This is a genomic window from Sporosarcina sp. NCCP-2716 (genome assembly GCF_023707985.1).
GTDB lineage: Bacteria > Bacillota > Bacilli > Bacillales_A > Planococcaceae > Sporosarcina.
Genome location: NZ_BRCF01000004.1, coordinates 56,092 through 113,762, shown reverse-complemented (window position 1 = coordinate 113,762; position 57,671 = coordinate 56,092). Strand labels below are relative to the sequence as shown.

The window sequence follows — 57,671 nt, the reverse complement described above, 5'->3', positions numbered from 1 at the left end:
ACCCTGTTCCGCAATCAGTTCCTGCTGGCTGCCGGATTCGATCAGCCGGCCCTGGTCGAGCACGTAGATCGTATCCGCCTTTTTCACGGTATTCAGCCGGTGGGCGATGACGAAGCTTGTGCGGCCTTCCATGAGTGTTTCGAGTGCCGCCTGGATCTCGAGCTCGGTGACGGTGTCGATGCTGCTCGTCGCTTCGTCGAGAAGCAGAATGACCGGGTCGGCGACGAATGCCCGGGCGATCGACAGCAGCTGTTTCTGCCCCTGGGAAATTTCGCTGCCGTCTGCCGTCAGCAGCGTGTCGTAGCCTTCTTCCAGCCGCTCGATGAATTCGTGTGCGTTCGCCTTATGCGCGGCCGCTTCGATCTCTTCATCGGTCGCATCGAGGCGGCCGTACCGGATGTTCTCCCGGACGGTCGCTTCGAACAGGAACGGATCTTGCAGCACGAACGCCGTCTGGCTGCGGAGTACGCGACGCGGCAGTTCGCTGATCGGGATGCCGTCGATCCGGATCGTCCCTTTGTCCGCTTCGTAGAACCGGGCGAGGAGCTGGACGATCGTCGTCTTGCCTGCGCCCGTCGCACCTAGCAGCGCGGCGGTCTCTCCCTCTTTCACGTGCAGGGAAAGGTCCTCGATCGTATAGCCATCCGTCTCCGGCGCATAGCCGAACGACACATGGTCGAACTCGACGTCGCCTTTCAGCCGGATGTCACCATTGCCTTCCGCCGTATCTTCTTCAGGCGTTTCGTTCATGATCGAGAAGACACGTTCCGCTCCCGCGATCGCGGACAGCACCGTGTTGAACTGGTTGGCCAGGTCATTCAGCGGCCGTGTGAACTGGCGGGCGTATTCCGCAAAGATGACGATCGTCCCGACAGTGACGATGCCGTCGCCACGCAGGGCGAGCAGGCCGCCGATGCCTGCGACGATGGCGAAGCCGAGATTGTTCAGCATGTTCATCACTTTCGGGATGAACCCGGAATACGTCAGCGCCCAGAACGCCGTGTTCCGCAGTTTGCCGCTCTTCTCCGCGAATTCCTCTTTCATGCGCTCTTCCTGGGAGAACGCCTTGACGATCCGCTGGCCGGAAATCGTCTCTTCGATCATGCCGTTCAACTCCCCGATCGCGCGCTGCTGCTGCTTGAACAGGATGCCTGTGCGGCGGGTGATCCAGCGCATGGCGATGAACATGATCGGTACGATGATCATCGTCATCAACGTCAGGAACGGGCTGAGGGACAGCATGACTGCGAGCGTCCCGCCGAGCGTCAGAATGCTTGAGAACACTTGGATGAACGACGAGTTCAGCGTCTGGCTGATGTTTTCGATATCGTTCGTCATTCGGCTCATCAGCTCGCCGTGCTGGCGTTTATCGAAAAAGGAGACCGGCAGTTTCTGCATATGGCTGAACAGCCCGGAACGCAGTTTATAGACCGTGTTCTGTGCGATGCCGACCATCCAGAAGTTCTGGAGATACATTGTCAGTGACGCACCTGCGTAGATGGCGAGCAGGAGGCCGATCTGCTTGCCGAGCCCTGCGGTTTTCATCGGGATGATGAAGTTGTCGATCGTCTTCCCGATCAGGAACGGACCGAGCAGGGTGAGAGCCGAACTGACGAGGACGAGGGCGAGCACCGTGATCAGCAGGCCGCGCTGTTCGTCGACGAGCCGCCAGATGTTCAGCAGCGCTTTCTTCCAGTCGCCGACCTCCTCGCGCGGCCGCTTCGCCCCTTTCTTCAAGTCTTCCTTCTTAAGAATCGGTTCGTAACCGAAGGGTTTCTTCAAGCTGTTGACCACTGTCCTCCACCTCCTCTTCCAATTGGGACTCGGCAATTTTGCGGTAGAGTGCCGACTGCTCCATCAGTTCGGCGTGGGTGCCATACGCCGAGACCTCCCCTTCATCCATCAGGAGGATCTTATCCGCCCCTTGCGCCGTATGGATCTTCTGCGTGATGACGATCATCGTGGACCGTTCGTCTTCGAGCGCTTCCCAGAGGGCGTTCTCGGTCTTCACGTCGAGCGCGCTCGTACTGTCGTCGAGCAACAGGACGGCCGGTTTGCGGACGAGGGCCCGGGCGATAGAGAGACGCTGTTTCTGGCCGCCTGACAAGTTGACGCCCTTCTGCCCGACCCGTGTGTCGTAGTTTGCCGGGAACCGCAGGATCGACGAGTGGATCTGCGCTTTTTCAGCGGCAGCTTCCAGTTCGTCCGCCCGTGCTTCCGGGTCCCCCCATGCGAGGTTCTCCCGGATCGTGCCGGTGAACAGGACGGACTGCTGCGGCACGAGGCCGATCGCGTTCCGCAGTTCCTCGAGCGGCCAGTCGCGGATATCCTTCCCGTCAAGCAGGATGCGGCCGGACGTCGCGGTGAATATCCGCGGGATCAGGTTGAGCATCGTCGATTTCCCGGACCCCGTCGCTCCCATCACGGCGATCTTCTGACCCGGCCGGATGTCGAACGACACGTCTTTCAGTACATCCTCTTCATGTCCCGGATAATGGAACGACACGCGGTCGAAGGTGAGGGCGCCCTGTTTCAATTCCGAGCCGCCCCCCTGCTGGACAGCGGACTCTTCTTCATCGTCCTCCGCAAGCAGCACTTCCTCCATACGGGTCGACGAGGCCTGCGCACGGGAGAAGGCGATGATCATGAAGGAGAACATCGAGAAGCCGCCGGTGATGCGGAATGCGTAGTTGACGATCGCGACGATCTCGCCGACCTTCGCGTCCCCGGCGCGGACCGTCCCGACGCCGAACCAGAGGACGAGCATGAGGCTGCCGTTCATGATCAGCAGCAGTACGGGCATGATCAGTTCCATCATCCGGAACGCTTTGACGGTGTCTTTCCGCAACAGGTCCGCCGTCTTCGCGAACCGGCTGCTTTCGTATGCTCCTCGAAGGTAAGCCTTGATGAGCCGGACGGCCTGGAGGTTCTCCTGATTGACCCGGTTCACCCGGTCGAGCCGGCGCTGGACGTCCGCGAAATAGCCGACCCCTTTCCTTGCCATGACGAACAGGAAGATGAGGAGGAACGGCACGCCGATCACGAGGAATGCGGCGAGTTTTGCGTTCACGAACAGCGCCATAATGAGACTTCCGACGACGAGCAGCGGAGCGCGCAAGAGGAAGCGTACGCCCATGAACAGGATGTTCTGCGCCATCGTCACGTCACTTGTCAGTCGGGTGATGAGCGACGAAGACGGAAACCGCAGGAACGTCGCCATCGAGAACGACTGGATGCGCCGGAACAGCGCCTGGCGGATATCGTAGCCGAAGCCTTGTGCGGCATGGGCGGCGAAATACGAGTTGGTGATCCCGGCGGCGAATGCGAGGAGTGCGAGGCCGAGCATGGCAATCCCGAATACGAGGATCGTCCCGCGATCGCCCGCCGTGATGCCGTCATCAATGATTTTCGCAATTAAAAGCGGCTGCACGAGCTCAACCGCCAGTTCCACGAGCATCATGGCAATCGCGATGATGATCGCCCACTTGTAAGGCTTTGCATAGGAGAATACTGTTTTCACGTCCATCGTCCTTCCTGAAATGTTTCGCTAAACGAATTAGTTAGGTGTAATTAGTATGCCACATCGTGAAGTCAGTGTATAGCGAATGAACTGAATTGTCTGATCCGGCTATGACGTCTGCTGACAGAGTCAGAGAATGCAAAAACGCTCCCATGGCAGGGAGCGTCCATACGTTCATCCATTCATTCAGGCAGGGTCTTCCTTCGATTTGCCGCCGGCAACGGAAATCCCCGTCACGCCGAGCAGCATGACGATCGCCCCAGTGAGCTGCCAGGCCCCGAGCATCGCGCCGAACCAGACGACCGACACGATCATCGCGGTCAGCGGTTCAAAACTCGACAGGATGCTCGTCTCGATCGGCGTGATGTACTTCATGCTGCCGAGGAACAGCAGGAACGCGAGCGTGCCGACAAAGATGATGCCGGTGAGCATGCCCGCGATCTGCCAGTCCATGAGAAACTGCATCTCGCGAAAAAGACGGAGCGGATTGGTGATGAACAGCGCAGCCCCGCCGACGACCATCGCCCAGCCGATCGACAGCAGCACGCCCCACTCCTGCATCAGCCGGACGGGGTACAGCGTGTAGAATGTGAATGCAAACCCGACAGCCACCCCCCAGAACAAAGCGGCCGGCGTCATGCTGAAGCCGGACAGCGAGCCGTTCGTCAGCAGCAGGAACAGCCCGCCGAGCGTGACAATCATCCCTGCGATTTGGGCGAACGGCGGCACGAACCGCTGGCGTATGGAAACGAACAGGATGACGTAGATCGGCGACAGGAACTGGAACAAGGTCGCAAGCACGGCGTTACTTTCGGAAATCGCCGACGTGAACGCGAATTGGACGCCAAGCATCCCTGCCACACCGAAGATGACCATCTGCCGCGACCACACTTTTTGCCGCCATGGCCGCATCACCTGCTTGCCTTTCAATCGCAAATAGGCAATTAGCAGCAATCCCGCGACCAACAGCCGGACTGTCAGCAGAAACGACACGGACATGCCGCTGTTTTCGAGTGTCCACTCCATCATCGGGCCGGAAAGCCCCCAAAGAGCAGCCCCGCTGATTATCATGACAAGCCCTTTTACCCGTCCCATCCGATCACCTTCACTCCCGTGCAAATTTGGTTACAACTAAAATACTTGTTGAATTTATTGATTATAGGTGAAAAGTTCGGGATTCTCCTATATACTAGTCTTATGAACTAGTCGAGAGGAGAACTTCCATGACCACTTTACACGAACAGACCGCATCTGACATGCCGGACATTCGTCGCAGTCTCGATCATTATTATATGGTAACTCAAACGGATGCGGAAGGTCTCGTCATTTCAGTAAATAAAAACTTTCTGAATGTTAGCAATTGGACGCCGAAACGGGTGCTCGGGAAAACGATCTGGCAGCTGTTCGATGATTCCGAACAGGCGCAAAGCACGATCCACACGATCTGGGAGCAGCTCCAGGCCGGCAAAACGTGGTTCGGCACCGCACAGAAACAGAAACGGACCGGGGAAACGTACTTCTCCAACCTGCTGGCTGTGCCTGAAATGGACGCAAATGGCGTGTTCGAGCAGGCCCTTTTCCTCGAGCTCGACATTACGGAGGATATCCAGACGAAGGAGCGGCTTGAGCAGATCGCGTTCATCGACATCGAAACGGGTCTGATGAGCCGCCACAAACTCGAAGCGCTCGTGAACGAGATGATCGGAGAAGACAAAAGTTTCTCGTTCGTCTATTTGTCCATCGATCATTACTATACGTTGAAGGAACTGCAGAACGGGACCGACGAAACCGAGCTGACCCAGGCGTTCGCGAACCGTATGAAGCGCTATTTCCAGGACAATCCGATCGCCCGCATCGGCAGCAGCCAGTTCGTCATCCTGACACCGTTCGGCGACTGGTATGTCCAGGGCTTCCTCGATTTCCTCGAACAGCAGCCGCTCTACATCGGCAATGAGGCGCTTCCGCTGTCGATCAGCGGCGGCATCGCGCGCTATCCGGAAGACCAGAAGAGCTACGTGAACTTGCTGGAAGCCGCCGCGATGACGCTCGACGAAGTACGTCAGCAGGGCGGCGGCAAGATCATCTCGCTGTCGGCCGCCTCGCATAAGGTGCTGAACCGACGGTCGCTCATCAACCGGAAACTGCTGACGGCGCTCGACCGCAACGCTCTGGAAGTCGTCTATCAGCCGCAGTATGACGTGGCCGCGAAACAAGTGACGGTCTACGAAGCACTCGTCCGCTGGGAAGACGACGAACTCGGCACGGTATCCCCGGACGAGCTGATCCCGATCGCGGAGTCGAACGGACTGATCGCCAACATCGGCGGATATGTACTGACGGAAGCCGCCCAGCTCGCTGTGCAGCTGGAAGCGGAGAACGGCAGTCCGCACGTGTCCGTGAACACATCCGTACGCGAGTTTTCCAATCAGCCGATGAAAGACAAGATCCTCGCGATCCTGCAGACGGCGTCCTGCCGCCCGGGCCAGCTGGAGCTGGAGATCACCGAGAAATTCGCCTTCCAGGCGGAGGAAGAGCAGTCGATCATCCAGCAGATGAAGGAACTGCAGGACGCCGGCGTGAACTTCACGCTGGATGATTTCGGGACCGGGTATGCGTCGTTCCGCTACATGCAGTACTTGCCGATCTCCAAAGTGAAGATCGACAAAGTGTATATGACCAGCCTGCTGACCCATCCGAAGACGCAGCAGCTCGTCGAAGGGATGATCCAGTTCAGCAAGACGATGGGCCTGTACACGATCGCAGAAGGCGTCGAGACCGAAGCGCAGTTCGACCTGCTCGTCTCGATGGGCATCGATGCTGTGCAGGGTTATTATATCGGCGCGCCTGTCCGTGCCGAAGAACTCCATAGCCAGAAATGAGAAAAGAGCGCGGCCTGATGAAGGCTCGCGCTCTTTTTGGCATTCACTTCTGCTTGAAACGCTCGGTTTTATCCCACCCGATGATCTGCCGGTTCTTCTTCGCCTTGACGTACAGAATGAGGCTCCGCACGAATAAATACGAAAACAGCTGCGCATAGGTGAAATACATGATGACGCTGATGAACACATTGAGCGGCGTGAACGTCCGCTGCGTCGCCTGCGCGGCGAACAGCTGGGTCGTATAGACGATGTACGCCAAATACCAGATGAACAGCAGCGGATACGTATACTCGATATAGAAGATGTCGAGGATACCGAGAGCGAACCAGACGTACGAAATGATGAGGAACAGCCAGAAGATGACATACACGAGCAGCTGATGGATGGAATGGACGAGCAGTTTGCCCTTGAAATAGCCCGGTTCCGTCAGCGTCTTCTCGACGATGTACAGGTTCCCCTGCAGCCAGCGCGTCCGCTGTTTCAAATAGACGCCGAGCGTTTCAGGCTCCTGTTCCCATGTGATGGAGTCCGGGACGATCGGCAAATAGTAGCCCGCCTTCGTGATCCGCAGCGTCAGTTCCGCGTCTTCCGCGATCGCGTACGGATCGTACCCGCCGAGTTCCTCGATGACGGACCGTTTGACGAGCATGTTAGTCCCTGTCAGCGATCCGGTCTTGAACAGCTGCCAGCGGCCCGACTGCATGAGCAGCTGGAACACTTGGAACTCGATCGAGATCATCCGCGTCAGCCAGTTCGCCTGTTCGTTGACCGTCCGGACATAGCCGACCGCACCGGCGGACCGCTCATGGGTTTCCGCGACTGCAACGAGCTGGATAAGTGCATTCGGATCCGGCTGATTATCCGCATCATACACACAATAATACGCGCCGGATGAAATGCCCAAGCCGTGATTCAGCACGCGGGATTTCCCTTTCGGCTCCCCTGGCGGCACTTCGATGTGGTGGACATTGCGGAACGTCGCAGCGAAATCCGCGGCGATCTCCCCGGTTTCATCCGACGAATTATCGTTCAGCACGTAGATCTGCAAATCCCCCGGATAGACGAGCGCCGTCATCGCTTCGAGCGTATCCCTGATAACTACGCCCTCGTTATGTGCGGGGATCAGGATGTCGACACTCGGGTAATGGTCCAGCTCGGGAACCGGTTTCCGGCGCAGCCGGTTGTAGAGCCCCGCCACCGTCAGCAACGAATAGTAGGTGAGCAGTGTCAGGAACAGGGCCGTCGTCAGGAACAGCAGCAGCTTGACGCTGAACACCGCGGCGAATACGAGCAGCGCGATGAACAGGACCGCCGTGACCAGCAGCACGATAAGCCGTCTGCTCATGCGATCACCAGCAATTCACCGATCGACCGCTGCCCGTCGATGCGGCGGGTTTCCCAGCGTATCCGCTCCAGTGCATCCGGCTCAAGCTGACGCGCCATCGCCTCCTGCAGCCGGCCTTCGACGACGGCGAACCCTTCTTCGCCGACGTGCTGAAGGACGACGACAAGCGTCGTGCCGTCCCATTGCCCGACGAGGTCATACTGTTTGCGCAGCGTGCCGTAAATGGCCGCCGAGCTCGCGAGCACCGCCTGCTTCCTTGCACTTCTCCGCAATTCCGACAGGTCGGCTTTCAGGAAATAGCCTGACTCTTCGTGGCGCGCCATCGCAGACAGGACAAGGGTCGCCTGCTTTTCGAACTCCCGTTTCGTCAGGACCCCCTGTTCGGAGATGAATTCACGGAGTTCTTCCACCCGTTCTTTCAGCGCCGCATTCTCCTTCCGATAGGAGAATACGTATTTCGCGAGGCTGTACAAGGCGAACAGATGGAGCAGGAACAGGAAATGGAGACCGATGCCGGCCGCCTGCTCGCCAGGCGACCACCCTTCGGCGAAAGCCAAATACAGGAAATAAAAGACCGTCACCAAGGTGAACAGGATATACAGGAAAAACGCGGTCCTGTCGGCAACGGAGAAAAACAGCACAGCGCAGCCCGCCAGCAATATTGTCATCGTGATGAGCCGCGTCTCCGTCTGGAAACCGAGCAGGACGGATGCCGTCACCAGCCAGACGACAGCAGCAGCCGGCAGCTGCAGACGCTGCCATGGTGCAGTACGGGTATTCATTCGACAGACCTCCAATCGGAAGCATTCATTATAGTAGATGGGTCTCTTGCCTTTAGTAGATGGTTTCCCTATCAGTATAGTTGGAAACACCTTAGGTTTGCACGGCGGACAGTCGGGAATACTCGGATTAGATAACCGGTAAGGAGGGTTTTACCCATGTCGGAAAACAAATACGAGAAGATCGACGAACAAGTGAAACCGCAGACGCAGGACCAGCAGCCAGGCGTCGAGGCGGAAATGTCCCCCCAGCCGATCTATGATGATGAAAACTACAAAGGCTCCGGGAAGCTGAAAGGCAAAAAGGCGCTCATCACCGGTGGCGACAGCGGAATCGGCCGTGCCGTAGCGGTCGCCTTCGCGAAAGAGGGCGCAGATGTCGCCATCGCCTATTTGAGTGAAGACGAAGATGTGGATGCGGATAAAACCGTCCAGCTCATCGAACAGTATGGCGGCAAAGCATTCAAGAAACGGATCGACATCAGCGAAGAGGAGAACTGCGAAACACTCGTCGAAGAGGTCGTGAAGGAATTCGGCGGTCTCGACGTGCTCGTCAACAATGCGGGCAAACAGTTTCCTCAGCAGTCGCTGCTCGACATTTCGGGTGATCAGCTGCGGGAGACGTTCGACACAAACTTCTTCGGCCTATTCTACATGACCCGTGCGGCGCTCCCTCATCTGCAGGAAGGCGCATCAATCGTGAACACGTCATCCGTGACGGCATACAACGGTTCTCCGGGACTGCTCGATTACTCGGCGACGAAAGGGGCGATCACGTCGTTCACCCGTTCGCTCGCGCTCAACTTGGCGGAGAAGAAGATCCGCGTGAACGCGGTTGCCCCCGGACCGATCTGGACACCGCTCATCCCTGCGACGTTCGACGCCAAAACCGTCGAAGCGCATGGCAGCGACACGCCGATGAAACGGCGCGGCGAACCCGCCGAAAACGCACCGGCCTACGTGTTCCTGGCGTCGTCCGACTCCAGCTACATGACCGGCCAGACGATCCACGTCGACGGCGGCGATTTTGTCGGCTCCTGAGTATGGAACCGTCCCATGAGAGATTCTCATGGGGCGGTTTTTTTGCGCGGGTGTCCCGGGGGCGGAGGTGCGTAATTGACCGGGGAACGCGCGTATTCTCTCGGGAGCGCGCGTATTCCGGGGCCGAGCGCGCGCATTCTCTCGGGAACGCGCGTATTTCTCTGAAGACGCGTATTCTCTCGGGAACGCGCATATTCCATGGGCGAGCGCGCGCATTCTCTCGGGAACGCGCGTATTCCGGGGCCGAGCACGCGCAAACCCGGCGGGAACGCGCGTATTTCTCTGAAGGCGCGTATTCCACTGCCGAGCGCGCGTATTTCTCTGAAGACGCGTATTCCACTGCCGAGCGCGCGTATTCTCCCGGGAACGCGCCTATTCCAGGCGCGAGCGCGCGCATTCGCCTCTTCCCTGTTGATAACACGCCCCCCATCTCACTGCACTCTCCAGATACCTGTGGATAACCCGTCTTTCATCCCCCAATTGGGTATAACTATCGCTTTAATTGTCGATAACTTCTGAAATTAATTTTTTATCCACAAAAAAGGCCGCCAGATATCGTGTCTGACGGCCCTTTCTTATCCACATTATGCTTCTGCGATTTCTTGATTCTTCGAGTAGCGTTTGCTGAACAGCAAGGCGAAATACCCGGCTGTCAGCGCAAGGCAGACGACCATGAATCCTAGAAGGACACCATTCGATGCCCAAAGGTGCTGCATGTCTCCGGTGGAAATCGACGCTTTGAATGCCTGGACGGAGTACGTCATCGGCAGGAATTTATTGAAAATCTGCAGCGGTTCCGGAATGAGTTCGAGCGGGAACGTTCCGGCGCTTGTGACGAGCTGCATGATGAGCACGAGAATCGCCACGAAGCGGCCTGCATCGCTGAGGACTGAGACGAACAGCTGCACGAGCGCGATGAATGTGTAGCTCGTGATGACCGCCGTCAGGATGAACATCGGCGTATCGATCGTCTCCATGCCGAGTCCGTACTTGATGATCGCTACGGCGAGCAGGGCCTGGATGAGCCCAACGACCGCGAGAACCGATACTTTACTTGCGAACCAGCGGAATGGTCCGGTCGGTGAGATGGCTGGTTCGATGAGCGGGAAGACGATCGAGAGCAGGAGCGCTCCGACGAACAGTCCGAGTGACAGGAAGTACGGCGCGAAGCCGGTTCCGTAGTTCGGCACTTCGTTGACCGCGTCTTTTTCCACGTCGACCGGTGCTGCCGCCATATCATATGTTTTGTCGGTCGGTTTCACTTCGGAAGCCGTTTCGTTCGCTTCCGCAAGCTTTTCTTGGAGTGTTCCGGTTCCTTCATTCAATTCTTTGGCACCGTCTGCGAGCGCAGCCGAGCCGTTCGCCAATTCACGTGACTTCGACGCGAGTGTTCCTGTGCCGTCCGTCAATGTTTTCGACCCTTCATTCAGAGCCGTCAATCCGTTGACGAGCTGGCTTGATCCTTCTTTTGCAGCAGACGCGCCTGCCGCCAGTTTACCGACACCTGCGTTCAGAGCCGCGTTGCCGTCAGCAAGGGAAGAAGCCCCTGCCAGCAACTGGCCGGATTTGCTGTTCAATTCGTTCACACCGGCAAGTGCCTGCGAGTGGGCGCCGGCGAGCTGACCAGCCGCGCCGTTCAGCTGTTTTGCGCCGGTTTGGAGAGCACCTGTGCCAGCTGATAATTCACCGAGACCGCCTGCCACTTGTGCGCTTCCTTGTTTCAATTGGCCGAGTGCGCCTTTGAGTGCAGCCTGCTGCTCTTCAGGAAGCTGCGCCAAAATCGGTGCGAGCTGATCCGACAGCTGGGCAATGCCTGCGTTCACTTGCTGTGCGCCGCCTGTCAGCTGACCGGCCGCCGCATTCAGCGAGCCTGATTTCTCGGCGAGATTCGCAACACCGGCACCGAATTCCTTCTCTTTGGCACCGATCTGCTGGTAACTGCTGGCGAGTTTCCCGACACCTTGCGTATACTGGGCGATCCCGCTTTTCAGATCGGTCGCGCCGGCAGCCGCTTTCTGCGAGCCGCCCTGCAGTTCGTTCACACCTGATGCGAGCGTACCAAGTCCTGAATTCAGGGAAGATGCGCCATTCGCTGCTTCCGCCACGCCTTTCTTCAGACGGTCGGAACCGTCGGCGAGAGTCACGGTGCTGGACGCAAGCTGTTCCAAATAGCCTTTCAGATCATCTGTCCCCGAGACGAGTTTGCCGGAACCGTCATGCAGTTTGCCGGCCCCTTCCGCCGCATCGCCGAAGCCGTCGCCCATCTCCTTGATGGAGTCGAACAGCTGCTCAGCATACGTGGCAGATACTTTCTCGTTCACTTCCGCTTTGATGCGGTCCATGGCGGTTTCCCCGATTTGCGCCGACAGGAAGTTGAATCCTTCGTTCGGCTTGTAGATCAACGCCAATTTCTCCGGTGTTTCATCCAGCAGCGTCGTCGCATGCTGGGAGAAGTTATCCGGAATTTCAATCGTCATGTAGTAGTCCTGATCCTGCAGTCCTTTACGTGCTTCTTCCTTCGAAATCCCCTGGAAGTCGAACTGTTTACTGTCGACAAGCTTGTCGACGAGCTCATTCCCGAGGTCAAGGTGTTCCCCTTCGTAGTCCGCGCCTTCGTCCATATTCACGACGGCGACAGGCAGTGCGTCCATATTGGCGTACGGATCCCAGAACGCCCACAAAAACATTCCCGCATATAAGACGGGGATGAACAAAATAGCAATCATCGGTACGATCATTTTGCGGGTGCGGAGCAATTGCTTCCATTCCGCCCCTGTCATCGTCTTCTTCATTCCCAGATTCCTCCTTGACTAGTTGACCACTTCGGCATTCCGGTCATTTTATGATGAAAAAAGAAGTCTCAGCAGAGGAGACTTTTGAAAATGGTGCTGCTCAGCAAATCGATGATTTCCGTCTCGGCCAGTTCGCGGTCGTGGGTCTTTCCCCAGTCGACGACGAGCGCCATGTACGATTTGAAAAGTAAATACGCAACCAAGTCGGTGTTGCACGGTTTGACTTCTCCGCGCATGATGCCCTTTTCGATCTTTTCCGCGATGAATTGCACGATCTGCGCTTCGATATCGGCAAGGACTTCCTGCACGGCAGGGGTCCGGATCTCTTTTCCTTCGTCGATCAGTTTGGCGTACAGCTGGTGTGTCGTGCGGAATTTCAAAATTGACATGAGACGGGCATGTGCATTCTCTTCAAAAGGAGCACCCGGTACAGCGGCGGCTTCCGCTTCTGTCCGCATCTCCTCGATCATCCCGACGACGATGGCGTTGAACAGTTCTTCCTTATTCGCAAAGAACGTGTAAATCGTGCCTTTCCCAACGTTTGCAATCTTCGCGACCTGGTCCATCGTGGTCGCTTTGTAGCCAAACAGCGAGAAGGACTTAGCGGCGGCTTGTAAAATCTCCGTTCTGCGATCCATTTGCCCACCTCTTTCATCAATAAATGACCGTTTTTCATTTCCGGTCATTCGGTCAACCCTTATCATACGCGCACTTCTCCGTAAATGCAAGGGCTTTGAGGAATTCTTTTCCGGTTCTCTGCATAGAAAAACGGAGGCAGGAAAAGCCCCCGTCATTCTGGTTCGTCAGGCGTGAGCCTTCTTTTCGTGGGAGATGAACGACAGCAGGTCCTCCGCCGACTCGAAGCCGAGTGCTTCGACACTTCGCGCTTCCTTGAAATAATCGTCACCGACCATCGTGCCCGCAAGCGTGATGATCGAATCCCCTACAGGCGTCGGCATGCCGAGATGCTCACCGAGTGAGTGGAGCAGCCCGAGACCCATCGGCACGTCTTCGGTGATGTAGCGGTTGTTTACCGATTTCGTCCGCAAGTCTTTCACACTATCCGCATAGATGCCGAACGCATCATCGTCCGAATAGGATTCCGGGTCAGTGAACGTCCGCACTTTGAATTCCTCGATATAGGAGCGGGGCGTGCAGCCGATCCGCTCGAGCATGTCCATCTTTTCCTGGTCGAGTTCGTTGGCCACTTTCCAGGTGGACGGCGTGAATCCTTCCGTATACATGGAGAACTGTCCGTCCGAGTTTTCGATATAGGCCGCGTTCAGCGCAATGCCGACCGTATGCATGATCAGGTTCGGGTTGTGCAGCGCTACTTCCGCAATATTTTCCCGCGGGATGCAGTTTCCGAGAATCGGCTTCAGCGTTTCGCACGCTTCATCGATGCGGTCGGATGGCAGCGAGGCGATCGGATGCCCGTAGTTTTCCGAGTACAGCGTCACTTCGCCGGGCGCCGTAATGCGGCAGCTGTACGGGAGTGTCTCCCCTTCAACGAACAGCGGGGCGTGATCCGACCGGCCGAGCCGCTCCAGTTCGTTCAGGAAAAAGACACTGCCGAGATAACCCGGGCAGATATAGACGGTCTGATGCTTCTGCAGATGCGGAGCAAGGGCGCTCGCGAGGGATTTGTGGTAGTTCGATACATAATAGATGAGGAGGATATCTGCTTGCGGGATGACGTCCGCAGGGTCGCGGGTCACGGTGTGGAGTGGAACCGTCTGTGTTGTGTCTTCATCGTGCAGTGTGATCTCTTTCGTTTCTTCGAGTTTCTGGAAGTGCTCATCCGGCTGGCCGCTCAGTTTGAGCATGCTCACCTCGTGACCATCGCGCGCGAGACAGGCCGCAGCCGTCGAGCCTCCATGTCCTGAACCTACAATCGTAATCTTCAATTCAAGTTCCCCCTTTTTTGTGAAAGCGTTCACATGATGGATGAAAAAAATACCAGGCATAGGCCTGCAACTCTTAAATACCCTATCTATCTAGATGTAAACCTAAATTAGGAGAAAAGTTTATAAGATATAGGTAAATGAAGTACTCCCCCTCTTCCGATTCATTCATTTCTCTCCTCCATTCGTACTCAGCAGGTTCCGGTATGTCAAGTCACCCGGGCAGCAAAAGCCGCCCGGGTGCTTGTCTTATTCAGTCCCCTCAAACGGCCACCCCGGCAGCATGCGGTTCAAGGGCTTGTCCTCACGCTTGCCGAGGACATATTCCGCCTGCATGATCGTATGGATTTCGCGGGTGCCTTCGTAGATGACGGGTGCTTTCGAGTTGCGCAGGTAGCGGGCGACGGGGTAGTCGTCCGAGTAGCCGTAGGCGCCGTGGATCTGGAATGCGTCGTCTGCCGCTCGGTTCGCGAAGTCGCACGCCTGCCATTTGGCGAGGGACGTCTCCCGCGTGTTGCGGCGGCCGGCGTTTTTCAATTCACCGGCACGGTAGACGAGCAGCCGACTCATCTGGTAGCCCGCCTCCATGTTGGCGATCATGCGCTGGACGAGCTGGTGGTCGCCGATCGGCCGGCCGAATGTGTTCCGTTCCGCGCAGTAGGCGGTGCTTGCTTCCAGGCACGCACGGATGAGCCCGACCGCGCCGGCCGCGACGGTGAAGCGGCCGTTGTCGAGTGCCGACATGGCGATCTTGAATCCTTCGCCTTCTTCGCCGAGCCGGTTGGATGCCGGAATGCGGACGTCCTCGAAGAAGAGCTCGCCCGTGTTGCCGGCCTTGATGCCGTATTTATTGGCGATCGCCTTGGATGAAAACCCGGGACGTGTGTGCTCGACGATGAATGCGGAGATGCCATGGTGCTTTTTCGATTTGTCGGTATAGGCGAAGACGAGGAAGTTGTCTGCCTGATCGCATAGAGAAATCCACGTCTTCTGGCCGTTCAGTACGTAGTCGTCCCCGTCGCGGACCGCCGTCGTCGCCAGTGCAGCAACGTCCGATCCGGCACCGGGTTCCGTCAGGCCGAACGCGCCGATCTGTTCGCCTTTCGCCTGCGGGACGAGGAATTGCTGTTTCTGTTCTTCGGTTCCCCACTGCAGCAGGGTCAGCGAGTTCAGGCCGGTATGGACCGATACAGCGGTGCGGAACGCAGTATCGCCGCGTTCCAGTTCCTCGCAAAGGACGGACAGTGAATTGTAATCGAGGCCGCTCCCGCCGTACTGTTCCGGGATGCACGATCCCATGAAGCCGAGTTCGGCCAAGTCGTTCCAGACGGCTGGATCGAATCCGCCCGCGCGTTCCCACTCCGCAATGTTCGGAATGATCCGGTCGTCGACATAGCGGCGCGCCGTCTGCCGCAGGAGCTGCTGATCGTCTGTGAATGTAAAGTCCATAATGCGCACCTTCTCTCTGTTGAGATTACAGGGTCGGGATTACAGGGATGCTTCACCGGTCAGGACGTTCTCTTCGATCACAACGCCGCGTTTTTTCATTTCTTCAATATACAGATGGCCTGGGACGATCGCTTCCGGCGGATGAACGCCTCGTTTCGTGATCGTGCCGCTGCCAATCATCTGCGCGACGACGGAAATCGTGTTGGCCGTCGCAAGCGCCATCGCCGTTTCGTTCATCTTGGTATCTTTCGTCACTGTCAGATTGTATTCGTATGTCGCCGGCATGCCCGATGCCTCGCCGCTGACGAGGACGCGCAGGAGCACGGCGTCTTCTTTTTCACCGAGCAGCAGCTGCGGCGTCAGATGGGCACGCATAACGTCACGGACGCGCAGCGGTTTCCCGTCGACCTGGATGGCGGATTCGCGGGATAGCAGGCCGAGATCGACGAGCAGCTGGAACTTCTCCGCGTGGCCCGGGTATCGGATCGTCTTGTACTCGAGCGTCTGCACGTCCGGGAACGATTCCGGCAGCGTCGACGTTCCGCCCGACGTATGGAACGCTTCCATCATGCCGAAGCCGTCAAACTCGATCGATTCAATTTCGGAGAGCGACGGCAGTTCGAGGACTTTGCCGCTGCGGATGACACGCGACGGATCGGTGTAATGGTCGAAAACGCCTTCGAGCGAGAAGACGATATTGTAGTTCAGCGGCGGTTCGGGATGGACGGGCACCCCGCCGACGTACAGCTTGATGGAGTCGACCGTATCGAGCTTCTCCGCTCCGTAGCCTGCGAGGATGTTGATCATTCCCGGGGCGACGCCGAGATCTGGGATGACAGTGACGCCTTTTGCCTCTGCCGCTTCATTCATCGCGAGCACGGCTTCGGTCGCACCGCCGATATGGCCGCCGAGATCGACACAGTGGACGCCCGCTTCGATGGCGAGCCGTGCGACGGTTTCATTGAACGTATAGAACAGGGCGTTGATGACAACGTCGCCGAGCGCAATCACTTCGCTCAGCTGCAGTTCATTGCGTGCATCGAGGACGAGGATATTCAGTTTGTCGGACAGCAGTTCATCCGCAAAGTTCTCTGCTTTCCGGACGTCCTGATCGGCCAGATAGACGGTGGTCACCGCCTCCTGCTTCACAAGATCCCGCACCGCTTCTTTTCCCATGAGTCCTGCTCCTAGTACGACGACTTTCATACAATCTGCCCCCTTTTAGTTGTTGTCGATCTGCGCCCGCTGCAGTTTGCCGCTGTAGTCCACGTAAATGCTCTTCCATTCAGTGAAGACGTCGAGTGCCGCAACGCCGGAATCACGGTGTCCGTTCCCCGTCCCTTTCGTCCCTCCGAACGGCAGGTGGATCTCTGCGCCTGTCGTACCGGCGTTGACGTAGACGATGCCCGTGTCGAGATCGCGCTGCGCTTGGAAGATCGTGTTGACGTCTTTCGAGAAGATTGAGCTCGACAATCCGTATTTGACGCTGTTGTTGACCTCGATCGCTTCTTCCAGGCTGTTAACTTCGATCAATGAAATGACAGGCCCGAAAATCTCTTCCTGCGCGAGACGGCTGTCCGCCTTGACGTTCGTGAACAGCGTCGGCTCGAAATAATGGCCGCCGGTATATTTGCCTTCCGTCAGCTGGCTTCCTCCCGCAAGAAGTGTCGCGCCTTCTTCCTTGCCGACGCTTACGTAGTACTCGATCTTCTCAATCGACTTGGCGTTGATGACCGGTCCGATTTTGACGGACTCGTCCGCCCCGTTGCCGATTGTCAGGCCTTCCATCGCTTCGGTGAGTTTTTGTTCCAGTTCCTTTTTGACGGATGAATGCGCGATGACCCGGCTGCAGGCGGTGCAGCGCTGGCCGGCAGTTCCGTAGGCGCTCCAGAGAATGCCTTCGACGGCGAGGTCGAGGTCGGCGTCGTCCATGACAATGATCGCGTTCTTGCCGCCCATCTCAAGCGACACTTTCTTCAAGTGGCGTCCGCCGAGTTCCGCGACATTGCGGCCTGTTTCGGTCGAGCCCGTGAACGAAATGACCCGCACGTCCGGGTGCTCGATCATCGCTGTGCCGACCGTGCCGCCGCTGCCGAAAACGATGTTTGCGACCCCTGCCGGCAGTCCAGCCTCTTCGAAGATGAGCGCCATTTCGTACGCCATCATCGGTGTTTCGGTCGCCGGTTTCCAGAGGAATGTGTTGCCTGCGACAATGGCCGGGAACGACTTCCATGTTGCGATCGCTACAGGGAAATTCCATGGTGTGATGAGGCCGACGACGCCGATCGGGGCGCGGACGCTCATCGCGAATTTATTGTCGAGCTCGGACGGGACCGTTTCCCCGAACAGGCGGCGTCCTTCCCCGGCCATGTAATACGCCATGTCGATGCCTTCCTGCACTTCCCCGCGTGCTTCTTCGATGACTTTGCCCATCTCTTTCGTCAGTGTCTGGGCGAGATGCTCTTTCTTCTCGACCATGAGGCGGCCGATTTCATACAGGTAGTCTGCCCGTTTCGGTGCCGGCACGCGCGCCCATTTTTTCTGCGCGGCTTTCGCTGCGGCGACTGCCTTGTCCACATCCTCCGCGGTGGAAAGCCGGACTTGTGCAAGCTTGCCCCCATTCGCCGGGTTGAGCACGTCGGTGTATTCCGCGCCTTCCTCCGTCTGCCATTGCCCGTTTACATAGTTGTTCAGTTTCATCTGTCCCAGTCCCCTTCCAAGTTCTGTTTGTAAGCTCTTACATTCTGTATTCGACATATGATCACGTTCTCCTTTCAAACTTGTCTGATGAATGAAGTTTCGGTAGTGCGAATGATTTTTGCTGCAATGAACGGGCGTGTGATGTGCGTTCGCGGGCGATAGAGAGGGGGCCATGTGACCGGCGATGCTTGTTTTGGGCTCTGGTCGGCACTAGAGACGTGCTTAAGCGACCGGCGATTCCCGTTTCGCACACTCCCGGGCACTAGAGACGCGCCTTAATGACCGATGACTCCTGATCTGCACAGTCCGGGGCAGTAGAGACGCGCTCTAGTGACCGATGATACTTTTTTGCATGCTGCCGGGCACTTGGGACATGCCTTACTGACCGACGAAGACTTTTTTGCACAATTGCGGGCAATAAAGACACGCCCTATCGACCGACGTTACCAGTTCTGCACACTTCCGGGCACTAGAGACACACCCGATCGACCACACGCTCCCGGCAACACTTTTTTCTTCCGTGGACAGTATATGTCCGGAGCCACGCTGTTATGAACGACGCGAACGATACTGTTTAATCGCAAAAAAGCCTCTCTCAGGGTTGGTTCCCTAAGAAAGGCTTACAATCATTCGTTATCCGGTTTCGCCGTGACGTTATTGTGTTCCGGCGTCGGTGTTTTTGGCAGTTTCTGTTCTTCGAATTTCGGCGGTCTGACCCGCTTGATGAAGAAAGTGAGCAGCAGCGCCACCGCCGCGATGATTGCGGAGATGAAGAAGGAATGGTTGATCCCGTCGAGCTGCGCCTGCTGGCCAATTTGTTCTTGGAATTGAGCGATCCCCGCTTTGTCGGTCGGCATGCTGCCGGATGCAGCAGCGTCCTGTACGAGCTGGGCGCCCGTCGATTCGGCGCGTTTGGTCATGACTGTCAGCAGGATAGCGGACCCGATCGCACCGGATACTTGCTGAACGGTGCTGTTCATGGCGGTGCCATGCGGATTTGACGCCATCGGCAGCTGGTTCATGCCGTTGGTCATGATCGGCATCGTCACCATGGAGAGGCCGAACATCCGGACGGTGTAGATCGCCATTAGCTCATAATAACCGGTATCCATCGTCAGCTGGCTGAGCAGGTACGTAGTGACTACAGTGATCGTGAGACCGGTGATCGCCAGGCCTTTTGGTCCGTATTTGTCGAACAGTTTACCGGTGACCGGAGACATGATCCCCATCGCGATCGCACCCGGCAGCATGAGCAGGCCGGAGTCGAGCGGCGAAATGTGGCGCACGCTCTGGACGTAGAGCGGTGTCAGGATCATCCCGGAGAACATCGCCACTGAGACGACGACCGAAATGAGCGACGACAGCGCAAACATCGGGTGCTTGTAAATCTTGAAATCGAGCATCGGTTCCTTTTTGCGCAGCTGCCCTGTCACGAAGAGGACAAGTGCAATGGCACCGATGATGATCGTACCCAGAACTTCAAGGGACATCCAGCCTGCGTGACCGGCAGAACTGAATCCGTACAGCAGGCCGCCGAATCCGATACTGGAAAGGATGATCGACATGATATCGACTTTGACCGGTTTGTTCGGCGTGATGTTACGCAGTTTGAAGAATGCGTACACCATCGTGAAGAGGGCGATCGGCAGCACGATGATGAACAGTGCGCGCCACGAGTAGTTCTCGACGATGAACCCGGACAAGGTCGGTCCGATCGCAGGTGCGGTGAACATGACAAGACCGAAGTACCCGAGCGCCTGGCCCCGTTTTTCTATCGGGAACGCAACGAGCATGACGTTCATCAGCAATGGCATGAGCAGCGCGGCTCCTGCTGCCTGGATCATCCGGGCAGTAACGAGCAGGCTGAAGTTCGGAGTGATGATCGCGAGAAGTGTTCCGAGAGAGAACAGCGTCATCGCCGTCAGGAACAGCCGTCTGTTCTTGAATTTCAAAATGAAAAAAGCACTGGCCGGCATCATAATACCGCCAACCAGCATGTAGCCGGTCGTAAGCCATTGTACTTGGGATGGGGTGATATCGAATTCAACCATGATCGTCGGCAGCGCAATGTTGAGCAATGTATTGTTCAGTATCGCGACGAATGCCCCGATAAATAGGATGATGATCATGCCATACGGCGGCTTGTCGTGCATTTTCTTAATGTGTTCGTTTGTTTCCATCCAGCGGTCCCTCCATTTGTCTTCTGTTTCGATGATCGCAAAAACATCATGAAGAACATTTTATACTCGCAGTCCAAATAAATCAACAAAAAAATCTCAGGAAGTGAATTCCATTGATAAATGTGGGTTTCGGGAGTAGACTGGCAGTATAATATAAGAGCAAAGGTGATGGAATGAACGAACGCAAATTGAAAGTGATCGCAGCCGCCCAGCAGGTGTTTGAGGAAAAAGGCGTCGTCTTGACATCCGTTCAGGACATTCTGGACGCCGCCGGTATTTCGAAAGGGACGTTCTACAATTACTTCTCGTCGAAAAACGAATGCCTGCTGGCGATTCTTGCGATGGCCAATGAGGAATCGATCGAACGTCGGCGGAAACTGCTGATCGGACAGGACCGGACCGACAAGTCTTTGTTCGCCCAGCAGATCATCACGCGGGCGCATGTCGACCGGGAGCGGAACCTGCTGCCGATCTACGAAGCCGTGTTCTTCTCGAAAGACGATGAGATGCGGAGTTTCGTGCGGGATCAGTATCTGTATGAGATCTCCTGGCTGTCCGGCCGGATGATCGAAGTGTATGGGCCGGAAGCGGAGCCGTATGCGACAGACGGCGCTGTCATGCTCGTCGGGGTCATGCAGCATATCCTGCACATGATCAAGATCGGCTTCGGACGGAAGGACAGCTTCCATTATGAACAGATGGTGCCGTTCGCCGTTCGCCGGCTCGATGACATGATGGCCGGCATGATCGCTTCGGACGACAAACTTCTCGGCAATGAACTGCTCAGGAAGCTGTCGTTCGCCGATGCGGAAGAGGCGAAGGAAGAGATCTTTCCGCTTCTGCGGGAGCTGCTCGCGCGGTTTGAAAAGGACAAGGTGGAAAAAGGGGCCGATTATGCGCGGTTCCTGCTGGAGGAACTGGTCACAGGCAAGAGCGGATCGGTCATCCTCGCTTCGGTGATCGAGTCGTTCCGTGCGCTGTTCGCGGCGACGGAGTATACGGAAGCGGTGGAAGCGATCGCCTCCCGGATTGAAGCGCTTGAGACGAAGCTCGCCCGCCCGGTTTCAACATAATGGAAAAACGCTGTTCGCAGACGATGCGGACAGCGTTTTTTAATGGTTGAAAAGCCGTTGCTGCGCGGCTTGGTGCCGTGTGGGCATGGTGGTCCCCCGCGCGCATGGCTGTGTGGCTTGTTTTTCGTCGGCGCTGCGTGGGTTTATGAGCGTTTATTGGGATTTATGAGCGCTTTTCTGGGTTTATGAGCGCTTTTTCATTTTTATGAGCGTTTTTCAAGATTTATGAGCGTTTTTCCTGTTTTATGAGCGTTTTCCGGAGTTTATGAGCGTTTTCACGATTTTATGAGCGCTATCCGGAATTTATGAGTGTTTCCACGTTTTTATGAGCGCTCTCCTCAACGTATGAGCGCTTCCCCGATTTTACGAGCATACCCTCACTGGCAGAAGCACGCTCCACATTTCACGAACGCGCAGCACTTTCCACTGCCACGCCACTCGGGCCGTTCAGCAGGAGCCAGATGTAGCGGGCTTCCTCTTTGCTGCCGGGCTGGAGGCGGATGCCGCGCGGGTAGGCGATCGTCTGGGCGCGGAACGCCATGAGGTGCATGACGTTGCCGTTCGCCTCGGATGCCCGCTTCAGCATGGCGCCCTCCTCCTCGGACTCGCCTTTCGTCGCTTCATTCTCAAGTTTCCAGTCCAGGTACAGGTACGTCGCGTCGTTTTCCGAACCGCGCTCGTAACGGACGAGCAGTTCACCGGCTTCGTTGAAACGGCCGGCATGGATGAGCGACGCGATCGCTTCGTAGCGGGCGCCCTGGTTGTCCGTCGTATTCATGCGCACCAAGTCGAGGAAGATGTCCGCCGCCTCACTGTAGTCCCCGCGCATGAACAGATGGACGCCGTAGGAAAATGCGGCGCGCAGGAACGGCCGGTTCGGCAGGTTGTTCCACGGGTTCTCGCCCGGCTCGAAACGCCGGCTCGCTTCGCGGATCGCCCGCTCGTACAGCTCGTCTGCGCGGCCTGCATCCGTTTCGGTCTCCGCCTGAAGCAGCAGCGCATCCGGCAGCTGCGGCGCGATGCCGAGTGCCGATTGTGCCAGCTTCCGCCGCTCGTCTTCCGATGATGCTTTGTACGCTTCGTAGGCAAGGCGCTGCGCCCGGCCTTCATCCACACCCGGGCGGCGCTCCGGTTCCACGACGCCCGCTGTCGTCATGGCAGTTTCCCATAGTTCCGACTCGGTCGGCCGCGGGTCCGTGCCGATTTCGTACACGGCAGCCGCAGCCGCGTCGCCGTTCTCCATCATTTCCGAGTAAAGGCTTTCCAGCTCGGCGGCCAGGCGGTCCGTCTCGTTTTCGTCTGCAGCCGGGTCCGCTGCCAAGTCCGTCTTCAGGAGTGCCAGCGACTTGCCAACGCGCAAAACCGCCTGGACGAACGCAGCCGAATCGAACGTGCTGCTGTCAGCCTGTTCGGTGTTCAGCAGATAGGCGACCGCCAGTTTCTGCAGCAGTTCCCGGACATCCGCCGGTTCTTCCTGTGCTGCAAGCCGGCTGTCGAGCTGTTTCAGCGCGCTGAGCTGATCATCCGACAGCACGTCCTCGATCAGATCGTTCATCGACGCCATGCTCCTTTTTACGAGCAGTTCGTAGATGTCCAGTGCATGCGTGCGGATGAATTCCCGGGCCGGTGTTTCCGGTGCCGCGTCACGCAGGGCAATCAGCGACTTTTTCGTCTGCCGGCTCCATTTCGCGAGGAACAGCATGGAGGACACGGGGGCCACTGCCCGTTCGCCGCGGCGGGCATCCGGCAGTACGACGCCGAACAGCAGTGTCCCGATATCGGCAGGCATGCCTTCCGTGCGCGCCAGTTCGACCGTTTCACCGGTCAGCAGCTCTGTCACTTCCAGGTTATTGTCCGCGGCATCGGTGATTTCCCCGAGCAGCATGGACGGCTCCTCCCATTTCGCGAGGACATCCTGCACCGTCCCGCGGGCCGCTTTCGCCCGCTCTGCCGCTACATACTGCTGCCATTGACTGCTGTCTTCGACGAACAAGTAGAATTCGGAAGCCGCTTCTTCGATATGCGATGGCTCCCAGCTGCCGCGCAGATGTTCTGCCCACTGGCGCATGAGCCGCAGCATCGATTCACGCGTCTCCCCTGTTGGATATGTATCGAAGAACTGGATGAGCACACGATCCAGCTCTTCGCTGACGACAGTGTTCAGCAGGTCATTACCGCTGCTGCCGCAGCATTTCTTGTACTTCTTTCCGCTGCCGCATGGGCACGGATCGTTTCTTCCTGTCATGGTTGCACGTCCTTCCGGCTGTTCGGCAGGCTGTCGAGTCAGCCGCCGATGTAACTCATGTTGATCTTCTTGTTTTTCCGGTTTTTCACGGTCTGTTCCGTACGCTCGTCCGAATAGCGGTCCGCGCGGTTCTCCCAAACACCGGTCACCGCGGCGGCGAGTTCCTCGTCCGTCGCTCCGTCGCGCAGCAGTTTCCTGACGTCAAAACCATCTGATGCGAACAGGCACGTATACAATTTCCCTTCGGACGACAGGCGTGCGCGTGTGCACGTCGAGCAGAATGATTCCGAAACGGAGGTGATGAAACCGACTTCCGCCCCGTTGTCCTTGTAACGCCAGCGTTTCGCGACTTCGCCGTAATACTCTTCGCCGACAGGCTCCAGGTCGTACGCTTCCTGCAGCCGCCCGAGGATCTCCTTCTTCGTGACGACCTTATCGAAACTCCAGCCGTTATCGTTGCCGACGTCCATGAATTCGATGAACCGCAGCGTGATGCCGCGTTCTTTGAAGTAGGCCGCCATCGGCAGGATCTCCTGCTCGTTCGTCCCTTTTTTCACGACCATGTTCATCTTGATCGCGAAGCCGAGCGCGTGGGCCCTGTCGATGTTCTTCAGGATGAGATCCGGTTTGACGCCGCGGCCGTTCATCTCCCCGAACAGCTCATGGTCCAGTGCATCCAGGCTGATATTGAGCCGGCGGAGGCCCGCTTCGTACAGCGGCTCCGCGTATTGGCCGAGCATAACGGCGTTCGTCGTCAGCCCGATGTCTTCGATGCCTTCGATCTGCATGAGCGGTGCGATCAGCTCCGGCAGATTCCGCCGCATGAGCGGTTCGCCGCCTGTCAGCCGCAGTTTCTTCACGCCGAGTTTTGCGAACAGCTTCGCGAGCCGCTCGATCTCTTCGAATGACAGCAGCTGATCCTTCGGCAGGAAGACGTAATCATCCCCGAAGATCTCCTTCGGCATGCAATAGGAGCATCTGAAGTTGCAGCGGTCCGTCACCGAGATCCGCAAATCGCGGATCGGCCGGCCGAATTTGTCTGTTATGGGCTCCATGCTGTCATCTCCCTTCCAGTTGTCCGGGTCTGTTCACATTATCAAAAATGGCAGGATTCTCTTCCAGCAGTCTGCTGCCGTCCGCCCATGTATCGATCAGCGGCCGCACGCTCCGGCGGCCCGATTCCAATGCTTCCCGGATCCGCGGCGCCGAACGGCGGTGCCAGATCGAAAGCAGCGGATGGAGCCGGTCCTCCGCTTCAAGCGCGATGACCTCCCCGCCGTCTTCCCGATGAGCAAGCAGCACATCGAAAATCCGGCTGTCCGCGAACGGCACGTCACACGGCAGAACCGCATACCAGTCGCTGTCGATCGTCTCCATCGCCGCCAGGATCCCGGCGAGCGGTCCGTGTCCGGCATATTCCGGCACGTCCAGGATCACGGTATACGCATCAGGAAAGCGGTCTGCGTATTCCGGACGGGCTGCGATCACCGTTTCCATACAGTGCAGGGCGAGGGCCTCCGCGGCGTATTCATAGAAAAACCGCCCACCGTATTCACCGAACGCTTTCGGCGAACCGAACCGTCTCGATTCCCCCCCGGCCAGCACGATGCCGATCATCGGCTCAGCCCCCGCTGACAGGCGGGATGAACGCACATTCGTCGCCCGATCGGATCAGGTCGCCCGGCAGTGCATACTCCTCGTTCACGGCGACCTGGACGTCGTCTTTCCCGAAACCGGGATACGTATCTTCCGCCCAATCGAGCAGCTCCTGCACGGTCATCTCTTCGCGGTCGACCGTTTCCTGCCCTTTGCCTGCCAGTTCCCGCAGTCTGGCGAAATAGTTGACTCGAATCATTGCGCATCGGCTCCTTTGTCAGGATATTTCTTCTGGGCGCCCTGCCATTCCTGGCCGTCTTCCCAGATCTCTTTCTTCCAGATCGGCACGAGTTCCTTGATCCGCTCGATCGCATATTCGTTCGCTTCATAGGCCGCCTTCCGGTGAGGGGATGAAACCGCGATGACGACCGCGATGTCGGACAGATGCAGTTCCCCGATCCGGTGTGCGATGGCGGTCCGGATGCCCGGCCACTTCGCTTCCATCTCCTCGCCGATCTGCGCGAGTTTCTTCTCAGCCATCGGCACATAAGCTTCGTATGCCAGGTAGACGGTGCGCACGCCATGCGTCCATTCGCGCACGTGCCCTGTGAACAGTGTCACGGCACCGGCCCCTGTGTGCAGCACGTAATCCGCATACTTTTGGGGATCGATCGGCGACTCTGTGACTTCAAACGGTTTCATCCAATTCCTCCTTCTCAAGCCAATCGGCAAACCAGCTGTCGAGCCGGCCGGTTTCACTGCGGCTGCCGATCACTTCGGCAGAAGCTCCCGGCACGTCGCCCACGATGAGACGGATGTCTTCGAGCTGCCGCAGTGTCTCCCAGTCATCGGGTCCACGGACGAGGACGACCTTTTCGCCCGGTTCGTTCTTATAGCCTTCGATCAGCAGGACGTCCGGTCTGCCAAAACTGGCAAGCTGCTTTAGGATCTCGAAATCCGGTTCGCTGTTCAGCAGCACCTGACTCGTCCCGCCCCCTGCCGCTAGGGACACATCAGCCCCCTGCCGGAAAAAACGTTCCGAGTCCGTACCGTCTCCTGGCATGTCAAGCGGACCGCCGTGTCCATGGTGCTTCAGTACGGCGACCGATCGGCCGGAAGCTTTTGCAAGTGCGATCCAGCGTTCGAGCAAGGTCGTTTTGCCGCTGTTCTTGAAGCCGACGATATGGAGTGTCTTCACAGCACCCAGTCCTTCGCCCCGGTTTCCGACCCGACGAGCAGCACGTCGACTTCATCACCTTGTACATACCCTCTTGTTCCGCTCGGTAAGACGATCAGGCAGTTCCCCCGCGCGATCGACGAGACGGCGTTCGATTTGTTGAAGCCGGCCGGTGCCGCGGTGATCCGGTCCCCGTCCATCTGCCACACTGCCCGGATGAAACGCGTGAACGGATTCGGCTTCTTGAAATCTTCCGACAATTTCGCTTTAAAGCGGGGCATGTAGGGAGCTGTATCCCCCATCATTGAAAGCAGCGCAGGGCGGACGAACAGTTCGAAGCCGGTGAAGCAGGCGGATGGATTGCCGGACAAGCCGAACAGCAATTTGCCATCCAGTTCTGCGACGGTCGTCACACTGCCAGGCCGCATGGCGACTTTGTTGAACAGGACGGTGGCGCCGAGTGTTTCATAGATTGCAGGCAGATGATCGTAATCGCCGACGGACACACCGCCCGTCGTGATGAGTGCATCGCATTCTGCGAGCGCCTGTTTGACGAGGTCGGTGCATGCTTCGAGGTCATCGGCGGATGTCCCGTAGTGGCGGGCTTTTATGCCGATCCGTTCCAGCTGGGCAGCCGCCATCGGCCCGTTCGAGTTGCGGATCTTGCCCGGCTGCAGCTCTTCGTCAATTCCGAGCAGCTCTGTGCCCGTTGCGAGCACGCCGACGACCGGCAACCGGGAAACTTTCACCTCGGCATAGCCGAACGTTGCGAGCAATGCGATCGTCCCGGGATGAATCCGCGTGCCTGCCGCGATGAGTGTGTCACCTTCCGCCGCGTCCTCGCCTTTGCGTGAAATGTTCTCCCCGCTGCTGAACGGTTTGCGGATTGTGAAGCCGTCTCCGGTTTCCACCGTCTGTTCGAACATGACAACAGCATCCGCACCGTCCGGGATTTGGGCGCCTGTCATGATCCGGTACGCCTCGTGTTGGCCGACCGTTTTCGTTCCGACGTGGCCAGCACCGATCTCCCCGATGACGGTGAACGGGATTCGGCTGTCACCCGACGCCCCTTCGCTGTCCATCGAACGTATCGCGAACCCGTCATATGGAGAGCGGTCGAACGGCGGGACACTGTGGCGGGCGATGATCGGTTCCGCGAGCACACGGCCCATCGCACTGTCCAGCGGCACTTCTTCGGTTTCCACCGGGCGGACGTGCTGCATGACACGTTCCACTGCTTCCGCCACGGGGATCGGTGTTCTCATTTCCACAATAAGCACCTGCTTTCTTCTGGTATACTGAGTGTATCAGAGTTGAAAGGAATGAATCGAATGTCTGAACTCACCCACTTCAACGACCAGGGCCGCGCACGGATGGTCGATGTGTCGGATAAGCCGGTCACTGCACGGACTGCGGTTGCCAGCACGTCCGTCATCGTGAACGAAGCGATCTATCAGCAGATCAAAGAAGGAACGAACAAAAAAGGGGATGTCTTTGCTGTTGCACAGGTTGCCGGCATCATGGCCGCGAAAAATACGGCTTCCCTCATCCCGATGTGCCATCCGCTCCCCCTGACCGGTGTCGATATCCGGTTCGACTGGAATGTCGATGAATCCCGGGAGCATTACGAAGTGCTTATCCGGGCGGAAGTGAAGACGACCGGTCTCACCGGTGTGGAGATGGAGGCACTGACGGCAGCCTCTGCAACAGCACTGACGGTCTACGATATGTGCAAAGCGGCGGGCAAGGAAATGGTGATCGGCCCGACGATGCTGCAGTCGAAGACAGGCGGCAAGAACGGTGATTTCTCGAGGACGGAGGCGTAACAAGCGCCCCCGTCTTTTTCTGTCCGCTTACAGATGTTTCATCAGTTCTCATAAATGTTTCGTCAGTTCGTCATGGATGTGCATGAGCTCCGGCATGACGAGCCGGTCGAGTGCCAGCCTGACCGCCTTCACCGAACCGGGCAGCGCGAACAGCACTTTCTCGCCTACTGCACCTGCGGCCGCCCGGCTCAAAAGCGCTTTCGACCCGACGTCTTCTGCATAGCTGATGTAGCGGAACAGCTCGCCGAATCCGTTCAGTTCCTTCGTGAAGAATGGGCGGATCGTCTCGATCGTAACGTCACGATAGCTGATCCCCGTCCCCCCGGTGATGACGATGACGTCGACGGTTTTCTTGCCGACCCACGACTCGACCGCTTTCAGGATCGCGTTTTTATCGTCCGGGCAGATCTGCCGGGAATAGATCGTATGCCCCGCTTCCTCCATCGTTTCGCGGATGAGCCGGCCGCTGTTGTCGTCTTCTTCCGTCCGTGTATCGCTGACGGTCAGCACGCAGACACTCAGCCTGCGTGGATCGTCCGTTCGTTCCTTATGCATGGCAATCCTCTCCTTATCCGAACAGCTGATGATAGATCTTGCGGCCTTTCTGCATGTCCTTCAGTCCGTGGACGAGCAGCCGGCCATTCGAGAACCCGACGCAGCGGTAGCCGTCTGCGGTGAATTCGGTGAAATAGGCGTTGTGCTTGCCCATCGTCCCGAGCCGTTCCGCAACCCGCCTGACGTCTTCGCCTGTCAGGCGCCGCTCCGCGTCCGGGATGATCTGCACCGTATCGCGGCCGCACAGCACTGCATACTGCGTGCCGGTTTCCGCATGCAGCGACGGGTAGGACGGCTCGCCGCCGCACGTCGCGCAAGTTTCCTTCTTCAGGCGCGATATCCCCGCTTCCACCTGAGTGTTGTACCAGATGTCCGCGTGCAGCAGCTTCGTCCGCATCGCCTGCTCATTGCCCGTCAGCCATTTCAGCGCTTCTGCACTCTGGTTCGCTGCCGTGATCTGCACAGCCGGCGCAATCACCCCCGCCGTATCGCACGTCTCGTTCACGGAAGGCAGCGCAGGCAGCAGGCAGCGGAAGCAGGGCGTCCTGCCGGGGATGAACGGAAAGACCGTGCTCGTGCTGCCGACACACGCACCGTACACCCATGGGATGCCGTGCTTCCAGGCAAAATCGTTCAGCAGGAGCCGGGCCTCGAAATTATCGGTCGCGTCCAGCAGAATATCCGCATCACGTGCGGCCCGCTCGAGTACGTCTCCGTCCACGTGATCGAGGATCGTTTCAATGGAGGCATCGCTGCGGATCGCAAGCAGCCGGGCTTTCGCCGCCACCACTTTCGGCACGCCACGCACGGCATCCTCTTCAGTGAACAGCTGCTGACGCTGCAGGTTGGACGGCTCGACATAATCCCGGTCGGCGATCGTCAGCCTGCCGATCCCTGCGCGGACGAGCGTCTCGGCGATCGCCGAACCGAGCGCCCCGCATCCGAGCACGAACGCATGGGCGTGCTGCAGCTTCTCCTGTCCTGACTCCCCGATCGGCGAAAACAGCACTTGTCTCGAATACCGCTCTTCCACATTGGACCCCCCTTTTCTTTAGATGAACGCAAGCAGAGGACTGCCGGTCGAGCCGGCCGTCCCCCGTATCATGCTGGTGTAATATCCGTGAAGGTGCCGACGTAACGGGTCACGTCGCCATCCGCATTTTTCACGGCGTTGATGGTGAGCAGCTCCAGATACTCACTGCCGTCTTTCCGTTTGTTCCACATTTGTCCCTGCCAGGATCCTTCGTCGCCGATCACGCCCCACATTGTCGTGTAGAACTCTTTCGGCTGGCGGCCGGAACTGAGGACTTTCGGATTCTTCCCGAGGATCTCCTCTTCCGAATACCCTGTCAGTTCCGAGAACGCCGGGTTGACGGACAGGATCTTGCCTGTCGGATCCGTCACGAGGATGCCCTGGCCGGTCGAATCGAACACATCTTTCGCAAGCGAAAGGCGGTCCATATAGTACAGCCAGAGGACGAGCACGAGACTGACGAGTGAGAACTGTGCAAATGCCATGAAACCGATCGAATAGGAACCGGTCATGCCGTGCACTGCCGACAGCAGCAGCGGCGGGAAGAACCCGCCGAGTCCGCCCATCATCGATACGATGCCGTTCGCAGTCCCCGCCTGTTTACTGAAGTAGAACGGCACGAGTTTGAAGATGACCCCGTTGCCGATCCCGGCGGACAGGGCGATCAGCATGCTGCCGGCCGTATACAGCCCGATGGATGGTGAAAACGCGAGGATCACACCGGCCACGGTCAGTCCGGCGAACACGCCCATCAGCAGGAACAGCGGCTGGAACCGGTCCGCGAGCCAGCCGCCGACCGGACGGAACAGCGTCGCTACGACGATGAACCCTGCGGTCCGCATCCCTGCATCGACTTTTTCCAAGTCGAAGTAGTCGACGAGGAAGTTCGGCAGGAAGATCGTGAAGGCGACGAACGCCCCGAAGGTGATGAAGTAGAACAGCGAGAAGAACCATAGTTTCTCTTTCTTGTAGACGCCTTTGATCTGCGCGACCATCGACGCTTTCACTTTCGGCTCCTTGCGGTCACCGAGTACGAAGTTCAGCGCAGCGAATGCGAGCAGGAGGATCAGATACAGCTTGACCGTCACACTCCAGCCGAACTGGGTGGCGAGCACGGGCGCTGCAAATGTCGTGACCGCCGTCCCGACGTTGCCCATCCCGTAGATCCCGTTGACGAGACCGTGCTTTTCTTTCGGATAGTACTTCGGCAGGGACGTGACGCCGACCGAGAAGACGGCTCCGCCGATACCGAGGAACGTCCCGCCGATGATCAGATCGGTGAACGTCGAAGCGGCGCTTATGTAAAACACTGGGAAAAGCAGCAAAATGAAACTTATCGCAAAAACGATTCGGGCTCCGAATATATTAGCATAGTATCCTAGCGGGATCCGCAGCACCGAACCGAGAACGACCGGTACAGCCGTGATGATCGCCACGCGGGATGCCGGAATGGCGACGTCCTCCCGGATGAACGGCAGGAGTGACGAAATGAGCACCCAGACCATGAACCCAACTACTAAGTTAGCCGTCTGCAGCGGCAGTTGCACTTTCTTGATCATCCATATCAGTCCATTTCTATAGAGAATGAAAGGCGAATTGCATCAGTTGCCACCGGATCGGATCAGGCGATCGGTGTGTACAGTTTGTCGAACAGCGCATCCTGCTGCTCTATCCGCAGCATCGACTCCACCATCGGAAAGACGATGGCTTCTTCTTTGATGAAGTGGACGGTGATCGCTTCATAGGCTTCTCCGGCGTCTTTTGCGACCGCCTCGAGATCGGCGAGGGACATCTCTTCCAGACCGCCGCGCGTATGGTGCAGGAAGTGGCCGATGTACGCATCGAGCTCATCGTGCTCCTCTTCCACCGCCTTCACCGGCCCCTGCTCACTGCCGACGTATTGCGCGAGTTCCGGAAACAGGATCTCCTCTTCCTTGTCGGTATGGTTCTTGAACGGCTCGATGAACTCGATGAGCGCCCGGCGCAGCGACTGGATCGCTTCTCGGCCTTCTTCGGGTGAATAGATGCGGTTTTCGAAGCCGAGGACGATCGGATGCCAATTGTCCATGAGATACGTCAAATACTGGTGTTCGTTTTCTAATACCTGCAGCGCAGGCAAATCGAATTTGAATCGTTTCGTGTCCATCCTGCTGCCTCCGTTTCCGTCATGACACTGACACGGGTCAGAAATTCAAGAACTTCTTTTTGAGCGCGTACTCGACGAGCTCCGGTTTGCTTTTCAAGTTCAGCTTTTCCATCAGTTTCGCTTTGTGGGCTTCGACCGTCTTCACGGAGATATAGAGCATTTCCGCAATCTCTTTGTTTCCATACCCTTTTGCTACGAGAGGCAGCACTTCGATTTCCCGCTTCGACAAAATCTTGAATGGATCGGTCTCGACCTGATCGCCGTCCTTCTTGACGAACTCCCGCACGAGCGACGTCGCCATCGACGGCTGGATGTACGTCCCGCCGTCATAGACCGTCCGGATCGCCGTGAACAGTTCGTCGTCGGGCGAGTTTTTCAGGACATAGCCCGACGCGCCGCTCTTCAGCACGTGGAACAGGTATTCCTCGTCATCGTACATTGTCAGGATGACGACTTTCGTATCCGGGAAGTCTTCTTTGATCTTCCCGGTGGCGATCAGGCCGCTTTCGCCAGGAGGCATGCTCAAGTCCATGAGCAGGACGTCCGGTTTGTGCCTGGCCACCAGATCGTATGCTTCCAGGCCGTCCGCCGCGGTTGCGACAACTTCCATGTCCTGCTGGTAGTTCAGTATGTGCGCAAACCCGCTTCTGACGACTGCGTGGTCGTCTGCGATGATAATTCTCATTTCCCGTCTCCCCTTCCCTTCAGAGGAACGGTCAATTCGATCGTCGTTCCTGTGCCGATGCCTGACTGCAGCGTCAAATCGGCATCCACCAGCTCTGCACGTTCCTTCATGCCGTACAGGCCGAGCCCGGTCCCTTTGAATTCAGGTGCATTCAGGTCGAACCCGGTACCTCTGTCGCGGACGGTGAGCTTCAGTTCCTTATCCGTCACTTGCAGCGATACATCCACTTCCTCGATGCCCGCGTATTTCAATGCGTTGAACACCGCTTCCTGACAGACACGGTAGACGACCGTCTCGACTTCTTCATCGAACCGCTGCGATTGGATCGAACTGTCGAAATTGACGAGCAGCCCGTAGTTCTTCTCGATCCATTTGAAATGCGTGCGGAATGCCGCCTGCAGTCCGAGATCATCCAATGTCGCCGGACGAAGCTGCACGGAAAGGTGCCGGATGTCGTCCAGCAGCCGCATGAGCGAGCCTTCCGTCTGTTTCACTTTCTTCAGCACATCTTCTTCGGCACTCATATATTTCAGGACGCGCAGATCGACGAGCGAACTGAGCATTTCCTGTGCCACACTGTCATGCAGCTCCCGGGAAATGCGTTTGCGTTCGTCTTCCTGGGCTTTGATGACCCGTTTGACGAGTGTTGTCTGATGGAGCGTCTCCTGTGTCTTAAACTGTTCCGTCAGATCGCGGAGCATGAAAGCGCGGATACCCTGTTCCCGGTCGATCATCTGGATGCTGCCGGTGTAGGGGACGATTCCTCTTCCCGCTGTCTCCAGAAACACCTGGAACGACGGGATGTCACGGTCCGGATCGGACATGTAGCAGGCGACGCAGGTCCGTTCTTCCTCTGCACTCGTGAACCCTTTGCACGCCATGCAGATCGCTCCCTTGCTTCCGGCTTTCATGAGCTCGCTCACTTGCGGGTCGAGAATCTGCTCTGCCGCTTTGTTCATGGTGATCACCCGGTTGTCCCGGTCAAAGAAGAAGATGGCTTCCGCGGAGCGGTCATACAGCTTCATCAGCAGCTGTTCCATGCCGCTCTGGCTGATTTCGCTCAATTTACACTCATCTCCTCACTGTAATAGGGGCCGAATGTCGGGGCGACCAGCGACTGGAGCCGCTCGAATCTGCTTTCATCCATGCAATTCTTCTTGCGGCAGCCTGCCAGCAGGATGCCCTTCACCCGGTTGTACTTGAACAGCGGGATCGCCGCGAAGCTCTCCAGCTGTTCCGCAACGATGATCGGATAATTATACAGGTCGCTTGCGCTGCAATAGGCGGCAGCGTCCGGTGCGAAGATCGGCTTGCCCGTCTTGAAGACGAGGCCTGCCACCCCTTTTCCCGACTGCAGGACGATCCGGCGGTAGCGCTGGCTCATGTTCCCGGCGGCATATTCCCACCGGATCTGGAAATTCCGTTCTTCCGGCTGGACGAGCGCCAATGCGACAAAATCGCAGCCCGTGACGCGGCGGATCTCCTCAACTTGCTGCAAATAATCGAATCTTTCGGATCGGCTTTCCATGAGTGTCCTCCCTCTCAGTGGAGCAAGGACCCATGCAGCCCTTCTCCGGTTCGTTAACGCTTATCTTTTCTATACAGGATATAACTTCTGCCAACGTAGTTCAACGGAACGCTCCAGACGTGGACGAGCCGCGTGAACGGCCACATGGCGAAGATGAGGAATCCTGTCAGGACGTGCAGCTTGAACATGATCGGCACGGATGCCATGAACGCTGCATCCGGACGCAGGATGAGCAGCGACCGGAACCAGATGGAGATCGTCGACCGGTAATCGAAACCGGGTGTCATCGTGTTAGTGATCAGCGAGCTGTAAACGCCGAGGAATACGATGATCAGCAGGAACGTATTGACGATCAGGTCCGACGCTGACGACAGATGCCGGACATTGCTGTTCGTGAACCGGCGGCTCGTCAGGATGATCATGCCGACCAGCGTCACGACGCCGAAGAATCCGCCGCCCCACACAGCGCCGATATGGTACAGGTGGTCACTGACCCCCATCGCACGCGTCCATTCTTTCGGAACGCCGAGACCTCCGATATGGCCGAGGATGACGGGGAAGATCCCGATGTGGAACAGCAGGCTTCCGATCATCAGCTGTTTCTTCTCGATGAACTCACTCGATTTCGCTGTCCAGCCGAACTGATCATGCCGGTACCTGAAAATATGCCCGACGATGAAAACTGCAATGCAGAGATAAGGGAATATCACCCATAAAAATTGACTAGTCATTGGCCGGAACCTCCCGTGGGATGATGCATGCTTTGAACTCTTCTCTCATCCCTTTCACCAGCGGATAATAGGGACTGTTGTATTTTTCCAGTGCTTTCATCAGATTATAGGAACCGTCTTCGAGGACGGCGAGGAGCATGGAAAAACTTTGCTGCGCCCGCGGATCCCCTTTCCATTCCGACGCGTAGATGAACTCGCACATGAGCGGCAGGGAATCCGAGAGCTCGCTGTCCGGCATGATCAGTCCGAACATCTCATACATCACTTTCAGCCGGGCGAGCGTCTGGCCCCGTTCCTTCGAATCCCCGAACTTCACATAGGTCATGAAAAGCGTCGCATCACTTTGGAAGTCGAGTGTGTACGTGTACAGCTCCTGGATATCGTCGAGGCTGTAAGTCTGCATCAGGTCCCAGTATTCCTTCACGTACGGATACGAAGGGTCGGAGGGGCGTACGGACCCCTCCAGCACATTCGGGTGGAACGTTCCTTTGTCAGGATAGGAGAACTGCTTTGCGAAGAACCCGAAGATCTGTTTCTTGTCGTAGAGGAGATCCAAGTCAATCACGCCAGATCCCCCCATAGAAGTTCTCTTCGTAGATCTCTTTTCCGGTTTTCACCGGAGCGCCCGGCGTTACAGGTCCGCAGCCGTCACAGCCGCCGTCCGAGCCCATGACGGAGAAGCCGCTGTACGGATTCTCGGCCTGCGCTGCCTCGCCGTATGTGCCCATTCCGGTATAGCCGGCTGAGCCTTGTGAACGGTAGACGTTCATCTGGCCTTCTTTGTGGGACGTCGGGATGACGAAACGGTCTTCGTACTTCGCGATGGCGAGCAGCCGGTACATCTTCTTCGTCGACGAAGCGGTCAGGCCGACACGTTCCAGCTTGCTTTCATCGAAGTCCTTGCCGGACGTCTGCGCGCGCATGTAGGAACGCATCATCGCCATCCGCTGCAGCGATCCTTTCACCGTTTCCGTATCTCCTGCCGTCAGCATGTTGGCGAGGTACTGGATCGGGATCCGCATCTCTTCGATCGCCGGGAAGATCATATCCGGGTTCTTGATGGAATCCTTCCCTTCGAAGTAGTTCATGATCGGGCTGAGCGGCGGCACGTACCAGACCATCGGCAGCGTGCGGTATTCCGGGTGAAGCGGGAATGCCAGCTTGTATTCGATTGCAAGCTTATACACCGGTGAATTCTGTGCAGCGGTGATCCAGTCTTCCGAAATGCCGTCTCTTCTTGCCTGTTCGATCACTTCCGGATCGTTCGGGTCGAGGAACAGGTCGCACTGGGCATTGTACAGGTCTTTCGGATCCGGTGTGGCCGCTGCTTCGAGTACGCGGTCCGCGTCATACAGCAGGACGCCAAGATAGCGGATCCGGCCGGTGCACGTCTCCGAGCAGACGGTCGGCAGGCCCGACTCGATGCGCGGGAAACAGAATGTACACTTTTCGGCTTTGTTCGTCTTCCAGTTGAAGTACACTTTTTTGTACGGGCAGCCTGTCATGCAGTAGCGCCAGCCTCGGCATGCTTCCTGGTCGACGAGAACGATGCCGTCTTCATCGCGTTTGTACATCGCACCGGACGGACAGGAAGCGACACAGCTCGGGTTCAGGCAGTGTTCGCACAGTCGCGGCAAGTACATCATGAATGCGTTCTCGAAATTGAATTTGATCTCTTCTTCGATTTTCTGGATATTCGGATCGGTCGGCCCCGTGATGTGGGCGCCGGCGAGCTGGTCTTCCCAGTTCGGGCCCCATTCGAGGTCCATATAGTCGCCTGTTACGACAGATTTCGCGCGCGCGACGGGCGTATGCTTGCTGTCCGGCGCCGTCGTCAGCTTTTCGTAGTCGTACGTCCATGGCTCGTAATAGTCTTTCATCTCGGGCATATCCGGGTTGTAGAAGATTTTGCCGAGTGCGATCTTGGATAGCTTGGAGCCCGATTTCAGCTCCAGCTTTCCGTTCTTCAGGTTCCAGCCGCCTTTGTACACTTCCTGGTCTTCCCACCGTTTCGGATAGCCGATCCCCGGCTTCGTCTCGACGTTGTTGAACCACATGTATTCCGCGCCTTCACGGTTCGTCCATGTCGTTTTGCACGTTACACTGCACGTATGGCAGCCGATGCATTTGTCCAAGTTCATCACCATTGCGATCTGCGCTTTAATCTTCAAGCCAGTTGACCTCCTTCAGTTTCCGGACGGCAACGTACTCATCACGCTGGTTGCCGATCGGGCCGTAGTAGTTGAATCCGTAGCTGAGCTGGGCGTAGCCCCCGACCATCTGCGTCGGTTTCATATGGATGCGGGTCGGGGCATTGTGGCTGCCGCCGCGCTCTTCCGTGATTTCGGTACCCGGCACCTGGATGTGTTTGTCCTGGGCGTGGTACATGAACATCGTCCCTTTCGGCATCCGGTGGCTGACGACGGCACGTGCAGCGACGACACCGTTGCGGTTGTACACTTCGAGCCATTCGTTGTCCGCGATGCCGTGCGCGTCTGCGTCGACATTCGACAGCCAGACGGTCGGACCGCCGCGGAACAAGGTCAGCATGTGCTGGTTGTCCTGGTAAGTCGTGTGGATATTCCACTTGCCGTGCGGCGTCAGATAGCGCAGGATGAGTGAATCTTCCGTTCCGGCGACCGGCCGGTCATGCGGTCCGAGCACGAGTGGCGGCAAGGTCGGCTTGTAGACCGGCAGTGCCTCCCCGAAATCGAGGAACAATTCGTGATCGAGATAGAAGTGCTGGCGGCCTGTCAGTGTCCGGAACGGCACGAGTCGCTCGATGTTCGTCGTGAACGGCGAGTATCTCCGTCCAAGTTTGTTGGAGCCGCTGAACACCGGTGTCGGGATGACTTCCCGCGGCTGGGCAGTGATTCCTGCAAACGTGAACCGCTCGGCTGCACGGTCTGCTGAAATGTCTTTCAGTTCCACTCCAGTGTCGTGCTCTGCTGAAGCGAACGCTTTTTGAGAGACGCGGCCGTTCGTTGCGGATGACAGCGTCAGCATCGCTTCCGCCACGTGTTTTGCCGTATGCAGCTTCGGCAGTCCGTCTTTGATGGTGTCATCTTCGTAGACGCCGTTGATGCCTTTCATCATTTCGTATTCTTCCGCCACGGAGAAGCTGACGCCGTGTGCGCCGACTTTCCCTGTCGACAGCAGCGGGCCGAGGGTGACGTATTTATCATAGACTTTTGTGTAGTCGCGTTCGACGACGGTCATGCCGGGCATCGTTTTGCCGGGCACTGCTTCCGTCTCGCCTTTCTTCCAGTCACGCACGTCACCATACGGCTGTGCAATCTCTTGCGCGGAGTCATGCGCCAGAGGCGATGTGACCAAGTCTTTGTAGACGCCCGGCAGGTAGGTTTTCGCCATTTCGGAGAACGTCTCCGCGATCGACCGGTAGATGTCCCAGTCGGATCGGGATTCCCAGAGCGGGTCGACTGCCGGGTTGAACGGATGGACGAATGGGTGCATGTCCGTCGATGACAGATCCACTTTTTCGTACCACGTCGCCGCTGGCAGGACGATGTCCGCATATAACGGAGTCGTCGTCATCCGGAAGTCGAGGGCGACGAGCAGGTCGAGCTTGCCTTCGACTTCGTCACGCCAGACGACTTCCTCCGGTTTCATCCGCTCGTTCGGTTTCGCGAGCAGTCCGTCCGTCGTTCCGAACAGGTGCTTCATGAAGTATTCCTGCCCTTTCGCCGAACTCGAGACAAGGTTCGACCGCCAGACGAACAGGCTGCGCGGGAAGTTTTCCGGAGCGTCCGGATCTTCCACCGCGAAGTTCATGGCCCCCGATGTGAGCTGGTCTTTCACGTAGTTGACGATTTCGGGGGTCGTCGTATGGCCGGCCTGTGCCGCTTCTTCCGTCAGCTGCAGGCTGTTCCGGTTGAACTGCGGATACGACGGCATCCAGCCGAGACGTGCAGCGAGTACGTTGTAGTCGGCAGGGTGCTCATAACGCGCTTTGCCGCCGAGTGGTGACATGAGCGACTGTGTGCCGGCTTCTTCGTATTTCCACTGGTCGGTCGCGAAGTAGAAGAACGATGTCGCATTCTGGAGACGCGGCGGCGCCTGCCAGTCCCGTGCGAACGCGATCGTGCTCCACCCTTCGATCGGACGGCATTTCTCCTGTCCGACGTAGTGCGCCCAGCCGCCGCCGTTGACACCTTGCGAGGCTGTCAGCGTGACGAGGTTCAGGATGGCGCGGTAGATCGTGTCACTGTTGAACCAGTGGTTGATGCCCGCCCCCATGATGATCATCGAGCGGCCGCCGGTATCGAGTGAGTTCTGTGCGAATTCACGGGCGATCTGGATGACGAGTTCCGGTTTGACGCTCGTGATTTTCTCCTGCCAGCCCGGTGTGTAGATCGATGATTTGTCGAAGTAGTCGGCCGCTTCGGATTCGTGCCCTGTGCGGCGGACGCCGTATTGGCTCAGCATGACGTCATAGACAGTCGCGACCCGGCGTTTCGTTCCGTCCGCCAGCGTAATCTCTTTCGCCGGAATCGTACGGGCGAAGACGCCGTTCGACAGGTTGTCGAAGAACGGGAACCGGATCTCCTCCCATTCGGCTCCGTGATCCGCGATGGACATCGCCGGTTCGGTGCGCGTGCCGTCTTCGTTGTCGAGCAGCAGGTTCCATTTGACATCATCTTCCCAGCGCTGCCCCATCGTGCCGTTCGGGACGATGATCTCGTTCGTCGTTTCATCCAGGATGACCGGTTTCCACTCAGCGTGCTGGGAGTCCTGGCCGATATCACTGGCACGCAGGAAGCGGCCGGCTTTGTAGGCTCCCTCGTGTTCATCCAGCAGCAGGAGGAACGGCATGTCGGTATATTGCTTCGCATAGTTCAGGAACATCGGTTCTTTCCGCTGCTCATAAAATTCGTCGAGAATGACATGGGTCATCGCCTGCGCGACCGCTGCGTCCGTTCCCGGGTTCGCCGCAATCCAGTCGTCTGCATGTGTGACACTTTCCGCATAGTCCGGTGCGACGGATACGACTTTCGTTCCTTTGTAGCGCACTTCGGTCATGAAGTGGGCGTCCGGCGTCCGGGTAAGCGGAACGTTCGAGCCCCACATGACGATATAACCCGCATTGAACCAGTCGCTCGACTCCGGCACGTCCGTCTGCTCGCCCCAAATTTGTGGGGAAGCCGGCGGCAGATCCGCATACCAGTCATAGAAGCTCAGCATCTCGCCGCCAAGGAGGGAGATGAAGCGGGCGCCTGATGCATAGCTGACCATCGACATTGCCGGGATTGGTGTGAAGCCGGCGATCCGGTCCGGTCCGTACTTGCGGATCGTGTAGATGAGCTGCGCGGAGATGAGCATCGTCGCGTCACGCCAGTGGATCCGGACGTGGCCGCCTTTTCCGCGCGCCTGTTTGTACTCGGCTGTTTTCGCCGGGTCTTCGACGATGCTTTCCCATGCGCGCACCGGATCCTTGAATTCGGTGAGTGCCTGGTTCCACATACGCCACAATTTTCCTCTGATATATGGATATTTCACGCGCAACGGGCTGTATTCGTACCATGAGAACGAAGCGCCCCGCGGACAGCCGCGCGGTTCGAATTCAGGCATATCCGGGCCGCAGGAAGGATAGTCGATCTGCTGGTTCTCCCACGTGATGATCCCGTTCTTCACGAACACTTTCCAGCTGCAGGAACCGGTACAGTTGACCCCATGTGTCGTGCGCACCACTTTGTCGTGGGACCAGCGCTGGCGGTACATGTTCTCCCAGTCGCGGTTCTTCTCTTCAAGCACGGACCAGTCACCTGAATACTTTTCCACCGGCTTGAAATAGTTCAAGTTGAATTTCGTTTTCCTCATTGCTCTTCCTGCTCCCTTCTGAATGACCAATCGAGTACATCAGAAATATACTGCTAAGATTTTCTTATATATCCATCCTAGTATGTTTTCTGATAACTATCTATCAGGGATTTCCCTATTGCTGAATTCGGTTCTTTTATCGCATCAGCACTTATGATAAAAAGTAGGAGTTTATCTTTCTGCCGCTGAGGGAATAGTCTGTCTCCTCGTGAGGATGGAGCATCTTGGGTCTTTTTCTCCATCGCCCGCTCTCCTCAAATTTTCTTACCGTTTCGCTTTCCGGCTCCAGTATACGCGGCAGGATGGCAGCTAACTATAAGGGGAAGTCCTATTTCAGGAGAGGAGAAACGAGCGGTTTTCAAGGAGATTAAGGGATTTGGATATGTTCCCGGCAGGCATTGGTTGTCCGGAAAACAGAAAAAAGCCGGGAATCCGGCGTGCTGCCGGATTCCTGGCTTCAAGTATTGCTTATAGATCGTCAAATCCGTTCAAGTCGCTCGTTTTGACGTATTGACGGGATGTCTGTTCGAAGAAATCGGTCTTCGTCCCGTCGAAGTTATCGGTATAGGCGCGGATCCACTTCATCGGGTTGTCGATGAATTCCGGATACAGTTCGCTCAGGCCGAGCATGCGGAGCATTTTGTTCGCCCGGTACTTCACGTAGCCTTCCATTTCTTCGAGGTCGATGCCTTCGATATCCGCGAGCACGTAGCGGCTCCAGATGACTTCCTGTTCCACGGAGTGGCGGAACTGGTCATAGATCCATTCCGTGAACTCCTCCGTATTGTACTCCGGGTTTTCCGCAAGCGCAGCGCGGAAAATATCGCTGATCGCCTTGCCGTGCTGCAGTTCATCGCGGTTGATGTACGAGATCATCGTCGACGTGCCGACCATCTTCTGATGGCGCGCCATATTATAGAAGAAAGCGAAACCGCTGTAGAAGAACAGGCCTTCCAGCAAGGTCGTGTAGACCATCGCTTTCAGCACCGTCTCAATCGTCGGGTTTGTCGCGAATTCGTTGTACACCTCAACGATGCGCTCGTTCCGTTTCATGAGCACTTCGTCGGTGCGTCCCATCTCGAAAGAGGCGATCTGCTTGTCATATGTCGTTACGGATGACAGGACGTACGCATAGCTGTGGTTATGCTCGCTTTCCTGGTCCGCGATCGTCGCCATGATCGATTTGACGGAAGGGTCCGTCGTGAAATCGGCGATTTTCATGGCGATGACGGTCTGCGGTCCGTCGAGCGTCGCCAGCAGGCCTATGATCTTGAGGAAGGCATCCTGCTCCGCCTTCGATAATGTCGGGAACTGCTTGACGTCCTGCGTCATATCCACTTCGTTCGCCGTCCAGAAAAGCGAGCGGATGCGCTGCCGCAATGTATAGAAATGCGGGTGCGCGAGGTTGTTCCAGTTCAGGATCCCGCTTGCTTCCCCGCCGAAGATGGCTGTCGCTTTGTTCGGGTTCGCCGGGTTCAGTACGTTAACTCGTGTAAGTGTCGCCAATGGTCCAGCACTCCTTCTGCCCATTCCGTGACGTGGATTTCCTGCGCGCCGCGGGGGCTTTGTTCGATTTTCAGCGGCGCGAGCGCCGAATTGTAGAAACGCGCCAGCTTGACGGCGGCCTGGCAAAACAGATCATCGCCGCCGAACTGGGTGTCTCCCGTGCCGAAAACGTAGACATGTTCAGGCTTGACGCCGACGTCGAGTACAAAATCCTTCACTTCGTCAGGGGTCGAGCCCTGATCCCACGTGAACGACCCGACGATCATGGCACCGAAATCACGATAATCCGGAACGGGCCCCGTGCCGATGCGGTGCATGTGCACAGTTGCGCCGCCCGTTTCCAATGTATGTCTGATCAATTCCGCTGTTTCCGCTGTATTGCCGCTCCATGACGCGTACGCAATCAGGAATGACACCATTCGCACTCCTCGATGTCCGAGGCGGTCGAGCGGGTATAATACGTCGTCTTCATGCCCGATTTCCATGCCTGCATGTGCAGATTGAGCAATACGGAAGCCCGGATATTATTCGGTACATAGAAGTTGAATGAGATCGACTGGTCGATGTGGCGCTGACGGGCAGCGTTCTGCTTGATCGACCAGCGCTGATCGACGATATACGCCGACCGGCGGTACACATCATACGTATTGTGGTTGAGATCCGGCGCGATGACCGGCAGTTTGTAGTCCTTCTTCTCTTCGTGATAGAACGGTTTGAAGACCGGATCGATCGACGCGGTGGACCCTGCGATGACCGATGTCGAGCTATTCGGCGCGACGGCCATCAGGTAGCCGTTGCGGATACCCGTCTTGGCCACTTGTCCGCGGAGTTCGTTCCATTGTTCCGACTCATAGCCGCGTTTGTCGAAATACGCACCGTTTGCCCAGTCGGACCCTTCGAACAGCGGGTACGGCCCTTTTTCGGCAGCGATTTCCATGGAGGAACGGATCGTCAGGAAAGCGATCTGCTCATACAGACGGTCTGCGAATTCCACTGCTTCGTCCGATTCCCATTGGATGCCTTCGAGCGCAAGCAGGTGGTGCCAGCCGAACGTCCCGAGTCCGATTCCGCGGTAGCGGCTGTTCGTCCGCTGCGCCTGGACGACCGGGATCTTGTTCAGGTCGATAACGTTGTCGAGCATGCGGACCTGGATCGGGATGAGCCGCTCCAGGACGCCTGCAGGGACCGCTTTCCCGAGATTGACACTGGACAAATTGCAGACGACGAAGTCGCCCGGCTTCGAACGGGTGACGACGATATCGTCTTCGAGCGTGACCGATTCGAATTCCGTCGCGCTCATGTTTTGCATGATTTCTGACCTCTTCTTCGACTAGGCTCGCTAGGCCTAATCCGCATAATAAATATGCTGCTACATGTCGCCATGTAGAGGAGACTATATCATCATCCCCAGCACAACCTGGTAGGATGCTCCGCTTTTCCCTTTATGAATTATCTCTGTTTTGCATCAGAGCCTCGCTTGAGGGGTACTCTACTCGCTTCTTCACTAGTATTTTTTCAACTAGCTATGCTTTCGATAGTCGTTAGGCATTTACTCTGCAACGATATAATGGTCTGGGAAAGTTTTTGAATACATTCGCATCCGCATTGCATGTGTTGATATATTATGTGCAATAGCGGCTTTAGCAATACTCTCATAAGTAATACCTTTTACAACACATTTATAAGCGGCTGACTTATGAGTGGGTTTTTTATTTTTTGGGCTGAGTCTTTGGTAGTCCGGAAAGTTATCGGAATCTAAACGATACATAATGGTCGTAGTGTTTATTGATAAACGACGTGATGCCTCTGCGGCTGAGCAATAGTGTATGCCGTCAATAATTATTGCCCTAGAGTTTGCTTGTACGACAGATTCTATCATCCGAGCAGTTTTTTTCTTTCCAAACTGGTGGTTAGATGAGCCTGTCATTTGTTTTACCCTCATACTCCTGATTTTTTCTTTATCAGGATTAGTTGTAAAACAATCTCCGCCAATTGAAGTAAGTTTTATATTGTAATAGTCCGGTGATTCTACGGCATTTCGTTTTTCAATAAACAGTTCTTCCATGACGTTCAATTCTTCATCCGAATAGGCTTCTGCAAGAATCTTCCTGGCAAAGTTTTCTTTTCCGTACTTCCTTATTGCTCGTTTTAAGTAGACACCTGACCCTAAATACGTCTCCCAATTGTTTGCCCTGCCATATATACATTTCCCAATGTATTTCATACCATTAATTCTATTTGTAGTCTCGTAAACAAAACCAAACGGCTTTGCCAACTTTCACACCTCCATGAGAATATACGTTCTCATTTCAATGTTACTACAATAGCAGAGATTTAGCACGGGATTGCCTTACTAAATAAGGGTTTCCCCGTTTAACGGAGTTTTCGACAGCCATTACTGACTGAAGGTGCTAGCGTTAACACAAATTACTTGAATAGACGATGCCTTCGTGCTTGTTTGGGTTAGCCCGGTTGACTTCATCACGATAGAACATGTACGGCGTCCCGGTCTCCAGCTGGCTACGCATGATACGTTTCATGATTTCAATGGCCGGCACGGTCTCTTTCGTGATCTCCGGGTGGCTTACACACGCTTCGTAGCGTTCGCGGAATGTGCCGGATCCTTTCGTCTCGTCATACGAGTCCTCGAGGGAGTAGCCCATCACCGTGCGGACTTCGTGTGGATCGAATAAGTGCCAGTCCCCGCGCGCATCTACCGCTTCCATGAAGATATCCGGCAGGCAGACACCTGTGAAGATGTCATGCGCACGTAGCCGTTCGTCGCCGTTGTTCAGCTTCAGGTCGAGAAATGTGGAGATGTCCTTGTGCCACACATCGAGGTAGACTGCGACCGCTCCTTGACGCTGGCCGAGCTGATCGACGCTGACTGCTGTGTTGTTCAGCTGCTTGATCCATGGGAGTACGCCGCTTGACGCGCCTTTGAATCCGCGGATGGATGACCCGCGTGAGCGGACTTTGCCCATGTAGACGCCGATGCCGCCGCCGTATTTCGACAGGTTCGCGATATCCGTGTTGCTGTTGTAGATACCTGTGAGGGAATCATCGACCGTGTCGATGAAACAGCTCGACAGCTGTCCGTGGGGCTTGCCTGCATTCGAGAGTGTCGGTGTCGCGACAGTCATGTACAGGTTGCTCATCGCCCAGTACGCTTCAGCGATCTTGCCGATACGGTCTTCCGTCTCCTGTTGCATAAGTGTCATGGCGATGACGAGCCAGCGTTCCTGTGGCAGTTCGACCGCTACCTTCGTATAGTTGACAGCAGCGTAGCGGTCCATGAGCGTCTTCAGGCCGATGTAGGTGAACAGCTTGTCCCGTTCAGGCTTGATGAGTGCGCCGATCGCTGTCAGTTCGTCAGGAGTGTAATGGTTTGTCAGGTCTTCTGTGTAGAGACCCTGGCCGACGAGTGAAGCGACGTGGCCTGCGAAATCAGTGTAAGGAGCTCTGCCTCTTATTTCTCGTTGTTCTGCATACAGCTGGCCGAGGTAGAGCCGTGCCGCCACAAACGTCCAGTAGCCTGCCGCTTCGTCGATGTTGCTCAGCGCCTCCAAAATCATAGCGCTTGTCCACTCGGAAAGTGAATTGTCTGGATGCTTTATCAGCCATTTTTCACTGGCCTCCGTGAGTGGGGTAATCTTGTCTGTCCCAAATTCCTCTTGTAACTCTTGCAGGATGCGTGCTGTTTCGTTTGTTTCCTGAGTGAGTGTCATACCGATCGTCCCCTTCCTTGATTTGCACATTTATTAAACGTAAGGATGATAGCTGTACAGCTGTCATTAAGGTCTATATTTAATTAATGTAATTCCACTCTCCAACTTCTTTAAACACTATATATTGTGTTGATTTTCCCTATCATATCATATATCTTGTGATTTCTCTCGTCCATAGGCCAAAAGATTTTTTCTTTTCAACATAGTTTTATTGAAATTAGCTGCTACTATAAAATTGCCCCAAAGCAATATATTATCATACTTAGCGGGTATGCAGAATCACTTCACCTTACAAAATAACATGCGAAATCCTCACGCTTTTCTCCCAGCTTGCCCGCCTGGAAAAAGTTGCGGAATTAAAAAAAGAGGAGAAAAAATAGCACTTTCTCCTCTCGTTTCCTGTTCATTTCGATTATGCGTCTTGTTCACGTGCGGCAAGTTTGAAACGGTCGACGACGAGCTGCAGTTCACCGGCGATCCGGGTCATCTGCTGCACGGATTCCGCCACCCGTTCCAATTCACCCTGCTGGGCGACGGACGAAGCACTGACCTGCTCGGCGGAAGCTGCCGTTTCTTCGGATACCGCAGAAACGCTCTGGATGGCGAGGACGGCCTGGTCCTTGTGGGAAACCATGTCCTTCAAATTGCCGGAGAGTTCGTCGATGGCGCGGTTCATCCGCTCCGTCAGTTCCGCGTTGAGTGCGAACGACTCTCCGGTGCTTGCGACGGAAGCGCTCTGGTCTTTCATAGACTTCGTATTTTGCGCGATCACTTCAACGGTCGCTTTCGACTGGTCGAGGATCTCCTGGACGGTCTGCTGGATCGTCCCGGTCTCCCGGCTCGACTGCTCAGCAAGTTTCCGGACTTCTTCCGCAACGACCGCGAATCCTTTGCCATGCTCGCCGGCGCGCGCTGCTTCGATGCTTGCGTTCAGCGCCAGCAGGTTCGTCTGGGCGGTGATGTCCTGGATGGACGTGATGACTTGGTTGATGCCGGAGATTTTGTCCGTCAGGGCGGTCATCTGCTGTTCGACTTGTCCGTTCATGCGGTTGGCGTTTTCGTTCTGATTTCTCAGGCGCCCGACTTCCGTCATGCCGTTCTGTGTCGATTCGACCGTCTGATGGGACAGCTGTTCCATCTGTGCCGAGATGGCGGAGATTGCCGTGATCTGCTCGGCCAATCCGCCAATCCGGCGGCTCGTCTCCTCTGTATCCTCGGACTGTCTCGCCGCGCCTTCTGCGATCTCTTCCGTTGCGACGGACACTTCCTGGCTCGAAGCGACGATCTCCTCGAATGCATGGTTCACTTGGGCAGAGGAGTCTGTCAGCTGGCCGGATGCCTTGAGCACCTCACCCAGTGCTTCGTTCGTCTGCGCGAGCATGTAGTTGTAGGATTTCGCGACCGAGCCGATTTCGTCTTCCCGGAAGCCGTCCGCAGCGACCGTTTCCGACAGGTCGCCCGTCGCCGCCTGTTCCATCGAATGCTGGACGCGGGTCAGCGGACGGATATGCCGATAGATAAAGAACGCCGTCGTCAGGCCGACTAGCAAAATCATGACGCCTGCCGCGATAAGGGTAAAGATGACAATCTTCGAGAACTCGGCGATGATTTCAGATCGGGGCAGCACGGTCTGCACGGTCCAGCTCTGGTCGAATCCGTCGATGGTGAGCGGAGCGAATGTATTGAATGCACGTTCATTGTACGATTGCGATTCGACATACATCGTGACCGGTTCACCGGCTGTGGTTTTCTCTTTGACCGGCTCCCAGTCGATTGCATCTTTCATATTGGTGCCGTTCATCTTCTCTTTCAGGCTGTTCTCAATGAGCACTCCGTCATCCGAAATAACCGACGCGTACCCGCCGTGCGGCGCAATGTCCGCCGTCAGCCCTTTCAGGAAGTCGAGCGACATGTTGGCGGACAGCACGCCGAGCAGCTTGCCGTCCGCTGACAGGATCGGTACGGAAAGCGAAGTGACTTTCGTCGTCTTGTCCGGCGTTTCATAGACGACCGGCTCTTGCAGGAACGGTTTTTTGCTCTCCTTGGTCGTCAAGTACCAGTCCCCGTTACCCGGCTCTTCATAACCGGTGGCAGGCATGATTTTGAGTCCTGATTCCGATTTCAGCAGGAAGGGGATGAACCTGCCGTCCGGATCGACTAGCCGTTTTTCAGTAATCGTCAGGCCGTCTGTCGACAGGACACCGCTTTCGAATACAGCGTTCATGCTGACGGCATTCGGGTTCCCTTCCAAATTCGCCTGCAGGACGGACAGGACTTCCGATGCAGCCAGCGTAGAGTTTTCGTTCATCGTCTCCAGCACCCGTTTCGTCGTCATGAGCGACTCGCCGGTCTGCCGGAATTGTTCGCTCAGTTTGAGTGCGACGAGTTCCGTTTCATCCGCCGCCTTCTCTTCGGCACTGCTGACGGACAAGCTATGTGTGTAAATATTCGTGCCCAGTGCATAAACGGCGAACAAAATCAGAAATACGCCGATGATGATCGCTGAGAGCCGGAACACGAGGCTTTTTGTTTTTTTCATAGTACTCTTCCCTTCTGGTTGTTAAGACTTTATGATTATACCTAAACGACCAACCGTTGGGTAGCTTTTAGCACTTTCGTCACAAAAAAATCATCGGACCTATGATAGATCCGATGACTGATGATTCAAATATAAGGTGTGCGCGGCTAATTTACCGCTGTTCCTCTTCGCCCCAGCATTCCGTGCCTGTCAGGCCGGGAATGGACTTCGCTTCGAATACAGGGTTTTTCCCCTTCTTCCGCTGCCGGGTGAAATCATCGAGCACACGGAAGGCGGTCCGGCCGAGCATGGCGATGACCACCAGATTCAGCACTGCCATAAGTCCCATGAAGACGTCTGCCAGGTTCCACACGAGGTCCACTCTCGCAAGTGCCCCGAACATCACCATGCCGAGCACGGCAATCCGGTAGACGGCCATCCAGACCTTATGGGCGTTGATGAACTCGATATTGGTCTCCCCGTAATAATAGTTTCCGATAATCGAGCTGAAGGCGAAGAACAGGATGGCGATCGCAACGAAGTACGGCGCCCACGAACCGACATGCTGCGCCATCGACGCCTGTGTCAGCAGGATGCCGTCCTGCTCCCCTTTGTCGTACAGACCCGCCAGCAGGATGATGAAGGCCGTCGCCGAGCAGATGATGATCGTATCGAAGAACACACCGAGGCTCTGCACGAGACCCTGCTTCGCCGGATGCGTGACGTTCGCCGTGGCGGCAGCGTTCGGCACACTCCCCATCCCGGCTTCGTTTGAGAACAGACCGCGACGGACGCCCTGCATGATCGCAGCGCCGACACCGCCGCCGGCCATTTCCTTCAGTCCGAAAGCGTGTTCGAAAATCAGGGCGATCATCGCCGGGATTTCCGTAATGTTGATAATGACGATGTAAAGGGCGACTGCAATGTAGAACGTCGCCATGATCGGGACGATCGCCTGCGTCACCTTGACGATCCGCTTGACGCCGCCGAAAATGATGATGCCGGTCAGCACGACCAGAATCAGGCCGACTGCCCAGTCCGGAATGCTGAACACATCCGAGAACGACTGGCTGATCGTGTTGGACTGCACCGCATTGAAGATGAATCCGAAACAGAGTGTCAGCAGGATCGCAAACGCCACTCCGAGGCCGCGCTGGTTAAGCGCTTTCTGCATGTAATACGCAGGCCCTCCGCGGAACGTATCGCCGTCCCGCACTTTGTACACTTGGGCCAGTGTGCTTTCGATGAACGCCGTCGCCATCCCGACAATCGCGATCACCCACATCCAGAAGACGGCTCCGGGACCGCCGATACCGATTGCGAGCGCGACTCCGGTCACGTTTCCCGTACCGACACGGGAAGCGGCACTGATCGTGAACGCCTGGAACGCCGACACGCCGTCTTCACTGTCTTTCTTTTCGGTGATAAGCCGGAACATTTCACCGAACAGGCGGAACTGCACGAACTTCGTCCCGACCGTAAAATAAAGGCCGAGCACTAATAAAAGACCGATCAATACGTATGTCCATAGATAATCGCTGAACGGGCCGGTCACCCATTCCAATATATTGGTCACCATGCTGTGCCCACCTCTCACTTTCGTCTGGCTGGCATTCTATTCTGCCTGCTTGTTACGTACCCTCTTTTTTAATCGTTAGACAGTAAAAAAGGCCGATGGTTTAGTAAACCATCGGCCTTGGAGTGCTGTCAATCTATTTTTACAGCCGGGTTTGAACCGGCGGCCGTCTTCAAAGGACGTACTGATCGATTTTCAGGACGAGCTCCGCGATTTCAGGCTTGCTGACCTGGGCATCGGCGCCGACACTAGTCCCCTTGTGTTTCAGCTCATCGGTGATGAGGGAGGAGAAGATGATGACAGGCAGCTTTTCGAGCTCTTTGTTTTCCCGGATGCGCCGTGTGAAATGATGGCCGTCCATCTGCGGCATTTCGATATCGGTGATTACAAGCTGGATCGTATCTTCGATATTGCCGCGCTCCGCCGTGCTCTCCAGATACTCGAGGGCATCCTTACCGTTCTCGAAGAATTCAACACGGTCATAGCCCGCTTCGGACAGCGTCGTATGGAGGAGTTTGCGCAACAGCGGAGAGTCTTCTGCGACGAGGAGCCGCTTGTCCGACCGTTCGCGCTGGCCGAGCTTACGGATCTGTTCCACCCGGATCCCGGTGTCCGGGCTGATTTCCATGACAATCTTCTCGAAGTCCAGCAACAGCAGCATCTCCCCGCCAAGCTTGATGACGCCGATGACAGGTGACGTTTCTGCGGAGTAGGCACCTGACGGCTTTTCGATCGCATCCCAGGAAATCCGGTGGATCATCGTGACGTTATGGACGTGGAACACAACTTGCTGCTTGTTGAAGGAAGAGACAATGTATTTGTCATTTTTCGGATTCGCCGAAGGCCCCATGCCGAGGACACGCTCCATGCTGATGACGGGCAGGATTTCCCCGCGCAGCTGGATGATCCCTTCGACTGCCGGGTCCGCATGAGGGATCGGGGTGATCGGCATCGGCACGATGATCTCCTTCACTTTGATGACGTTAATGCCGTAGCGGCTCCCCGCTACTTCAAATTCCACTATTTCCAGTTCGTTCGTTCCGCTTTCCAGTAAGATCCCGCTCTCATACGCCATTGCACTCAGTCCTTTTCGTTTGGTCTATCGCCTGTCCGTTTCCGGCGCTGCCGGCGGCCGGCAGCGCGTCTCTCGTTCTTATTTCGGCACGAATGGACGGGAGGTTGAGGGTCCGGCGCCGTTTTTCTCAAATTCCCTGCTCGGAGTTGTCGGATCCGTGACTGGAAGCAATTAAAAAAACCGACCTGCTTCAGCAGATCGGTCCTGTTTCGTCTTCCGTCAGTCGTCCCATGTGACGGACATGACCTTTCCGGAAATCGCATGGATCTGGTACGTCGCTTCGTCCGGCCCGTCGTCGACATCGATTTCGATTTCCACCAGGTAGTAGCCGCCATCTGTCGTCTTGACGAAGTCCACATCATCCACTTCGCCGTTCAGCTGGCGCAGTGCGATCTGGATAGCCTGCTGTTTAGTCAGCAGCACCGTTTTAGGCGGTGTCTGCGGCTGCGCCGGCTGTTTGGCCGGAGGGGACGGATTCGGTTTCGGCTGGACGGCGGGAGCCGCCGGAACCTTTTTGACCGGCTGCTGTTTCGCAGGTTGTGCATGTTGTGCAGGTTGCGAATGCTGTGCAGCCGGTGCTGTCCCGGCAGCGGGCCGCGCGTCCGGTTTCGGCTGCGCAGCCGGCGCTTGAGTTGCAACAGGCGTTTCAGGATCTTTGGCTGGCGCGGCGGATTGATCTCCTCCGGCTCCGCTGCCTTCCTTGTCTGCTCTGTCCTTCTTGTCTTCGTCATCATGGGCGGCCTTTGTTTCTGCCGCCACGGCAGCCATATCCGGTGCCGCCGACACGAGTTCCATCGACAGTACTTTCCCTGTATCGCCTTCTATTACGAGCGCATAGCTGGAGCCGGCCCGCGTCAGTTGTGCCTCGTAGTTATCATCATCCAGCCGGAGCTGATCGACTTTTCCGTTATACATGACTTCCAGCTGGCTCCTGATTGCGTTGCTTGGGATGGTTTCCGCCTGCGAGATGTTGTTTTCCATATAAAAAACGCCTGCCAGGACGGCGATGATCATCAGGATGGCCGGGAACAGCCATTTCTTGGTGGTCTTCATAATGCTTCACCTCTCTCCGCAGTGTAGCAGACGGACATTAGAATTCACTGAGAAGCGGGGTGTTTCACGATGCGGATCGTCACTTCCGTCCCGTCCCCTTCTTCACTTTCGATATCGAGTTTCGCGCCGAGACCGATGGCGATTTCATTGGCGATCGCAAGGCCGAGTCCCGTGCCGCCTGTTTTCCGGTTCCGGTCTTCATCGACCCGGTAGAATCTGTCGAACAGGAAGGGGATGTCTTTCGCCGGAATCCCCTTGCCGTGATCCCGGATCGAAATCCTTACGACTGTCTCTTCTTCGGCGATTGTCACGTCGATCGGCTGTTCGCTGTATTTGCGTGCATTGTCCAGCAGGATGAGGATGAGCTGCTTCAGATGCGCACTGTCCGTCGTCGCCTCCAGCCGGGACGGTGCGGTAAGACGGATCGGCCGATTGTAGGCGCGGCTGATCATATGGATGGCCTCTCCCGTCAGTGACCGGATATCCGCCGGTTCAAAGAGATAGGACGCAGGTTCGTTATTACGCGCCAAGTTGAGCATCTGTTCGATCATTTCGGTCATACGCTTCGTCTCGCTGCGGATCGCAGTCAGTGCCTCTTCTGCAATTTCCGGCTTGTCCATCCCTCTCCGCTGCAGCAGACGGGCGTAACTGTCGATGACAGTGATCGGCGTCTTCAGTTCGTGGGAAGCGTCCGAGACGAATTTCTCCTGTTTCGTGTAGTTCTGTTCCAGCTGGATCATGAGCTCGTTGAACGTCTGACCCATCTGCGCAAGTTCATCCTTGCCGTTCTCCGGCACGGCGATCTGCTGGAATGTGCCCGAACGACGGCTCGCTGTCATCGCCAGGATCAGTTTTTCGATCGGCTGGGTGACGATGCGGCCGAGCGTCATACTCGAAATGATGATCGGGATCATGGCCAGCAGTGTGATTCCGACCATGACGACGCGCAGCAGCCCCAGATTCGCTTTCAGATCAGTCAGCACTTGCGTCATCTGCAGCTGGACGACTTCCCCGGTCGGCCAGATTGTCGGAATGGCGATGGACAGCGCCTCGTATCCTTCGTACGGCACAATCGTGAACGCTTCGTCCTTCGTCGGCACCGGGAATTTTTTGTCGTAGCCTTCCATCGACTGTACAGTCAAAATGTCATCGCCGTCCGCTCCGGCGACACGCAGCGCACCGTTTGGCGGCACATAGGCGCGCAGGACGATTTCCGCCTCCTCTTCGTCCGTCATCTTGCTGAGGGCGACGGTCAGTTCCTTGGCACTGCCGAGCAGCTGCGTATACTCAGTATGATGCAGCCGCTTGTCGAACGTGAAGTAGATTCCGAGATTGCTCAGGATGAGCAGGATCAGCATCATCAGTGTCGACAGGAAATGGATCTTCGTTTTAAGCTTCATGCGGTGCATCCTTCAGCGCGTACCCGACTCCCCGCACCGTATGGATGAAGGACGGACCGCTGTCCCGGTCGATCTTTTTGCGGACGTAGCGGATGTAGACATCGACGACATTCGTGTCACCGTAATAATCAAAGCCCCAGACGGCATCCAGCAGCTGTTCACGTGTCAGCACCTGGTTCGGATGGGTCAGCAGGTGGAACAGCAGGTCATATTCCCGCGGCGTCAGCTCGATCGGCACCCCGTCCCTCCGCACTTCCCGGGTCTGGTCGTGGATGGACAGCCCGTTCACTTCGTGGAGATGTGTATCCTCTTCGGCCGTCCCTTTCGCGGAGAACCGGAGCGCTGCACGGATCCTCGCAAGCAGTTCCTCGATTTCGAACGGTTTCGTGACGTAATCGTTGGCGCCGAGGTCGAGTCCCGTCACTTTGTCTTCCATATCGCTTTTCGCCGTCAGCAGGATGACCGGCGTCATCGTGCCGTCTGCCCGGATCCGCCGCAGTACATCGAGCCCGTTCAGCCCCGGCAGCATGAGGTCGAGGAGGACGAGATCCCACTCTTCCTCCCGATATTTAATGAGCCCGTCCGTCCCTGTGTGGCACGCCGCTACTTCATAGCCTTCAAACTCGAGTTCCAGCTGCAGGACGCGGGCAATGCTTTCTTCGTCTTCGATGATGAGCAGTCGATCTGCCATGTCAGTTCCCCTTTTCTTTCGTGTGCACAGCAGGCGCACTGTCCATTCGGCGCCTGTCTGTTTTCTTTCATTCTATCAGGTTATCGGCGGGCTGAAAAAAAAGAGGTCCCGCTTGTTTCGAAGCGGGAACCTCTTTTATAGAAATACGATGACAGCGAGTATGGCGGCCAGGACGATCCGGTAGATCGCGAACGGCACGAGCTTGATCTTGGAGATGAGTGACAGGAAGAAGCGGATCGACAGCAGGGAAAAGACGAATGCGCTCACGAATCCGACAATGTAGAACCCGATATGGTCGAGCGATAAGTATTCCCAGTTTTTGAGGACGGAGACGAGGCTCGCCCCCATCATGATCGGAACGGCCATAATGAACGTGAAGTCCGCCGCTGTCCGGTGGTTCATGCCGAACAGGACGCCGCCTGAAATCGTCGCACCGGAGCGTGAGAACCCAGGCCACAGGGAGAGGCACTGGACGAGTCCTACGGTGAATGCCTGCCGGTATGTAATCTGGTCGAGTGACTGCACGGGCGGGTTCTTCGGCCCGAAACGGTCGGCTGCGAGCATGAGGATCGCCCCTGCCACGAGGGCAACGATCACCGTCTCCACGCCGAACAGGTAGTCATCGATAAGATCCTTCAGGGCGAAACCGAGCACGACGGCCGGCAGCATGCCGACGATGACATGCAGCAGGTTGAAGCTTTTGCTTGCGGGCTGCCCGTCGACTTTGTACAGGCCGATGAGGCTGAACAGCCGCTTCCAGAAGACGACGACGACAGCGAGGATCGAGCCGAGCTGGATGACGATTTTGAACGTGATGGATGGATACTTGCCGAGAAACTCTTCGCTTTTCAGCCACATGTCATCGACGATGATCAGGTGTCCGGTGGATGACACGGGCGCAAACTCGGTCATCCCTTCGACGAATCCGAGGATGAGGGCTTTCAGGAATTCAAATAAGTCCATAGTGTGTTACCTCTGCTTTCTGTAAAAGGCGATGTACCGGAGGCACGCGTAACCCCCTCCGGCCAGAAGAAGTGCATAGATGACGGCGGAATAGGTTTCCATATAGCCGACAACAACATGCCAGTGGGCACCGAGCTGCATGCCGAGGCCGATCAGGATGCTGTTCCAGACGAGACTGCCGAGTGCCGTCAATAGAAGGAACAGCGGGAAGTTCATACCCGCCATGCCAGCGGGGATTGAAATGAGACTGCGGACGAGCGGGACGACGCGGCAGACGAGCACCGTCCACGGGCCGTGCCTGGCGAACCAGGCATCCGCCCGTCGGATGTCGTGGCGCGTGATGCGCAGCCAGCGTCCGTGCCGGTCCGCTATTTTTTCGAGTCGCGCCGTGTCCATGAACATGCCGACTCCGTACAGCAGCATGGCGCCGATGACGGAACCAGCGGTCGCAGCGGTGATCATCCAGCCGGCCGACAGCCCGCGGGTGACGGTCAGAAAGCCGCCGAACGTCAAAATGAGCTCAGACGGGATCGGCGGAAACAGGTTTTCGATCAGAATCAGTGCCAGCACTCCGATATAGCCGTATTCTTCCAGCACGGCCAGGATCCAGCCCTCCATCCGCGCCCTCCCTTCCGTTGTATTCATCATACCGAATCCAGGGGGATCGGAAAAGCTTGAGTTTGTGTGTGAATCATGGGATTGTGCTCATAAAACGTTGGAAACCGCTCATAAACTTGCGATTTCGCTCATAAATCTCGGAAAACGCTCATAAACTTGCGATTCCGCTCATAAATCTCGGAAAACGCTCATAAACTTGCGATTCCGCTCATAAATCTCGGAAAACGCTCATAAATCTCGGAAAACGCTCATAAACTTGCGGTTCCGCTCATAAATCTCGGAAAACGCTCATAAACTTGCGGTTCCGCTCATAAATCCCGCCTCCCAATCGCCGGCCTGACATAATGACGCCTGCCGGCAACCCAGGTTTCCCGCCACTCTTGCAATGTACGAAACTCCCCGCCTTCCTATGACAGATCTCCTCAAGAAAACCCGTCCGGCAGCCGGACGGGTCTCCTTTCATTCATTCAACTGTCTGCGCAGCTCCGCTTTCAGGAACTTGCCGACGGACGTTTTCGGGATCTCTTCCATGAACACAATGTCGTCGGGCACCCACCACTTCGCGAACTGCCCTTCCAGATAGCCGAGGAGTTCCGCTTTCATCGCGTCATCCGCCGCCTGGCCTTCGTTCAGCACGACGACTCCGAGCGGGCGCTCCTGCCATTTCTCGTCCGGCACCGCGATGACCGCTGCCTCGAAAACAGCGTCATGTGTCATCAGGGCGTTCTCCAAGTCGACACTCGAGATCCATTCGCCGCCGCTCTTGATTAGGTCCTTCGTCCGATCGGTGATCTTGAGGTAGCCGAAGTCCGTCATGACGGCGATGTCCCCCGTATAGAGCCAGCCGTCGCGGAACGCTTCTGCCGTCCGTTCATCTTTGTAGTATTCATCCGCAATCCATGGACCGCGGACGGCTAGCTCTCCCATCGTCTTGCCGTCCCACGGCACTTCGCCGTTTTCGTTCACGACTTTCACGTCGAGGCCGGGCATGATGAGCCCCTGCAGTGCACGCAAATCCACTTTTTCATCCATCGAGACACCGTCCATGCCGGATGTCAGCACGGACAGGCTGACGAGCGGAGACGTTTCCGTCATGCCGTAGCCGACGATGAACGGGACTTTGTAGCGCTCTTCGAAAGCGCGGATGAGCCCTTTCGGCGACGCCGAGCCGCCGCAGACGATTGCGCGCAGCGACGACAGATCACGCGGCTTCGCGTCTTGAGCTTTCAGCACGGCGAGCCAGATCGTCGGCACTCCCGCGGTCAATGTCACCTTTTCCTGTTCGATCAGATCCAGCAGCAGATCGGGGACCAGACCCGGCCCCGGCAGTACTTGCGTCGACCCGAAGAACACTGCGGCGAACGGCATCCCCCAGGCGTTGACGTGGAACATCGGGACGACCGGCATGACGACATCACGCTCCTGCAGCCCCATCGCGTCGGCGAGGCCTAAAGCATAACTGTGCAGCACGATTCCCCTGTGCGTATAGACGACGCCCTTCGGATTGCCCGTCGTCGCGGA

The 57,671-nt window shown here is 56.7% G+C and carries 46 protein-coding genes and 2 pseudogenes (2 of these 48 only partly in view); 4 read left to right on the top strand and 44 right to left on the bottom strand.

The window, feature by feature from the left end:
• From NFU03_RS07850 to NFU03_RS07840, 3 genes are all read right to left on the bottom strand, one after another.
• Positions 1–1,794, bottom strand: the 5' portion of a protein-coding gene (locus NFU03_RS07850) for an ABC transporter ATP-binding protein (protein WP_251637639.1). It extends 36 nt beyond the left edge of the window; 1,794 of the gene's 1,830 nt are visible here — the first part of the coding sequence; the start codon lies at positions 1,792–1,794; its stop codon lies beyond the left edge, outside the window.
• Positions 1,748–3,520 (bottom strand): ABC transporter ATP-binding protein, encoded by a 1,773-nt coding sequence (locus NFU03_RS07845; RefSeq protein WP_251637638.1) that lies wholly within the window; start codon positions 3,518–3,520, stop codon positions 1,748–1,750. Before NFU03_RS07845 ends, NFU03_RS07850 begins: the two co-directional genes overlap by 47 nt.
• Positions 3,521–3,706: 186 nt before the next feature.
• Positions 3,707–4,615, bottom strand: a complete 909-nt coding sequence (locus NFU03_RS07840; protein WP_251637636.1) for a DMT family transporter — start codon at positions 4,613–4,615, stop codon at positions 3,707–3,709.
• A 128-nt stretch (positions 4,616–4,743) separates the two neighbouring features.
• On the opposite strand from NFU03_RS07840, the gene NFU03_RS07835 reads away from it, so the two are divergent.
• The gene (locus NFU03_RS07835) at positions 4,744–6,399 is read left to right on the top strand and encodes a sensor domain-containing protein (protein ID WP_251637634.1); all 1,656 of its coding nucleotides are present in this window, start codon (positions 4,744–4,746) and stop codon (positions 6,397–6,399) included.
• Positions 6,400–6,442: 43 nt separating this feature from the next.
• Here NFU03_RS07835 and NFU03_RS07830 read toward each other — a convergent pair whose 3' ends face one another.
• Positions 6,443–7,744 carry a glycosyltransferase family 2 protein gene (locus NFU03_RS07830; RefSeq protein ID WP_251637632.1) on the bottom strand — a complete coding sequence of 434 codons (1,302 nt, stop codon included), beginning with the start codon at positions 7,742–7,744 and terminating at the stop codon, positions 6,443–6,445.
• Entirely contained in the window at positions 7,741–8,526 is a 786-nt protein-coding gene (locus tag NFU03_RS07825) for a nucleotidyl cyclase domain-containing protein (RefSeq protein ID WP_251637630.1), read from the bottom strand. The genes NFU03_RS07830 and NFU03_RS07825 overlap by 4 nt, the downstream gene beginning before the upstream one ends.
• 156 nt (positions 8,527–8,682) lie before the next feature.
• Here NFU03_RS07825 and NFU03_RS07820 point away from each other — a divergent pair, with 156 nt between their 5' ends.
• On the top strand, positions 8,683–9,564 hold the full coding sequence (locus NFU03_RS07820; RefSeq protein ID WP_251637628.1) for an SDR family oxidoreductase: 882 nt from the start codon (positions 8,683–8,685) through the stop codon (positions 9,562–9,564).
• A gap of 584 nt (positions 9,565–10,148) precedes the next feature.
• On the opposite strand, the gene NFU03_RS07815 is transcribed toward NFU03_RS07820, so the two are convergent.
• From NFU03_RS07815 to NFU03_RS07785, 7 genes are all read right to left on the bottom strand, one after another.
• On the bottom strand, positions 10,149–12,356 hold the full coding sequence (locus NFU03_RS07815; protein ID WP_251637626.1) for a YhgE/Pip domain-containing protein: 2,208 nt from the start codon (positions 12,354–12,356) through the stop codon (positions 10,149–10,151).
• A 68-nt stretch (positions 12,357–12,424) separates the two neighbouring features.
• Complete coding sequence (locus NFU03_RS07810; RefSeq protein WP_251637624.1) at positions 12,425–12,994, bottom strand: TetR/AcrR family transcriptional regulator; 570 nt, start codon at positions 12,992–12,994, stop codon at positions 12,425–12,427.
• A 165-nt stretch (positions 12,995–13,159) separates the two neighbouring features.
• Positions 13,160–14,263 carry an NAD/NADP-dependent octopine/nopaline dehydrogenase family protein gene (locus NFU03_RS07805; RefSeq protein ID WP_251637623.1) on the bottom strand — a complete coding sequence of 368 codons (1,104 nt, stop codon included), beginning with the start codon at positions 14,261–14,263 and terminating at the stop codon, positions 13,160–13,162.
• A gap of 246 nt (positions 14,264–14,509) precedes the next feature.
• Positions 14,510–15,709: an acyl-CoA dehydrogenase family protein gene (locus tag NFU03_RS07800; RefSeq protein WP_251637622.1), complete on the bottom strand. Its 1,200-nt coding sequence runs from the start codon at positions 15,707–15,709 to the stop codon at positions 14,510–14,512.
• A 39-nt stretch (positions 15,710–15,748) separates the two neighbouring features.
• Positions 15,749–16,915: a saccharopine dehydrogenase family protein gene (locus NFU03_RS07795; protein ID WP_251637621.1), complete on the bottom strand. Its 1,167-nt coding sequence runs from the start codon at positions 16,913–16,915 to the stop codon at positions 15,749–15,751.
• 15 nt (positions 16,916–16,930) lie between these two features.
• A complete protein-coding gene (locus tag NFU03_RS07790; protein ID WP_251637620.1) occupies positions 16,931–18,409 on the bottom strand; it encodes an aldehyde dehydrogenase family protein in 1,479 nt (492 codons plus the stop codon).
• A gap of 626 nt (positions 18,410–19,035) precedes the next feature.
• Positions 19,036–20,589 carry a DHA2 family efflux MFS transporter permease subunit gene (locus NFU03_RS07785; protein ID WP_251637619.1) on the bottom strand — a complete coding sequence of 518 codons (1,554 nt, stop codon included), beginning with the start codon at positions 20,587–20,589 and terminating at the stop codon, positions 19,036–19,038.
• Between the two features lie 173 nt (positions 20,590–20,762).
• On the opposite strand from NFU03_RS07785, the gene NFU03_RS07780 reads away from it, so the two are divergent.
• The gene (locus tag NFU03_RS07780; protein ID WP_251637618.1) at positions 20,763–21,662 is read left to right on the top strand and encodes a TetR/AcrR family transcriptional regulator; all 900 of its coding nucleotides are present in this window, start codon (positions 20,763–20,765) and stop codon (positions 21,660–21,662) included.
• Positions 21,663–22,065: 403 nt separating this feature from the next.
• On the opposite strand, the gene NFU03_RS15770 is transcribed toward NFU03_RS07780, so the two are convergent.
• The 7 genes from NFU03_RS15770 to NFU03_RS07745 are packed head-to-tail and all read right to left on the bottom strand — an operon-like array spanning position 22,066 to position 27,954.
• On the bottom strand, positions 22,066–23,907 hold the full coding sequence (locus tag NFU03_RS15770) for a YecA family protein (RefSeq protein WP_251637617.1): 1,842 nt from the start codon (positions 23,905–23,907) through the stop codon (positions 22,066–22,068).
• 38 nt (positions 23,908–23,945) lie between these two features.
• Entirely contained in the window at positions 23,946–24,962 is a 1,017-nt protein-coding gene (gene moaA, locus NFU03_RS07770) for a GTP 3',8-cyclase MoaA (RefSeq protein ID WP_251637614.1), read from the bottom strand.
• A 4-nt stretch (positions 24,963–24,966) separates the two neighbouring features.
• On the bottom strand, positions 24,967–25,524 hold the full coding sequence (locus tag NFU03_RS07765; RefSeq protein ID WP_251637612.1) for a molybdenum cofactor guanylyltransferase: 558 nt from the start codon (positions 25,522–25,524) through the stop codon (positions 24,967–24,969).
• 4 nt (positions 25,525–25,528) lie between these two features.
• Positions 25,529–25,762, bottom strand: coding sequence for a molybdopterin converting factor subunit 1 (gene moaD, locus NFU03_RS07760; RefSeq protein ID WP_251637610.1), 234 nt, complete (start codon positions 25,760–25,762; stop codon positions 25,529–25,531).
• The gene (locus NFU03_RS07755) at positions 25,759–26,205 is read right to left on the bottom strand and encodes a molybdenum cofactor biosynthesis protein MoaE (RefSeq protein ID WP_251637608.1); all 447 of its coding nucleotides are present in this window, start codon (positions 26,203–26,205) and stop codon (positions 25,759–25,761) included. Before NFU03_RS07755 ends, moaD begins: the two co-directional genes overlap by 4 nt.
• Complete coding sequence (gene mobB, locus NFU03_RS07750) at positions 26,192–26,701, bottom strand: molybdopterin-guanine dinucleotide biosynthesis protein B (protein WP_251637607.1); 510 nt, start codon at positions 26,699–26,701, stop codon at positions 26,192–26,194. Before mobB ends, NFU03_RS07755 begins: the two co-directional genes overlap by 14 nt.
• Positions 26,698–27,954, bottom strand: a complete 1,257-nt coding sequence (locus NFU03_RS07745; protein WP_251637861.1) for a molybdopterin molybdotransferase MoeA — start codon at positions 27,952–27,954, stop codon at positions 26,698–26,700. Before NFU03_RS07745 ends, mobB begins: the two co-directional genes overlap by 4 nt.
• 57 nt (positions 27,955–28,011) lie before the next feature.
• Here NFU03_RS07745 and moaC point away from each other — a divergent pair, with 57 nt between their 5' ends.
• A complete protein-coding gene (moaC, locus tag NFU03_RS07740; protein ID WP_251637606.1) occupies positions 28,012–28,506 on the top strand; it encodes a cyclic pyranopterin monophosphate synthase MoaC in 495 nt (164 codons plus the stop codon).
• Between the two features lie 48 nt (positions 28,507–28,554).
• Here moaC and NFU03_RS07735 read toward each other — a convergent pair whose 3' ends face one another.
• The 25 genes and pseudogenes from NFU03_RS07735 to NFU03_RS07615 form a co-directional block, all read right to left on the bottom strand.
• Positions 28,555–29,061 (bottom strand): MogA/MoaB family molybdenum cofactor biosynthesis protein, encoded by a 507-nt coding sequence (locus tag NFU03_RS07735; RefSeq protein ID WP_251637605.1) that lies wholly within the window; start codon positions 29,059–29,061, stop codon positions 28,555–28,557.
• A gap of 13 nt (positions 29,062–29,074) precedes the next feature.
• Positions 29,075–30,094: a ThiF family adenylyltransferase gene (locus NFU03_RS07730; RefSeq protein ID WP_251637604.1), complete on the bottom strand. Its 1,020-nt coding sequence runs from the start codon at positions 30,092–30,094 to the stop codon at positions 29,075–29,077.
• A gap of 68 nt (positions 30,095–30,162) precedes the next feature.
• Positions 30,163–31,653 carry a nitrate/nitrite transporter gene (locus NFU03_RS07725; RefSeq protein ID WP_251637603.1) on the bottom strand — a complete coding sequence of 497 codons (1,491 nt, stop codon included), beginning with the start codon at positions 31,651–31,653 and terminating at the stop codon, positions 30,163–30,165.
• Between the two features lie 62 nt (positions 31,654–31,715).
• Entirely contained in the window at positions 31,716–32,240 is a 525-nt protein-coding gene (locus NFU03_RS07720; protein WP_251637602.1) for a hemerythrin domain-containing protein, read from the bottom strand.
• 37 nt (positions 32,241–32,277) lie between these two features.
• Positions 32,278–32,925, bottom strand: coding sequence for a response regulator transcription factor (locus tag NFU03_RS07715; protein ID WP_251637600.1), 648 nt, complete (start codon positions 32,923–32,925; stop codon positions 32,278–32,280).
• Positions 32,922–33,989, bottom strand: a complete 1,068-nt coding sequence (locus NFU03_RS07710) for a sensor histidine kinase (RefSeq protein WP_251637598.1) — start codon at positions 33,987–33,989, stop codon at positions 32,922–32,924. Before NFU03_RS07710 ends, NFU03_RS07715 begins: the two co-directional genes overlap by 4 nt.
• Positions 33,986–34,453 (bottom strand): GAF domain-containing protein, encoded by a 468-nt coding sequence (locus NFU03_RS07705; RefSeq protein WP_251637596.1) that lies wholly within the window; start codon positions 34,451–34,453, stop codon positions 33,986–33,988. Before NFU03_RS07705 ends, NFU03_RS07710 begins: the two co-directional genes overlap by 4 nt.
• A gap of 53 nt (positions 34,454–34,506) precedes the next feature.
• Positions 34,507–35,184 carry a respiratory nitrate reductase subunit gamma gene (gene narI, locus NFU03_RS07700; RefSeq protein ID WP_251637594.1) on the bottom strand — a complete coding sequence of 226 codons (678 nt, stop codon included), beginning with the start codon at positions 35,182–35,184 and terminating at the stop codon, positions 34,507–34,509.
• Positions 35,177–35,749, bottom strand: a complete 573-nt coding sequence (locus NFU03_RS07695) for a nitrate reductase molybdenum cofactor assembly chaperone (protein ID WP_251637592.1) — start codon at positions 35,747–35,749, stop codon at positions 35,177–35,179. The genes narI and NFU03_RS07695 overlap by 8 nt, the downstream gene beginning before the upstream one ends.
• A complete protein-coding gene (narH, locus tag NFU03_RS07690) occupies positions 35,742–37,355 on the bottom strand; it encodes a nitrate reductase subunit beta (protein ID WP_251637590.1) in 1,614 nt (537 codons plus the stop codon). Before narH ends, NFU03_RS07695 begins: the two co-directional genes overlap by 8 nt.
• Complete coding sequence (locus NFU03_RS07685; RefSeq protein WP_251637588.1) at positions 37,345–41,022, bottom strand: nitrate reductase subunit alpha; 3,678 nt, start codon at positions 41,020–41,022, stop codon at positions 37,345–37,347. The genes narH and NFU03_RS07685 overlap by 11 nt, the downstream gene beginning before the upstream one ends.
• Before the next feature lie 468 nt (positions 41,023–41,490).
• Positions 41,491–42,552, bottom strand: a complete 1,062-nt coding sequence (locus NFU03_RS07680; RefSeq protein ID WP_251637587.1) for a ribonucleotide-diphosphate reductase subunit beta — start codon at positions 42,550–42,552, stop codon at positions 41,491–41,493.
• A complete protein-coding gene (locus NFU03_RS07675) occupies positions 42,498–42,947 on the bottom strand; it encodes a flavodoxin (protein WP_251637585.1) in 450 nt (149 codons plus the stop codon). Before NFU03_RS07675 ends, NFU03_RS07680 begins: the two co-directional genes overlap by 55 nt.
• Positions 42,932–43,846 (bottom strand): annotated as a pseudogene (locus NFU03_RS07670) (ribonucleoside-diphosphate reductase subunit alpha); the annotation flags it as partial. The pseudogene NFU03_RS07670 and the gene NFU03_RS07675, both read right to left, overlap by 16 nt.
• A 231-nt stretch (positions 43,847–44,077) precedes the next feature.
• Positions 44,078–44,803 carry a hypothetical protein gene (locus NFU03_RS07665; protein WP_251637583.1) on the bottom strand — a complete coding sequence of 242 codons (726 nt, stop codon included), beginning with the start codon at positions 44,801–44,803 and terminating at the stop codon, positions 44,078–44,080.
• A gap of 145 nt (positions 44,804–44,948) precedes the next feature.
• Positions 44,949–46,256, bottom strand: a pseudogene (locus NFU03_RS07660) (ribonucleotide reductase N-terminal alpha domain-containing protein); the annotation flags it as partial.
• A 412-nt stretch (positions 46,257–46,668) separates the two neighbouring features.
• Positions 46,669–48,795, bottom strand: a complete 2,127-nt coding sequence (locus NFU03_RS07655; RefSeq protein ID WP_251637581.1) for a methyl-accepting chemotaxis protein — start codon at positions 48,793–48,795, stop codon at positions 46,669–46,671.
• Positions 48,796–48,946: 151 nt separating this feature from the next.
• Positions 48,947–50,353: an alanine/glycine:cation symporter family protein gene (locus tag NFU03_RS07650; protein WP_251637580.1), complete on the bottom strand. Its 1,407-nt coding sequence runs from the start codon at positions 50,351–50,353 to the stop codon at positions 48,947–48,949.
• A gap of 169 nt (positions 50,354–50,522) precedes the next feature.
• The gene (locus NFU03_RS07645; RefSeq protein WP_251637578.1) at positions 50,523–51,425 is read right to left on the bottom strand and encodes a chemotaxis protein; all 903 of its coding nucleotides are present in this window, start codon (positions 51,423–51,425) and stop codon (positions 50,523–50,525) included.
• A gap of 219 nt (positions 51,426–51,644) precedes the next feature.
• Positions 51,645–52,478, bottom strand: coding sequence for a PepSY domain-containing protein (locus NFU03_RS07640; RefSeq protein WP_251637577.1), 834 nt, complete (start codon positions 52,476–52,478; stop codon positions 51,645–51,647).
• Positions 52,479–52,522: 44 nt separating this feature from the next.
• Positions 52,523–53,878: a sensor histidine kinase gene (locus NFU03_RS07635; RefSeq protein WP_251637576.1), complete on the bottom strand. Its 1,356-nt coding sequence runs from the start codon at positions 53,876–53,878 to the stop codon at positions 52,523–52,525.
• Positions 53,868–54,569: a response regulator transcription factor gene (locus tag NFU03_RS07630; protein WP_251637575.1), complete on the bottom strand. Its 702-nt coding sequence runs from the start codon at positions 54,567–54,569 to the stop codon at positions 53,868–53,870. The genes NFU03_RS07635 and NFU03_RS07630 overlap by 11 nt, the downstream gene beginning before the upstream one ends.
• Before the next feature lie 135 nt (positions 54,570–54,704).
• Positions 54,705–55,532 carry an undecaprenyl-diphosphate phosphatase gene (locus NFU03_RS07625; RefSeq protein WP_251637574.1) on the bottom strand — a complete coding sequence of 276 codons (828 nt, stop codon included), beginning with the start codon at positions 55,530–55,532 and terminating at the stop codon, positions 54,705–54,707.
• 6 nt (positions 55,533–55,538) lie between these two features.
• Positions 55,539–56,150 carry a DedA family protein gene (locus NFU03_RS07620; RefSeq protein WP_251637573.1) on the bottom strand — a complete coding sequence of 204 codons (612 nt, stop codon included), beginning with the start codon at positions 56,148–56,150 and terminating at the stop codon, positions 55,539–55,541.
• A gap of 459 nt (positions 56,151–56,609) precedes the next feature.
• On the bottom strand, positions 56,610–57,671 hold the 3' portion of the coding sequence (locus NFU03_RS07615) for a long-chain fatty acid--CoA ligase (protein ID WP_251637572.1). 546 nt of this gene lie beyond the right edge of the window; 1,062 of the gene's 1,608 nt are visible here — the last part of the coding sequence; its start codon lies beyond the right edge, outside the window; the stop codon is at positions 56,610–56,612.

Coding starts and splice junctions, on each gene's coding strand:
- NFU03_RS07840 (WP_251637636.1), bottom strand. CDS start 4,615: ATGGGACGGGTAAAAGGGCTTGTCATGATAATCAGCGGGGCTGCTCTT.
- NFU03_RS07835 (WP_251637634.1), top strand. CDS start 4,744: ATGACCACTTTACACGAACAGACCGCATCTGACATGCCGGACATTCGT.
- NFU03_RS07830 (WP_251637632.1), bottom strand. CDS start 7,744: ATGAGCAGACGGCTTATCGTGCTGCTGGTCACGGCGGTCCTGTTCATC.
- NFU03_RS07825 (WP_251637630.1), bottom strand. CDS start 8,526: ATGAATACCCGTACTGCACCATGGCAGCGTCTGCAGCTGCCGGCTGCT.
- NFU03_RS07820 (WP_251637628.1), top strand. CDS start 8,683: ATGTCGGAAAACAAATACGAGAAGATCGACGAACAAGTGAAACCGCAG.
- NFU03_RS07815 (WP_251637626.1), bottom strand. CDS start 12,356: ATGAAGAAGACGATGACAGGGGCGGAATGGAAGCAATTGCTCCGCACC.
- NFU03_RS07810 (WP_251637624.1), bottom strand. CDS start 12,994: ATGGATCGCAGAACGGAGATTTTACAAGCCGCCGCTAAGTCCTTCTCG.
- NFU03_RS07800 (WP_251637622.1), bottom strand. CDS start 15,709: ATGGACTTTACATTCACAGACGATCAGCAGCTCCTGCGGCAGACGGCG.
- NFU03_RS07795 (WP_251637621.1), bottom strand. CDS start 16,915: ATGAAAGTCGTCGTACTAGGAGCAGGACTCATGGGAAAAGAAGCGGTG.
- NFU03_RS07790 (WP_251637620.1), bottom strand. CDS start 18,409: ATGAAACTGAACAACTATGTAAACGGGCAATGGCAGACGGAGGAAGGC.
- NFU03_RS07785 (WP_251637619.1), bottom strand. CDS start 20,589: ATGGAAACAAACGAACACATTAAGAAAATGCACGACAAGCCGCCGTAT.
- NFU03_RS07780 (WP_251637618.1), top strand. CDS start 20,763: ATGAACGAACGCAAATTGAAAGTGATCGCAGCCGCCCAGCAGGTGTTT.
- NFU03_RS15770 (WP_251637617.1), bottom strand. CDS start 23,907: ATGACAGGAAGAAACGATCCGTGCCCATGCGGCAGCGGAAAGAAGTAC.
- moaA (WP_251637614.1), bottom strand. CDS start 24,962: ATGGAGCCCATAACAGACAAATTCGGCCGGCCGATCCGCGATTTGCGG.
- NFU03_RS07765 (WP_251637612.1), bottom strand. CDS start 25,524: ATGATCGGCATCGTGCTGGCCGGGGGGGAATCGAGACGGTTCGGTTCG.
- moaD (WP_251637610.1), bottom strand. CDS start 25,762: ATGATTCGAGTCAACTATTTCGCCAGACTGCGGGAACTGGCAGGCAAA.
- NFU03_RS07755 (WP_251637608.1), bottom strand. CDS start 26,205: ATGAAACCGTTTGAAGTCACAGAGTCGCCGATCGATCCCCAAAAGTAT.
- moaC (WP_251637606.1), top strand. CDS start 28,012: ATGTCTGAACTCACCCACTTCAACGACCAGGGCCGCGCACGGATGGTC.
- NFU03_RS07735 (WP_251637605.1), bottom strand. CDS start 29,061: ATGCATAAGGAACGAACGGACGATCCACGCAGGCTGAGTGTCTGCGTG.
- NFU03_RS07725 (WP_251637603.1), bottom strand. CDS start 31,653: ATGATCAAGAAAGTGCAACTGCCGCTGCAGACGGCTAACTTAGTAGTT.
- NFU03_RS07720 (WP_251637602.1), bottom strand. CDS start 32,240: ATGGACACGAAACGATTCAAATTCGATTTGCCTGCGCTGCAGGTATTA.
- NFU03_RS07715 (WP_251637600.1), bottom strand. CDS start 32,925: ATGAGAATTATCATCGCAGACGACCACGCAGTCGTCAGAAGCGGGTTT.
- NFU03_RS07705 (WP_251637596.1), bottom strand. CDS start 34,453: ATGGAAAGCCGATCCGAAAGATTCGATTATTTGCAGCAAGTTGAGGAG.
- narI (WP_251637594.1), bottom strand. CDS start 35,184: ATGACTAGTCAATTTTTATGGGTGATATTCCCTTATCTCTGCATTGCA.
- NFU03_RS07685 (WP_251637588.1), bottom strand. CDS start 41,022: ATGAGGAAAACGAAATTCAACTTGAACTATTTCAAGCCGGTGGAAAAG.
- NFU03_RS07680 (WP_251637587.1), bottom strand. CDS start 42,552: ATGGGCAGAAGGAGTGCTGGACCATTGGCGACACTTACACGAGTTAAC.
- NFU03_RS07675 (WP_251637585.1), bottom strand. CDS start 42,947: ATGGTGTCATTCCTGATTGCGTACGCGTCATGGAGCGGCAATACAGCG.
- NFU03_RS07655 (WP_251637581.1), bottom strand. CDS start 48,795: ATGAAAAAAACAAAAAGCCTCGTGTTCCGGCTCTCAGCGATCATCATC.
- NFU03_RS07650 (WP_251637580.1), bottom strand. CDS start 50,353: ATGGTGACCAATATATTGGAATGGGTGACCGGCCCGTTCAGCGATTAT.
- NFU03_RS07645 (WP_251637578.1), bottom strand. CDS start 51,425: ATGGCGTATGAGAGCGGGATCTTACTGGAAAGCGGAACGAACGAACTG.
- NFU03_RS07640 (WP_251637577.1), bottom strand. CDS start 52,478: ATGAAGACCACCAAGAAATGGCTGTTCCCGGCCATCCTGATGATCATC.
- NFU03_RS07635 (WP_251637576.1), bottom strand. CDS start 53,878: ATGAAGCTTAAAACGAAGATCCATTTCCTGTCGACACTGATGATGCTG.
- NFU03_RS07630 (WP_251637575.1), bottom strand. CDS start 54,569: ATGGCAGATCGACTGCTCATCATCGAAGACGAAGAAAGCATTGCCCGC.
- NFU03_RS07625 (WP_251637574.1), bottom strand. CDS start 55,532: ATGGACTTATTTGAATTCCTGAAAGCCCTCATCCTCGGATTCGTCGAA.
- NFU03_RS07620 (WP_251637573.1), bottom strand. CDS start 56,150: ATGGAGGGCTGGATCCTGGCCGTGCTGGAAGAATACGGCTATATCGGA.